Below are 47,574 nucleotides of genomic sequence, written 5' to 3' on the forward strand. Positions count from 1 at the left end.
GATCCGAAGCATCCCCGTAGCCGAGTCGATCCTGTATGGATTCGGCACCCAGCTTGTCTACGTAGGGTTCCTGGGCCTGATCGTCCAGCTGGCCATCCTGGGGCGGATCAGCACGACGACCCTGACACTCGTCCTGGCAACCCTGGTCCTGTTCATCGGCTACGAAGTGCTGGACGGGGCCGGCCGCCAGGCCCTCATGCCGTTCGCGGTCCTGTGCATGTGGCTGGCCCTGGCGCCCTTGGGATGGCGACTACTGAAACCGGCGACCCCGGCCAACGCGATCACGCCTTTGCCAGGCCTTGTCGGTCAGCTCACCTCGTCGCACCACGAACGATCATCTAACCGCATCCACCGTGATCATTTGTCAGACATCACCTAGCCTCATCCCACCCCTCCGCCCGGCGCGCTGCGACGGGGGCAGGCCCAAGCAGGTGAACAACGACGAGGAACGAGATCTCGATGGAGACCGGGAACGACCCGATGACCGTTGACGAGCGAATCGACAGGTGCCTGCGAGAGGGATCGACCACGCTGGACCTGTCCGGGCTGGACCTGGACACGGTGCCGGAATCACTCGGCGATCTCACCCATCTGACCAACCTCTACCTGGACAGTAACCGGCTGACCGCTCTGCCCGAGTCGGTGGGCAACCTGTCCGCCCTCACCGAACTCCACCTGTATGGCAACCGGCTGACCGTTCTGCCCGAGGGACTGGGCAACCTCACCGGCCTCACCGAACTCCACCTGGCCGATAACCGGCTGACCGTTCTGCCTGAGTGCCTGGGCAACCTCACCGGCCTCACCAACCTCTACCTGGACAGTAACCGGCTGACCGTTCTGCCCGAGTCGCTGGGAAACCTCGCCGCCCTGACCAGCCTCTCCCTGAACGCCAACCAGTTGACCGCTCTGCCCGAGTCGCTGGGCAACCTGTCCGCCCTGACCAGCCTCTCCCTGGACGACAACCGGTTGACCGCTCTGCCCGAGTCGATGAGAAACCTCACCGCCCTCACCGACCTCCGCCTGGGCAGTAGCCGGCTGAACACCAAACAGCTGCCTGTTCTGCCTGAGTGGCTGCGCGACCTCCCCGCCCTCAGCGAGTACACCTGGTTCCTGCTGAACGAGGCCTATTGGTCTATTGGTGACGGGTGCCCATGATCGGCCTCGGCCGCCGCGCCCGCGCGAGGGGTAGCGGTAAGTCGCTGCGCCGCAGGTCGCGGAAGGCTACGCAGGGGTGTCTCCACGGACCCTGCCCTCACCTCGGTGGGCCTGACCGTTTCGCATTCGACCAGCTCACCACCGCAACGAGAAACAAGATCATTCTCAGCGCCAACGGCTGTCCGCGCGTTCCTCACCCCCGCAGCGGTGGGAGTGCAACGGCGGTGCCGACCAGAAGTGGCGGCGAGGCTGACCGTCCCCCGCGGGAGAAGTGATCGTGGCGCACTCCTCGTACGCGTCCGGCGTAGGAGGAGTGCGGTCGCCCGGCTTGCGCTCCGTCACGGGCCCGGCTCGGTCGTCAACCGAGGTCACCGTGACGGGGCGTCGGCACTGTCGCCGGGTGAGAGCCGGCACGCCGCCGGAGGCCCAGGACCACGGCCAGCCCGAAGGCCACGAGGAGGGCTGCGACCGCGAAGGTCCAGTGCGTTCCGCGAGCCACCTCCGCCGACGTGGCGGTGCTGACGTCGCTCGCGCCTGCGGCGAAGGCGAAGACCGCTCCCATGACCGACGCGCCGGTCATGAGGCCGAGGTTGCGGGAGAGGTTCAGCGTGCCCGACAGCAGGCCGCGCCGGTGCGGGGAGACGTCCTTCATCACCGCGGTGTTGTTCGCCGCCTGGAACAGGGCGTAACCGGCGGTGACGACGACCAGGGGCAGGACGTACCCTATGACTCCAGCAGCCGTGGGCATCAAGGAGAGCGCCACGGCGCCGCCGATGATGCCGGCGAGCCCGACCACCACCATGGTCCCGGCTCCGAAACGATCGGTGGCGCGGCCCGCCGGGACGCCGGTGAGGGCGGACACGGCGGGGCCTGCCGACATCACCAGGCCGACGAAGGCCGGGTCGAGGCCGAGCGCCCAGGCCAGATGGAAGGGCCCTACGACGAGAGTGGTCATCATGACGGTCGAGACCAGGGCGCTCGTCGTCAGTCCGGCGGCGAGGCCGGGGTCGCGGAACATCGACAGGGTGAGCAGCGGGGATGAGACCCGGCGCTCGGTGACGACGAACAGGGCGAGGCCCGCCCCCGAGGCGAGGAGCAACCCGATGGTGAGCGAGCCGAAGGAGTTCCCCTCGATCGTCATGGCCAGTGCGTAGGCCCCCAGCGTGATCGCCAGCAACGCGGTGCCCACGCTGTCGAACCGCCCGGGTACGGAGATCACTGCCGGCGCGGAGCCGGGCAGCATCCTGAGGGTGAGCGTGAGCGCGAGGAGGCCGAGCGGCACGACGGCGAGGAAGATGGCGCGCCAGCCGAAGGCCGTGATCAGGACGCCACCGAGGCCGGGTCCCAGCGCCGTGCCGACTGCCGACATCGTTCCGAGCAGCCCCATGACCCTGCCGGTGCGGTTCCTGGGCACCGTCTCGCCGACGATGGCCATGGTCAGCGCCATCATGCACGCGGCACCGGCTCCTTGAAGCGCCCGGGCGACGACCAGGATCGGAAGGTTCGGGGCAAGACCGCCCAGCAGCGTCGCGAGCGTGAACACGGCGATGCCACCCAGCAGAACGCGACGCCGGCCGACGAGGTCGCCGAGTCGTCCGGCTCCGACGATCAGGGTCGTGACGACCAGGAGATAGGCGATCACGACCCACTGGACCTCGTTGAAGGCGGCGTCGAAGGCCACAGCGATGGTCGGCAGGGCGACGTTGGCGATGCTGATGCCGAGCGAGGGCAGAAGCATGGACAGCGACAGCGCGGCGAGCGCCCAGGCCAGGGGCGGACGGCGCGCAGGCGGTGCCTGCTCGGGCTCGGCTGCTGCTCTCACGATGACGGCCTCTTCCTGGAGTCGACGGGGCGATGGGATCGCAATGAACCTAAATCCCGCTTCGACCTGGCGGAAGACGCAAAGATGGAAAGCCACTTGTGCATGAAACGCCATGTCCCGGCTGATCCGTGAGATCCTTCGCACATGGTCCGCCCCGATCTGAACCTGCTGGTCACCCTCGACGTCCTGCTTGAGGAAGGCAGCGTGACGCGCGCGGGTGAACGGCTTGCGCTCAGCCCGTCCGCGATGAGCCGCGCGCTCGCGCGGCTGCGGCGGGCCACGGGCGACCCGCTGCTGGTGCGAGCCGGTCGAGGGCTGGTGCCCACGCCCCGCGCCTTGGAACTGCGCGACCGTGTGCGCGCCCTGGTCCAAGAGGCCGAAGCCGTCCTCCGGCCGGCCGAGAGGCTCGACCTGGCGACGCTGGAGCGGACCTTCGCCCTGCGCAGCAGCGATGGGTTCGTGGAGAGGTTCGGACCCGCGCTGGTGGCGGAGGTCGGCCGCGTGGCGCCTGGCGTGCGGCTGCGGTTCCTGCAGAAGACCAAGAAGGACACCGCTCCCCTGCGCGAGGGCATGGTCGACCTCGAAACGGGCGTCATCGAGCACGCTCTGCCTCCCGACGTGCTGAGCGAGCCCCTGTTCACCGACCGCTTCATCGGGGTGGTGCGAAGCGAGCACCCACTGAGCACCGGAAAAGTGACGGCGGCCAGGTACGCCTCCTCGCGGCACGTGCACGTCTCGCGGCGCGGCCTGACGGAGGGGCTGGTGGATGAGGCCCTTCGCGCGACAGGCCACGAGCGGGAGGTCGTCACGGTCGTAGACGGCTTCAGCGCCGCGCTGGCGCTGGCGGAGGCCTCAGACCTGGTCGCCACCGTTCCGGAGCGTCACACCGCTAACCTACGGCGAGGGATGCGCTCCTTCGAGTTGCCCTTCCACGCTCCCGAGGTGACGGTGTCGTTGATGTGGCACGTCCGGCTCGACGCGGACCCGGCTCACCGATGGTTACGCGACCGCGTGATCGATGTGTCGTCGTCGTAGTCGCCCTGCCCCCTTCAGGAGAGGTCGGCACGGCAAGGAGACATCCCCTGAGTTGGGTCCGTCAATTGAACGGCTCTGGCTCACTTTCGTCGGTACTACCGCCCTGAGCGGGTGGTGGCCGCGCGTTCTCGCCGAAGCGATCAATCAGCGCGCAAAAGGAAACCGACCCCGAGCGGCAGCCGACGGCCTGGGGAGCACCTGAAACTCTGGGTCCCCTGGTCTGAGGGCCGCTGTGTTGGATGCCCGGTTCCAGTTCCTCGCCATCCTCGGTGACATGTCCGGGGCCATCGGTCGACCGGTGGGCGAGCGTCAATGTCCCGATAAGTCGGTTCGTCGTGTTGTCCGCGATGAAGCCATGCGCGGCCGGCCCTCGCTTCAGCTCCGCCCGCAGCCGCTCCAGACGCCGCGCATCCAACCGGCACTTCTCTCCGCTCGGTCCCTTGGACGCCAGCGCCTCGACGCCATCGACCTGCCGGCTGCGATACCAGCGGGTGGCCGACATTCTCGTCACCCGGAATCGGTGCGCCACCTCCGACATCGACACTTCCTGGGCGAACAACTCAGCGGCCTCGAATCGCAACCGCTCGCGTTTGGCCCGTTCCTCGGCGGCCAAACCACCCCATTCGGGATATCTCATGCCTTCGGCATAGCAAATACCCCAGCAACCACCCACAGTCGCACTTCGCCGTAACATCCGCCCTTCATCCTCAGAAGCCATCCTCGTCCTGAAACTCATCGACGAGGATCGCTACTCAGGATGAAAATGGCTCACTCCCAACTCGCGGCCGAAAACACCATCCGACTTCCCTATGGAACAACCAGACCAACAGCTTCTCCCAGACCCCTCACGCCACAGAAACCAGCCCCGCATAACATTGCCGGCCGCGGATTGTAAATGTGATTTACGTCATATTGCTCAAGATTATTTCAGTACATATCTTTTAATCATCCGACACGAAGACCCGGGTGTGCGTTAGTTAGGTGACAGGGATAGATTCCCGGCATCAATTTTCATTCGAGGCGGCACGCAGATGCGCGCCCTCACGCCCACCATCCGATTCAGTGCCGTTCTGGCCGACTGTCTGCACCAGCGGTTCAGGGCACTAAATCCACTCTTTGCACGCCGACCAGGCAGCCTGACATCGGCGCCATAACGTGCTGTCACACGTGTCGATCCACAGTCGATACGTTCCACAAAACGGCCGAATTTCAGATGGTCAACAGAGCACATGTCACTTGTTTTCCTACCTCTGGAGCACAAACAAGGAAGGCACAATGAGAAAGAGAAGTCTGGCTGCACTCAGCGGCCTGGTCATGGTGTTAGGACTGCTTACCGCAACGCCTGAGCGGATCGCGAACGCGAGCCCCCGGCCCACACCTTCCAATGCGAGCCCTCAGCCCGCACCGTCTACGGCGCCGCCAGGCAAAAGTCTCTCCCCGGCACCACAAATCAGCCGGGACCCTCGCATCAAACCGAGCGAGAACACCTGCAAGAATTTGGACAAGAAGATAGCGAAGACCAAACCCCCCGCAGGTACCATTCTTACTTGCTCCAGGCCGGGCTGGGATGCGTCCGTGAAGGTCCCACCGCTCTCCGCTTATCAGGCACCCTCGGCACGGGCGCTGAATAACGACGAGACCCAATGCGGAACAGCAGGCTGGTACGAGACGCGCACGTATTCCTGCACCAAAACACAGGAAACCACCGACGTGGTGGAGATCTGGTATCCGCAGGGCCCCTTTCCAGTCAAACGGAAAATCGGCCAAGTAAACACAATGCACGAGATCAAAATCACTGTGGACAACAACGCGGCACCCGGCCAGTACGTGTACACACATTCTATGTGGCTGAACCCGGAAGATCCGGGGACCCAAACTGTGATGACGATCATTCATGGACTTGTACCCGTGTGGCCAGGCCTAACGGTCACGGGTGACGCGGAATGCGCATCAAGTGACGGCTGTTCCATCATCAGCGGAGACTTTCCCTCTCAGGAGCTGCTTCCCGGTGGCCCCCCCGCCACAGCCGGCTGGACCTTCGAATTCACCCCCGACCCCGACCCGAACGCCGACAGGCAAGTCATGTACGAGTACCCGATCAGCAATTTCTCACTCCACAGCGCCAGCCCGCTCGACTGGAATGGTGATCCGAAGGAACTGACCACGAGAACCATCCGCTGCGACAACGCCTTACCAGGTAACTCAAGAATTCCTGGCTGCGTCTTCGACTCCTATCGGCCCGTCGCGCAATTCACTTTCGACACCAATGATGAAAATGGGTTTCCGGAACTCGCCCAGCACATCCTGGACGCCCAGCAAGGAAACGGCACGCCGGGAGCAGTGAACGGCGGACCCCTTCCCGGCGCGCCGGGAGTACCCAACAAAGACGACGGCATCCCCCTCACCCGTGGCAATACAGCGCTGGGCGAGGCCAATCGGGCGGCCGCCTGCACCAGGACCTGGAAGCGAAACAATGCTCAAGCGGGAAAGAGTTGCGACGAGTATCCAATGGCGTCGACCAGAGAAGGCGGGAGATTACAGGAGGGATTCAGCCGCCGAATGATCGACGAGCAACAGAACTCGCAAGGCGGGAACTGGCTTTACAACGACTTCTACCGGCCCAACCGGGTAATCGACGGCGACAAGTTCTACGTCGAGGTCGTCCCCTGTTCGGCTGAAGAGACATGCGAGTCACCAGATCCGAACGAACCACCCGCCACAGTTCCCCCCGCCGCCGCGTTGTTGGGTCTGGATCTGTCTGCGGGAAACCGCCGAGCTCCAATCTCGGGCCTATATGATTGGTCAAGGGCTGGATATCGGGAGGGCGCCGCCAACCTGCCCGCCGCCGGAGACTTCAACGCTTCGGCCACATGCGAAATCACGGCAGCCGAACTCGCCGGTACCTACGGAGTGATTCCGGACGACGGGAACGATGACACCGAAGGCCTCCAGAGCGCGATCGACACGATTCGGAATGACTGCTCTCCCACCGCAAGCTACACGAGCCTAAGCCGCATCCGAATGCCTGCGGGCGAGCTGAAGATCACCCGCCAGCTATACGTAGATGCCGACTATCTGGTGATCTCCGGCGTGAGCAACGATCCGGAGACAGGAACCCGCCTCACGTACTCCCCCGATGAGAACACCCGCTATGACACGATCGCCGACGACGGTTCACGCTGGGACCAAGACGCCATGACCGCCGGCGACGCCAAGGGTGGCTGGATCTGGCCTGGCCGCGGTCTGTTCCGTGTCCAGTCACGTGGCATCCACGCGTCTTACCTCGTTCAGCACCTCGCTGCTCCCGAGAACCGCAAGGACCTGTTTGTGGGCACGATAAACGTGCACTGGAAATCAGGGGCAAAGCTCCGTGACAAGCCGGGTGACACTGGATTCGCAGCACGCCAAGGCGACAACAAGGTGTATCTCGCCAACAACACCAACAGTACAATTATGAACACCATCCAGGTCGGCGGCTACATCAACGTCCGTGCGGCGAACACCATGAACTTCTACCGCACCATGAAGGCGGTCCCGACCGAATGGGAACTGCAGAACCTACACATGCGACAGCAGATCTTCAAGATCACTGGAGTCGGCAGGTCGGGTAGCGACAAGTGGGTGACGATCGACAAGCCGCTGGAATACGACGTGCCGGTCACGTCAATCTCGGACGGCTCGGAGATGATCACCGGCTACGACGCCGCATATGATTCGAAGGCATCACCTCTGGTCGACCCGGTCCTGGGCGTCGGCTTCGAAGATTTTTACTTCACTCAGGACGCGAACATGGATCAGGACGATGCCGTGAACAACTACGGCAACATGGACCCGGCTTCCGCAATGCACGGCATCGTCTTCAAGTGGGCTGTCAACGGGTTCGTACGAGGTGTCCACGGAGAAATGGTCGGCTCTCATCCGATCGTTACCGAGGAAGCCAAGAATCTCACCGTCACCGGCAATCACCTGGAAGGTTCCTGGAACAAAGGTAAAGGCGGCAACGGCTACTTCCGCGGTTCCCGCGTCTGGGACTCCCTATACGCCGGAAACACCACTCGGGACTTACGCCACTTCACCTTCCAATGGTCCGCATCCGGCAACGTGGTCATCGGCAACAGCTTCGACTCCGACCTCAATCTACACGGCGGCTGGGAACGCAATAACCTGTTCGAACTGAACCATGTCTCCACGCCCTATGCCCATCGCCCCGGCAACTGCAAGGACAACTGCGGAGACGAGGGAAACAGTGGACCAGACAACTCCAACTGGTTCCCGATCTGGTGGGCCGCCGGGCTCAAGGCCGTAAAGTGGTCAGGCTCCTCCGGACCTAACAACGTCTTCTTCAACAACACGCTCAAGAAGCAACTCGGCAACATTTACGCCCCATACAGCGACTACTACAATGATCCCAATCGCATCCTCCGCTTCGGGGTTTCCGGGGGATCCTTCCACCATCTAGATGTCGGTGGCACCCCTATCTCCGACTGGGCGCACAACGAACAGCACGACTACTCCGGCACCCATGGACTGGACAGCACCCAGACCGACGGCGCCGAGTCGCTCTTCCTCAGCACTATTCCTTAACCACCCCGATCAGGGCCTGGCCCCTGAAACCGATCGCACAAAACATGGTCGCCCACCGATCCGGTGGGCGACCATGCTGCTATAAGCTGCATCCAGGGGCGATACCTACAGCCACAGGAGAGACATGACAGCGAGTCGCAGCGCTGCTCCCCAAATATTCGAGGGAACCATCAGGGCTTGCAAAAATCAATACCTCATCCAACATTCAGTAAACATCAAACACTCAATGGTGAGCGGCGGAAACGGATTGGTGGATGTCTATACGGGGTCTCTCGCCGTTCTGACCGGGCTGGACGACGGGGACATCCATCTGCGTCTGGAGCTTCACGAGTCGGAGCCGCCACTCGATCTTGAGGCCTGGGATGAGATCGTCGACGTCAGTTTCCACGCAGAGAAACCACTCTTTTTGGAACAGCTTTTCGGTGGCGGGGCAGAAGACTTTCCCCCACTGAATTTCAAAGGGCAGAGCGACTACAGAATCAGAGTATGCGCTCGAGGGCGAGATGAGGCTAATCGCACATTTGAATCGGTTGAGTTCCATGCAATTCAGGTTTGGTCAGATACCTTCGGGCCGCCTACCAGTCACCAGTTCCGGGACGCGTTCGGCGAGCGTTGGCGCCAGAGGGCACAGGCACGGACCCGGCCGCCTGGACCCACCGCGTCTGACAGATGACAGGACCGTTCGAGTTTCTCCGGGCCCTCAGTGAGCCCTTTCCATCCTGAGTGGCCATCCTCGTCGATGAGTTGCAGGACGAGGATGGCTTGCACGATCGCGGTGGCGCGTCATGGGCAGCAGCGCGCCACCCCTGCTTACGTGGCCGGACCGGAGTGCTCCAGGGCCAGCTCGTCGGCCAGGTCGGACGCGACTTCGATGGCGATCTCGATCGCCCGGGCCGCCAAGGGAGAGTGGGTACGGCCGGTCCGCCAGTGCAGGCAGACCTCGCGCGGAGGAATGGCCGGTCGCAGCTCGTGGACGCGGAGCCGGTCGTCGGACTCGGCGTCGGCGGCGTGGATGGCGAGCCACGGCAGCACTGCCGATCCCATCCCGGCTCGCACCATCGACAGCAGCGTCTCGTTGCCTGCCGTACGGAAGACGATCTTCGGGTTCGCGCCGGCGCGGGTGAACGCCTCCTCCACCCTGGGCTGGTCGCAGGTCGACGGCCAGGCCACCAGCGGTGCGCCGTCGAGCTGGTCCAGCGGGACGGAATGCTCGGAGAAGGTGCCGCGCCTGGCCACCAGCAGGTACGGATCGTCGAGCAGCTTGACATGCTCGACGTCGCCGTTGAGGGGGCCGTCGTAGAACAGCAGGTCGAGATCGCCGATCTGAGGCGCCTCCGGCTCTTCCTCGGACAGCCGGATGTCACAGCCGGGGTGCTCGTCGCGCAGCCGACGTACGACGACCGGCAGGATCACCGTGGATACGCTCTGGAGGGTGCCGATGTCGATCCGGCCGTCACCGGCCTGGAACCGGTCCACGGCCTCGGCCAGGGCTGCCGCCTTCGCCAGCAGCTCGCGTCCGTGCTCGAGGACGACGGCGCCGAGAGGTGTGATCCGTACCGCTCTGGGGCCGCCCGGCCGATCGAACACCAGGCCGCCGACAGACCTCTCCAACGCGGCGATCTGCTGGCTCACGGTCGACTGGGTGTAGCCGAGGCGGGCCGCCGCCCGGCCGAACGAGCCCTCCTCGGCGACAGCGGCCATCGCGGCCAGGTGCCTCAGTTCGAGATCGCTCACAGGTCCCACCGTACTCCCAGCCATCGCTCCTAGCGATCGCATTGATCGAGAATAATCGCTTTTCACGATGGCGCCCGGCTTCTAGCGTGGCCGGCATGACAGTAGCCACCGTTGCACCGGCAAGACCTCGAAGCCCTCTCCCGCTCGTCGGGGCCGCCCTGGCGATCTTCTATGTCATCTGGGCTCGACCTACCTCGCGATCCGGATCATGGTCGAGGAGATGCCGCCCCTCGTGAGCGCCGGTGTCCGCTTCCTGACGGCCGGCCTGCTGGTGGGCGAGGCGCCGGCGGTGCGTGGCGGTCTGGGTCGACTGGCCGTGACCCGTCGGCAGCTGCTGGGGTGCTCACGGTCGCCGTCGTCGTGCGCTCCGAGTTCCACCGATGAATCCGGGTTCCAACAATCAAGGGAGAGTCCAATGAGCACATTCGTGTTGATCCACGGCGGAGGAGACGTCGGATGGTCCTGGCACCTGGTGGAGGCCGAGCTACGAGCGCGTGGGCACGACGTGCTGGCTCCCGACCTTCCGGGTGACGACGAGTCGAAGACCCTGGCGGACTACGCCGACGCCGTGGTCGAGGCCGTCGGTGACAGGCAGGACCTGGTCGTCGTGGGTCACTCGTTCGGCGCGTTCACCGCCCCGTTGGTCGCCGATCGGCTGCCCGTCGATGTGCTGGTCCTTTTGGCCGGCATGATCCCGTCGCCGGGTGAGTCGCCGGACGAGTGGTGGGCCGGCACCGGCTGCCAGAGCGCGGTGGAGGAGCAGGCCGAGCGCGATGGCGGTTTGACCGGCAACGCGGATCCATTCGTGAGCTTCTACCACGATGTACCCCGGGAGCTGGCCGAGGAGGCGATGGGTAAGGAGCGCGACCATCCGTCCAGGGCCGCGTCGGCCGCTCCGTGGCCGTTGGACACGTGGCCGAACGTGCCGACGAGGTTCGTGCTCTGCGGCGAGGACCGCTTCTTCCCGCCCGACTTCTTTCGCCGGCTGGTGCCCGAGCGCCTGGGTATCGTCCCCGACGAGATCGCGGGCGGCCACTGCGTCGCGCTCAGCCGCCCCAAAGAGGTGGCGGACATATTGGCGGGCTACGCCTCTGCCACGAGGATCGAGCGGTGAACCGTTCCCCGGCGGCCGGCCCGCCGGACGTCGAGGCATGGCGGCGGCCCGCGCGGGCCGCCGCCAGGCGCCGGCTCCGGCACGCCGAGATCGTCGTCACCACCATCACCGATCTCCGCCGGCAAAAGACGAGCCCGTATGACATCGCCGTCGCCCTCTCGCCCGGCGCCGATCCGGCGCTCTCCGCCAAGGCGGGCGCCACCTGGTGGCCGGCGGACCTCCCGCCGGAAACGGTGTCGCTGGACCGGATGCGAGGCGTACTCCGCGAAGGGCCCGACAGAGCCTTGAGAGATCGGCATCCACACGACCGGCCAACATGTCGAATCGGTATCGAGAGGATCCGGTGACGGTGATGTCCGACCAGCGGGGTGACCAGATGCGGCCGAACTCCGAGCCGGCCGCGGGTGAGCACGGGACCAGGCAGACCGACCTGTTCGACTACGACGCGGAGCTGCGTGCGCACAACGAACTCTTCCGTGCCGCTGCCCGCGTCGGCTCCCGCGACCGTGTGCTCGACATCGGCTGTGGTGCGGGGCAGTCCACGCGCGAGGCCGCCCGCGCCGCCGCCACCGGAAGCGTGGTAGGCGTCGACCTCTCCGCGCCAATGCTCGAACGGGCCCGCCGGCTCAGTGACGACCAAAAACTGCCCAACATTACCTACCAGCAGGCGGACGCTCAGGTTCACCGCTTCCCATCGGCGCATTTCGACCTTTGTATCAGCAGGTTCGGAGCGATGTTCTTCGCTGACCCGGTCGCCGCGTTCACCAATATCGGGCGCGCCCTGCGCCCCGGAGCGCGCCTCGTGCTGCTGGTCTGGCAAGATCGCGACCGCAATGAATGGGCCTCCGCGATCCGCCGGAGCCTCACCGCCGCAACGGCCACACCCGCCCCTCCCACCGGCGGTCCGGGCCCGTTCTCACTCGCCGACCCGACCATCACGCAAGGCGTCCTGACGGCGGCGGGCTTCACCCAGGTCAGTTTCACCGACGTGCGCGAGCCCGTCTACTACGGCCCGGACGCCGCCACCGCCTTCGACAACGTGCTCCGCCTGCGGGAATACGACGGCCGAGCGAGCACGCACGCGGCTACGCGCCACCCTCGCCGCCCACAACACCGACAGCGGCGTGTACTTCGACTCGCGTGCCTGGATCATCACAGCCCGCCGTCACTGACCACCGCCCCCAATCCGACCCAACCTGCCCCAACCGGAGAGCCCAAGCTCCGAGGCGGGCACCTTACCGACGACAAAGAGGACCTTTCCTACATGGAGGATCCCGAGCAGACCATCAGGATCGGCAGGACCTCCTACGTGCGGGGGTTCATCGTGGGGACCCTCATGCCGAAGGGCAAGGTCTGGTGGAAGCAGTCACCCGGATGGACCTCCGGCCGCTCGGCCATGCTGGGTGAACTCATCAACGCCGCCGATCCGGGCACCCTCAAGATGATGCTCGCCAGGTCCAAGCGCAGCGGCAGCACCTACGCCGGAGAGATCACCCTCAAGGAGCTCGTCAAGCTCTCGCCCTGGGCGCGCACCACCGTATGGTGGGGCGTCAACGACGAGGCGGTCGTGCGCTGGAAGCTGGTCGTGAGCGCCTCGGGCCTGCCCTACCGGATGACCACCTACAGCTCCTTCGGCAACAAGAAGCGCGCCGAGATCCGCTACACGGGCTGGGGGCGCACAGTCTCCATCAAAGCCCCTGCGGCCGCCAAGGTGACCACGAAGCTGAAGGGAGCCGACGGCCCCTTCCTGCCCAAGGCTCCGCACCGCTAAAGGAAGTCGGCCAGAGCATGGCTGGGCTGCCGGAACATCAGGGCGTCCGGTCTTGTCGCCACAATCCGCGCCCGTCCTTTTCGACGGCCGGCGGCCACGCGAACCGTCAGCCGCGCAGCGCCGACCAGGATCCGTGGCCGGCCAGGCGCGGCAGGGCTGACAGGCCGGCCTCCTCGAAGGCCGTCCGCACCTCCGCGCGTCCTTCGGAGAAGTGCGTCCATCCGTCGTGGTGGGCCGGGATCACGACCGTGACGCCCAGCACCGCGGCGGCGGCCGCGGCCCGGTGGCCGTCCATCGACACCGGACGTCGCCGGAACCTGCCCGGTACGCGGGCCGCCCCGGCGTTCAGCACCCCCGCGTCGACGGGTCCCTTCCATGACGATCTTCCTCAGGAGGGCTGAGCAGGGCGGCTGTATCGCCCGGCGACCGCCGGGCGATACAGCCGTGACCAGACCCCGAAGGCTCTCCTCTCGGGGTCCGGGTCACCAGCCGGTGGCTGTGCACAATGCGCACCCCTGCGGCTCGTAGTAACGTCGGAATCGGTTTCCTTGAGCGGCGAGGTCGCTTTCGGTCCTGATATGTCTGCGTGAAGTCGGAGGTGATCACGGTGCATCCGGTCTTGTGACAGCCCCAACCCGGGGCGTCACGGAGCCGAAAGGTGACCGTATGAGCAAGACCGACAAGACCCGGCCCTGGTGGGTGCGGATGGCCGACGCGCCGATGGCGACCTGCCTGCCCGTGCATGATCATCGGTTCGGGCCCTGCACGCTGCCGGACGAGATCACCGCTGACAGCGCGTCTCTGAGTCATCGCACGGGCAGCTGCCACTGGAGCGCCACCGCCTACGCCTACCACCTGTTCGGGTACGGCCATGGGGGCCGAGAGTGGTCCCGCTTCCGCCGCGAAGAGCGCCGCCGCGACCGTCACCAGGTGCGCCGTGAGCTGCGTGCCTATCACGGTCACGAGTGATACGGGTGAACGGGCTCTGTCACCGATCTTGTGACGTGGGACGTCGGTGCCCGTGTCACGACCTGATGGATCGGCGTGATCATGCGGTTTCGGTTGAGCGGCCGCCACGGCACCGGCACCTGACCGGACGGTCAGCGGCCGTACGCCTCCAGCAGCCGCAGCCACACCTCGGTGACCGTGGGGAACGCCGGAACCGCGTGCCACAGCCGGTCCAGCGGAACCTCGCCGACGACCGCGATCGTCGCGGCGTGCAGCAGTTCCGCGACGTCCGGGCCGACGAGCGTCAAACCGACGATCACTTTCCGGTCCTCGTCGACGACCATGCGGGCGTGCCCCCGGTAGCCGTCGGCGTGCAGGGCGGATCCGGCGACGGCGCCCAGGTCGTAGTCGACGACGCGGATCCGTACCCCGGCGGCCTCGGCCGCGGCCGCGGTCAGCCCCACCGACGCGATCTCCGGTTCGGTGAAGACCACCTGGGGCACCGCGCGCTCGTCGGCCGTGGCCACGTGCCGGCCCCAGCGGCCGTCCTCGACCGCTTCGCCCTTCGCCCGCGCCACGATGACGTCGCCGACCGCGCGGGCCTGGTATTTGCCCTGGTGGGTCAGCAGCACTCGCCGGTTGACGTCACCGGCGGCGTACAGCCACCCGTCACCGATCGGTGCCCCGTCCTCCCCGACCACGCGCAGCGTGTCGTCCACCGTGAGCCAGGCTCCCGGCGTCAGGCCGACGGCGCCGAGACCGATGTCCTGGGTGTTCGGTGTCCGGCCGATCGCCACCAGAACCTCGTCGGCCTCGACCTGCTCACCGTCGGTCATCGTGATGTGCACCGTTCCGGCCTCGTCGCGGCGCACCGATGCGGTCTCCGCGCCGAGGCGTACCGACACACCGGCCTCCCGCAACGACTCGGTGATCCGCTCGCCGGCGAACGGCTCGGCCAGCGGCAGCACACCGTCACGAGCCAGCATCGTCACCGAGGATCCCAGGGCGGCGAAGGCGGTCGCCATCTCCGACGCCACCACGCCACCACCGATGACCGCGAACCGGCCGGGGACCGCGCTCGCGGCGGCCGCCTCCCGGCTGGTCCACGGCGTGGCCTCGCGCAAACCGGGAACGTCCGGCAGCAGCGCGCCGCTTCCGGTCGCGATGACCACCGCGTGCCGGGCCGTCAACGTGACCGGGACGCCGTCGTCGCCGGTCACCTCGACCACGTTCGCGGACACGATCCGGCCCTGACCACGGTGCAGAGCGATCCCGGCCGAATCGAGCCAATCGACCTGACCGTCATCCTTCCAGTGTGAGGCGAAGGCATCCCGACGGCCCAGCACCGCAGCCGCGTCGAGACCACCGGTCACCGCCTCGCGCGCTCCCGGCAACTGACGCGCCGCCCGCAACGCCGCCGCGCTGCGCAGCAATGCCTTGGTCGGCATGCAGGCCCAGTAGGAGCACTCCCCACCGACGAGCTCGCGCTCGACGACGGCGGCGCTCAGCCCGCCCCGCACCACCCGGTCGGCGACGTTCTCCCCGACCGGGCCGGCCCCGAGGACGACGACGTCGTAAGTGTTGCCGTCCATGTCAGTTTCCCTTCGCGGCGCGGCCGAGACGGAAGGCCGAGATGAGGAAGAAGATGCCGCCGGGGATGGCGTAGCCGGCCGCGTTGATCAGCGTCGGGTTGTCCGCGGAGGCACCAAGGATGAACGACGCGCCGGCGAGTGCGGAGATGCCGCCGCTGATGATCATCGGCCACTGGCCGCCCATATTGCGGCGGGTGACACCCACGATCAGCTGGACCAGCCCGGCCACGATCGCCCAAGCGCCCCACACGCGCAGCACCGCCGGGATGCCGGACGCGCAGGCGATGGCCACACCGATGGCGGTGATCAGACTGACCACGATGTTCACGTACAGCAGGGCAGGTGATCCGGTGGTGCGCGACGCGCGGGCGTCGACGATGGCGGCGGCCACGTCGAACAACGGGTAGAGCACGAGCAGGGTGACCGCGACCGGACCCAGTTTCGAGGCGGTCGTGAACATCACGAGGGCCCAGACGATGGCGAACGCGAACCGGACGAAGTACAGCCGCCGCAGTGCGGACGCGGCCCCGGAAACATTGGGCGAAACAGCGATAGTGCTCATGATGATCCTTTCAATGGATGAGTGACGAGGAGAGCGGTTCAGCGCGTTCCGCGGTCGGCCTTCTCGATCAGGTGGGAGACCGGGTCGGCGTGGCCGGCCATGGCAGCGGGCGAGGAGTTCACCTTCGGTGTGGGCCTTGGCCCGCTTCGTCAGGGAGCGCTCGTCGCCCGGCGCGATGGCCTGGTCCTGCCTGCTGACGGGGTACGGGGTCGGGGAACAACGGGACAGTCATCGGCGGTACAGGCTGTTCGATCAGGTCAGGGCGATGCACGACTGGAACAGCTCCCCCACAAGACAGAACGTTCTATCGCGACACAGCATGGCAACCTACGGCGTGAGCTGTCAAGACCGAACGTTCTACCCACTAGGATGGTGGCATGCGCAGCCAACCCGAAGGCCGGCCATCCGAAGCGCGATCCCGGCTGCTCGACACGGCCACCCGGCTCTTCTACTCGGAGGGCATCCACGCCGTCGGCATCGATCGCATCGTCGCGGAAGCGCAGGTGACGCGAGCCACCCTCTACCGGCACTTCCCCGGCAAGGAAGACCTTGTCCTCGCCTACCTGAACGAGGTCGACCGGGCCATGCGGAGCCAGGCGGACGAGGCCCTGACCGCCGGGCTCCCGGCCGCCGACGCCGTCCGAGCCCTCAGCAGGTCCATCGCCCAGGGCATCCAGTCCCCCGGCTTCCGGGGATGCGCCTTCCTCAACGCCGCCGCCGAGTATCCCGCCCCCGAGTCCCCGGTGCGCAAGGCCTTGCTCGCCCACCGCCAATGGTTCCTGGAAACCGTCACGGAGCTGCTGGCCAAGATCCGGGAGACAGGCGCCGAGCCCGCCGCCCGCCACTTCGTGATGATGCGCGACGGCGCCATGGCCGCCGGCTGCCTGTTCGACCCGGCGCTGATCTGCGAGACCTTCCTGCGCGGAGTCGAGGGGCTCCTGCGGGTTCATTCCGCCACCGACGACATCGGACCGGCGGGGCCCGAAGAGGCCGTCAACGCACCTACACGTTGACCGGCCCTGTCGCTGACCTTGTGGCGTGGGACGTCGGTATCGAAGGCTGAGCCACAGGTCGCGGAAGGCTGCGCGGGACGTCGGAGCGGTGTTGCCTCGGACCCCGCCCTCACCTCGGCGGGCCTGACCGTTTCGCATTCGACCAGCTCACCGCCACAACGAGAAACAAGATCTTTCTCACCGCCAACGGCTGTCCGCCCGTTCCCCGGCCCCGGTTCCGTCGTGGGCGGAGCCGGCACCCATCCTCCTCGAAGGCCAAGGAGCCGGCTCAACGCTCCCACGGCGGCCGGGTGCCGGCGCATCTTCGCGGCAAGAGATCGGGCAGAACCGCCGAGCGGCTCAAGGTCTCCGGCGTCAACGGCAACACGCCGACTCGGGGGTCGCGCTGAGATCAAATACCCAGCAGGGCGGCGGTCCGGTCGTAGACGACACGAGCGAGGGTGGTGTCCGTGGCCGATCGTGAAGGTGTCGCTGGGGCGGAGTCGGTGAAAAAGCCGCCGCTCGGCTCCGGTGCCGGGTCGGCGGTGGCCAGCCACACCCCGGTCCGCACGCCCTCCTGCGGCGTGATGGAGAACGGCCGAAACAGCGGAGCCGTCAGCCGCATCAGCCCGCCGGCGTCGGCGTTCATCCGGGTGCCCTTCACCATGCCGGGGTTGGCGCTGTAGACCCGCATACCTGCGGGCAGGCGGCGGGCGAGCTCGGCGGATGCCAGGAGACCGAGCAGCTTGGCCGTCGCGTACACGTGGATCTGCGAGTAGAAACGGTCGCGCCACGACGTGCCGGAGACATCCGGATCAGTCGCGTTCAGTCGGCCGCGTTTCTCCACGAAGCTGGACATGTTGATGATTCGGGCGTCGTCGGCGAGCGCGCCCGCCGTCAGGAGCGCGTGCGTCAGCAGGAACGGCGCGTGGTGGTTGACGGCGTAGGTGCGCTCGATGCCGTCGATCGTCTCCTGGTAGCGGGGGAACGCGGCTCCGGCGTTGTTGATCAGGACGGAGATCGGGCCCTCGGATGTGGCCAGCGTGCTCGCCAGGTCGCGGACCTGCGCCCATTGCGACAGGTCGGCTGTGTAGGAGCGGGCGGTCAGGTCTTTGGCCGCGGCGGCGGTGCGGGCCGCGTTCCTGCCGACGAGGACCACGTCCATGCCGGCGCGGGCGAGGTGACGTGCGGTCACCAGGCCCAGGCCGCCCGCGCCTCCGGTGATGATGGCCGTCTTCATGACGCGGTCTCGGCGGCTCGCGCCCCGGCCGCCTCACCGAGCAGCGCGTGCAGGCGTAGCTGACTGTCGCGATCGAGCCTGGCGAACGGCGACCGCTGGGCGGTGTACTGCACGACGCGGTCACGTAGCTCGCACCCCCGGGGCGTGAGCTGAAGGATCTTCGCGCGGCGGTCCCCGGGATACGGCGCCCGCCGGACCAGGCCATGCCTCTCCAGCCGGTCGATCAGGGAGGTGGCGGTCGAGGCGTCGCAGTTGAGCCGGTCGGCGAGACGGCGCGCGGTCATCGGCTCCGCTTCGTCGCTGAGCTGCCACAACGCATAGGCCTGGGTGTCGGTGAGTTCCAGCTCGCGAAGCAGGACCTTCAGCTCGGCCTGCACCTGGTCGCGCAGGGCGAACAGATAGGCGATGAGGTCGCGGGTCAGGTGCGTGTCATCCATGGCGGCCAATATACATGGAAACTCCAATCATTTGACATTCCATGCATCCGCCGCGTATTCGAGGACAGAGCAGGTACGGGATTGAGGAACAGCGGAACAGTCATCGGCGGTAAACCGCCGCGACGGCCTCGGACTCCCGAAGCTGCGGAGAGCCGCAATACGGGACTTTCGTCCCAGCTCAGGAGGTCACGTTCGGCGGCCACCGAAGTCCTCCGGCTGTCGGGAGGCGAGGTTCCCGGTCCCGGAGCCTCGCGGGGGAATCGCTCATCTATGGGGCCACGCCGACGCGGATGCTGGTGGCGCGGGCGGAGGCCACCAGAGCGAGGTCGAGGTCGGCCAGGGGGTGGACGGGGCCGAGGAATTCGGCGATCGGCCACCGGGATACGGCCCGGGCGGACCAGGAAGCGGCCTCGGCGAGGTGAGCGGGCGTGTAGTTGTGGACCCCGCGGACGGTGAGGAGGCCACGGACGATGTCCTGGGCGTCCCAGGCGAGGTCGACGCCGGGAGAGACGGTTCCGGCGAGGACGATGACGCCGCCGTACGCGGTCCGCCGCGGTGCGGCCCGGGCGGCCGCCGCGGCACCGGACAGTTCGACGTACAGGTCCGCCACCGGAGGTTCCGTGATCGCGTCGAGCACGGCCGTGGCTCCCATGGTCAGGGCGAGGGCGCGCCGGGACGGGTCCGGGTCGAGGACCGTGACGGCCATGCCCGCCTCGGTCAGCATGGCCGTCGTCAGCAGGCCGAGGAGCCCGGCGCCACACACGGTGGCCGAGCGCCCGGACAGATCGCCGCCGGCCGCCACGACCGCGACGGACGTGGCCGTGGCGCAGCCGATCGCCGCCGCCACGCCCGCCGGGAGGTCCTCCGGTACGGCGGCGAGCGGCGTGCCGGCCCGGACGTGCAGGTGGCTCGCGTACCCGCCGTACAGCGCGGCCCCGGCGGCGTGTCCGTACTTGAACAGGCGCTCGCACTTCTGCGGCAGGCCGCGAAGGCAAGGCGGGCAGTCGCCGCAGGAGGAGTAGATCCCGACGGAGACGCGGTCGCCTGCCGTGATCGGCCGGCCGCCGACGTCTCGTGCAGCGGGCCCCGGGCCCAGGTGCACGACCCGGCCGACGGTCTCATGCCCGAGCACCATGGGTGCGGGGCCGGGCCGGCGGCCGGAAACGGTGTGCAGGTCGGAGCCGCAGACGGTGGCCAGTTCGACCTCGACGAGCACCTCGCCGGGGCCGAGCGCGACCTCGGCCACGGTGAACTCGCGGTGCGCCCGGCCGACCCCCTGCCACAGCATCGCGACAGCGGGTGGATCGAGCCGGATGCCGCTCATACCGCGAGCCTCCGGCGGATGGACGAGCTGAGCAGGTCCACCACGACGACCAGGACGAGCACCATGAGGATGTAGGTGAGCATCTGGTCGAAGCGGAAGAGCTGGATCGACTGGTTGATGAGGAAGCCGATACCGCCCGCGCCGACGAGGCCGAGGACGAGCGAGGCCCGGACGTTCACGTCCAGCCGGTACAGCACCAGCCCGGCGAGCTGAGGGAGGCAGGCGGGCAGTACGGCGTGCAGCATGACCTGCGACTTCCGGGCGCCCGCGATTCGCAGGGCCTGCGCGGGTCCGTCGTCGATCTCCTCCATCGCCTCCGACCACAGCTTGCCCATGACGCCGGTGTTGTGGCAGACGAGGGCGAGAACGCCGGCGAACGGCCCGAGACCGACCGCGGTGACGAAGATCAGCGCGAACACCACGTCGGGTACGGCCCGCAGGAACGACATGGTCGACCGGGCCGCCTGGTAGACGACGGCGTTGCCGCCGGTCGTCCGGGAGCCGAGGGCCGACAGCACGATCGTGAACGGGATGGACAGGGTGGTGCCGAGCAGCCCGATCCACAGCGTGACCAGGCAGGCTTCCAGGCCCTCGCGGATGATCGGCGACCAGGTGAGGTCCGGCGGCAGTGCCTCGGACACGAACCGGGCCATGCCGTGCCAGCCCTCGACGAGCATTCCGAGGTCCATGCCGGTGCCGATCCAGGCCGCGACGTGCAGGGCCACGACGACCACCGCGATGAGCAGGGCCGCGAGCACGATCCGCGGGCGGCGTTTCCTCCTGGGCACGGCGAGGCGTTGGGGTGTACTGCCGGATGCGATGACGCTCATGCGCTCTGCCTCTCCCGGTCGGCGGTGCCGGCGGGTTCGTCCGCCACGTACAGGGCCGAGATCTGCTCCTGTGGGATCTCACCGGCCGGACCGGAGAAGACGATCCGGCCGTCGCGCAGCCCGACGATCCGGTCGGCGTGGCGGCGGGCCAGTTCCGGTTGGTGCAGCACCGCCGCCACGGCGATGGACTCGCTGCGGGCCAGGTTGGTCATGATCCGCATCACCTTGTCCGCGGCGGACGGGTCGAGCGCCGAGACCGGTTCGTCGGCGAGCAGTACCGCGGCCCGCTGGCACAGCGCGCGGGCCAGCGCGACCCGCTGCTGCTGGCCGCCGGACAGCGCCGCGACCCGCTCGTGCGCCCGGTCGGCGAGCCCGACGCGGTCGAGGCACGCCATCGCCTCCTCGCGCAGGTCACGCGGGAAGGCGAGCGGTGACCAGGAGTGGCGAAGCGGCAGCCGGCCCAGCGCTCCAGCGCACACATTGTCCAGCGCGGACCTGCGCCGGACGAGGTGGATCTGCTGGAACACCATGGCGACGGGGCCGACACGGACCTCACCGCTGTCCGGGCGGACCAGGCCGACCACGCACTTCAGCGCGGTCGACTTGCCCGAACCGTTGGCGCCGAGCAGGGCCACCACCTCGCCCGGCGCCACGTCCAGGTCGAACCCGGACAGGACGGTCCGGCCGCCGAACGACTTGGCCAGGCCACGCACGGTCAGAACGGGCTGCTGATCGTTGATCGTCATCACCGGGTCCTACAGCTTGTCGTCGGTCAGGCCGAGGGAGTCGGCCAGGTCGAACAGCGGCTGGTAGGTGGCCTGGGTGACCGCGACCAGCGGGCCGGGCTCGACGTCGAGATAGGCCCCGACCTGGGCGACGTCCTGTGGGGTGAGCGAGGTCAGGGCGGAGATGATGGCCTTCTTGGTCGCGGGGTCCAGACCCTTGGCGACCGTGATCGGGTCGTTGGCGATCGGGTCGGAGGCCCAGATCTGCCGGTACTTCGCGGGGTCGAACTTGCCCTCCTTGGTGGCGCTGGCCAGCTGCTGAGTGTTGATCTCGGCCGCGTCGACCTTGCCGTACGTCAGCGCGAGCAGCGCCTGCGGGTGGCCGCCGGCGTAGTTGAGCTTGACGTCGGTGTCCTTCATCCCGGCTTTGCGGATGGCGTACCGAGGGAGCGCGTCGCCGGAGGTCGAGCCGGCCTCCGACAGCGCGATCTTCTTGCCCTTGAGCCCGGCGACGTCGGTGATGGGGCTGTCCTTGGGCACCCAGATGCCGGCCTTGTAGCTGGAGACCGACTTGTCGGGGTTGCCGAACGTCGCGACCGCCTCGGCGCCCGAGCGGCGGGACGCGAAGACGTATCCGAGCGGGCCGAACTGGCCGATCTCGAGCTTGCCGTTCTGCATGGCGAGGACCTCGGCGGCGTAGCCCTGCACGATCTGTACCTCGACCGGGCAGTTCAGCTTGGCCTCGAGCGCCTTGCCGAGCACCTTGTAGGTCGGCGTGAGCTTGGCGGCGTCCTCGAACGGCTCCACGCCGAAGCGGATCTTGCCGTTCGGGCAGGTGGTGGACGTGCCGGCCACCGCCTTGCCGGGTTCGGCGTGGCCACCGCAGGCGGTGAGCGCGAGGGCGGTCAGCGGGACGAGGGCGGCGGCGGCCAGGGTGCGATGGGTGTTGCGCATGAGGGGTTCCTTTTCGAGGTGAAGGAGGAGGTCAGGTGAAGGAGAAGGTCAGGTGAGGGAGTCGAGGACGGCGGCGGCCAGTCCGTGGGCCGTCGTCATCCCGATGCCGGAGGTGACGGAGACGACGCGGACGCCGTCGGCCACCTCCCGGTCGAGGAAGTCGGTGCCGGCCGAGGCGTACACGCCCCGCCAGCGCTTGCGCACGCGCAGTTCGGGGACGCCGAGCAGCCGGGCCCCTTCGCGCAGGACGAGCTCGGCGAGCCTCTCGTCGTCGAACGGTTCGTGGGTCGGCGCGTAGTGATGGGTGTCGCCGAGGACGAGGTCGCCGTCGGGGCGCTGGGTGAACATCAGGTTGACGACGGCGTCGGTGAGTTCGGGCGCCTCCCGCCTGATCCGGTCGCGGACAGGCTCGGCCGCCGGCAGAGAGGAGAACCCGGCGTAGCGCAGCAGGGAGAGCCCGGTCAGCACGCCCGGTCTCACCCGCACGCCACCGGGCGCGGCGACCTGCAGCATCTGCAGGCTGCACCGGGTCAGCCCGGCGTCGTCGGCGACCTCCGGCAGGAGCCGGTCGACGTCGTGCCCGACCGCGATGACGGTCCGGGCGGCGCGGACGTCGCCGCGGGCGGTGCGGACCAGGCCGGGCTCGACCGACAGCACATTGGTCCGCCACAGGATCGGCACGCCCTGCGCGGCCAGCCAGGCGGCCAGGGCCGGGATCGCCGCCCTCGGATCGACCCGCAGGTCGAGGGGCAGATGGGCGCCGCCCACGACCCCGGGGTCGTGCGCGGGCAGATGCGCGGCCACGCCTGAGCGGTCCAGCAGCACCGCCTGCTCCGCCCCGCGAGCGGCGGCGAACTCCGCCAGGACGGCCATCTCGTCCGGCCGGCGGGCGACCACCACGGTCCCGCACTCCAGCGCGGTGAATCCGGCCTCCTCGGCGAGCCACAGCCAGCGTTCCCGGGCCGCGAGGGCGTAGGTGAGCGCGAGCCCGTCCTGTGCGGTCGTGCAGATGTGCCCGAAGTTGCGCACCGAGGCACCCACCGCGAACGCGTCACGTTCGACGACGACGACCGACAGGCCGCGCAGGACCGCTTCGACGGCGTGCGCGAGGCCGACGACGCCCGCGCCGACCACGAGGAGGTCGACCGGGGAAACAGGGAGCACTGTCGGCTCTGAGAGGCGGGTCACGGCGAGAAGGTTCTCCCCGGAGAGCGCTGCCCGTCAATCAGACAGAGGAGCTTGTATAGACAAATTAATACGCTGTTCACCTGCTAATTTGTGGAAATCCCGGCCGGTTGACACTCCCCGTATCAGTACTTGTATGGTCAGCTCATGTCGTCGGAATCCATGCATGCCAAGATCGCCGGCGCCCTGCGCGGCCGGATCGTCGCGGGCACCCTGTCCGTCGGCGGGCCGCTGCCGTCCGAGGCCCAGCTCGTCGAGGAGTTCAACACCTCCCGGGGCACGGTCCGGCAGGCGCTGGCGGCGCTGCGCAACGAGGGCCTCATCGAGGGCCGCCAGGGCCAGTCGCCGGTGGTCCGGCGCGCGCCGATGGGCCAGCCGTTCGAGACCTTCCTGTCGTTCACCGCGTGGGCCGAGCAGCTGGGCCACCATCCCGGCCAGCGCACCCTCGAGATCGCCCGCCGTGGTGCCTCCGAGGCGGCGGCCGCCGCGCTCGGCCTGGACCCGGGTGACCACGTCGTGGACGTGCTGCGCCTGCGCCTGCTCGACGGCCGGCCCGTCATGCTGGAACGCAGCTCGTTCGTCCTCGACCTCGGCATGCTGCTGTTCCAGTTCGACCTCGACGCCGGATCCATCTACGCCGGCCTGACCGCCCGGGGCGCGGATCTCGCGGCGGCCACCCACACGATCGACGCCATCTCGGCGCCCGCCGCCGACGCCGTCCTCCTGGAGATCGAGGCGGGCGGCCCGCTGCTGCGCGAGCGCCGCACCGCCACGACCAGCGAGGGCCGTCCCGTGGAGTACGCCGACGACCGGTACCGCCCCGACCGCGCGACCTTCACCATCGCCAACGCCCGGACGCAGCGACTCGCCGTCGTCCGTGACATGTTCGACCCCGGAGGAAACCCATGGCCGTGACCGCAGCGCCCCCCGTGCCCGACAGAGCCGAACGGGAGCGGCCGCCCATCTTCGAACTCGCCGCGCTCGACATGGCCGGCACCACCGTGCAGGAAGGCGGCGCCGTCTACCGGGCGGTGGCCGAGGCCGTCGAAGCGCGCCTGGGACGGCCCGTCCCCGACGACGTGCTGCACCGCTGGACCGGCACGAGCAAGGACGAGGCCATCGCGGGCCTGCTCACCGACCTCGACGGCTCGGCCCCCGCCGAGGTGGTGGCCGAGGTCTACGCCGGTTTCGTCGAACGCCTGACCGCCGCCTACGCCGCGACGCCGCCGACGGCGATCCCCGGCGCCGCCGAGGCCATCGGCAGGCTGCGCGCGGCGGGCGTCAAGGTCGTCCTGCAGACCGGCTACTCCCGCGACATCGCCGAATCCATCCTCGACGCCCTGGGCTGGACCGTCGGGGAGACCGTCGACGGCCTCGTCGCCAACGACGACGTCCCGCTCAGCCGCCCCGCGCCCTACCTCGTCTTCCGCGCCATGGAACTGGCACGTGTCACCGACGTCGGCCGGGTCCTCGTCGCCGGCGACACCCCGAACGACCTCGCCGCCGGCCGTAACGCGGGAGCGGGCTTCGTCGTCGGCGTCCTCACCGGCGCGGCCACCGCGGCCGATCTGGGCGGCCACCGCCACACCCACCTGCTGCCGTCCGTGGCCGACCTCCCCTCGCTGCTGTAGGAACCCCGGCCGACGCGGAAGAGGAGCGGCGTGAGCCGCTCCTCTTCCTTTTGCCGGCTTGGTGCGGATCGCTTCGCGTCCTGCCCTGCCCGCGGTACACGAAGACGATGCCGGGCGCCGCGACACCTCCGAGGTCAAGCCGGCCAAGAGCTGAAACGACCGGCCCATCGCCGACGCCGAACGGGGCCGCCGCGCTCGCCGGGATCAGCGCGCCGCCGCGAGCCGGAGTTTGATCGACAACGGAACGGCCAGTGGCGTTAGCGAGCCGGATCGGCCGGAGTTGCCGCCATCCACCGTTCCGATGTCGATGACTCCCCGGTTCTGGCCTGGAGATCTTCGAGTTGGAGGCGCTGCGGGGTTCCCGGAGATCGGGCGGGGAGGAGCTGTTCCGGTTTTTCACGCTGACCCGGCGGATATGGCGTTCGTGGAGCCCGGTCGGTGCGTGGACAGGCCCCGGCCGGTCGCCGGGCCGATGGGCCGGAGCACGGCGTGGTCAGCGGGAGTCCGGCCTGGGGATATGGATGCCGGCGGCGCGGAGCCTGGTTTCGAAAAGCGCGGCCAGCCGCGCCGTGGCCGGCGTCTGCTCTTCGCCGTGGTGGGCGATCAGCGTGTACCGGGTCGCGGCCTCGGTGCGGGCTTGCAGGCCAGTGACGGTCTTCAGCAATGCGGGGCTGGTGAGGTAATGGTCGGCCACGGCGGTGGCGAGCTCGGCGATGCGGGGGTCGTCCGGTTCCCAGGCCGCGGCTTCGGCTGCGCGCCTGGTCAAGGCGAGGAGCCGGGTGTCTCGCAGGGCGTGCTCGAAATGGGTGAGGTAGTCGTCGAAGCCTTCTGGGGCCAGGGCCTTGGCCAGCACCCAGCCCTCCCTCGTGGCCGCCACCTCGTCCGCGGGGAATCCGAGGCCGGACATCCGCTCCAGCAGCGCCACAGCGCGGTCGCCCAGCAGAGCCCGGTCACCATCGGCGAGCCGGTGCAGCGTGTCACGCCGCGCGATCAACTCCTCGATCCGTTCGGTGAGCTGCCGCTCGACGTCGGCGAGCGCGGCGGCGAACAGCGTGGCATCGGCGTCGATCAGGGATCCGATCTCGGCCAGCGGCACCCCGGCGGCGGCCAGCGTCCGGACCTGCACCAGCCGCAACAGATCGGCCGATCCGTACCGCCGGTAGCCGGAGCTGTCGCGTTCCGGCTCCTTCACCAGGCCGAGCTTGTGGTAGTGCCGCACCGTCTTCACCGTGACGCCGACGAATGTCGCCGCCTGCCCGATCGTGACTCCGTTCATCTACGAAATCCTGCCTTGTGCTCGAGCTCGGCGACTAGGCAGGCCATGGCCGAGCGTATGGACGGGCCAGGCCGAGCTCGTTGAGCTCGGCCTGGCCCCGGTTCGCGTTCTCCCTGACGCACGGCCGGAAGGGGTCGCCCCTCGAGGCGTGCGGGTCACAGGTGTTCAGTCCGCCGGCTGAGCCGGATCGGCCTGCCCACCGCCGAACACCTCGTTGAGGAGCCTTTGCTGGGCGTTCCGGAATGCTGCTGCGATGGACAAGCCGGCGTCGTCCACGCAGTTCAGCGCGGCGGTCAGGGTCTTGCTGCCGTCGGGTGTGCCGTACATCAGCGCCGCGTGGCCCACGGCGGCTCCATTGTGGGAGATGACGGTGCCGCCGCCGTCCGTGGTCAGCACGAACACTCCCAGGCCGTAGTCCATGTTGGGGATGCCCGTCGGGTGCGGGGTGCACATCTCGGCCAGCAGCGGGGCCGGCAGGAGCTTGCCGCCCAGCAGCGCGGAGATGAACGTGTGGAGGTCCTGGGTGGTCGAGATCATGTCACCGCCGCTGGAGATCCAGGAGGGGTTCTGGCGGGTGATGTCGACCGTCTTCTGCTCCCCGCCGTCCTCGTAGCGGTAGTAGGCGTGGGCGTGCGGGCCGGGGATCTCCGGGCTGTCGGGCACCATGGTGCCCGACAGCCCGAGCGGCCCCAGGATCAGCCGTTGCATCTCCTCGGCGATCGAGCGGCCGGTGACCTTCTCGATCAGCAACCTGGCCAGCACGTAGTTGGTGTTGGAATAGCTCCAGCCCGTCCCCGGCTCGAACCGCGGCGGCTTGGACAACGCCAGCTCCACCAGCTCCTGCGGCCGGTAGGTCTTGAACCGGTTGTCCATCCACTCTTTGCCCGTGGTGCCGTAGGGGATGGGGATCCCCGGCGCGATCGTCCCGTCGTCGTAGACCTCGCCGCTGAAGTTGAACACCCCGCTGGTGTGCTGCAACAGCATCCGCACGGTGATCCGCTCGTCCAGCCCGAACTCGGGCAGGTAGTCCGCCGCCGGGGTGTCCAGCCCGATCCTGCCCTCGGCCACCAGCTGCAGCACCACGGTCGCGGTGAAGGTCTTGGTGTTGCTGCCGATCCGGACGTGTCCGTTGATCGGCGGCTTGGCGGTCCCGCCCAGCTCGGCCTCCCCGGCGCTGCCGGCCCACTCGCCCCGCTCATCGTTCACGCGCAGCGTCACCCCGACCAAACCGGAATCGACGATCTCCTCGATAGCCTTCTGCAGCTCCAGGCGGTCCTTCCCTGCAGCAGCCGCCGGCACAGCCCCGCTGTCCGCGGTGGCCATCCCGGCGGCGTCGAGGGCGGCGGTCCGCAGGGTGCTCTTGTCCTGGTCGGAAAGGGTGATGGACATGGTGGTGTACTCCTTCGAATCTGTTATGTCCGGTCGGCGTCGTGCCGCTGCGAGGAGCTTGCACCCTGACCCGAGGTCAACCTCAACCGTGATCTAGCTCACAGCCACTTTCAGTGGTGTTCCGCGAGGCGATCGGCCACCGGAGCACCCGATCTTGAGAGTGTTCCGGGCGCTGTCCTGGTGACGGAGGGCCATGCGGGACGATCACCGGCCGTGGATGGCCACATGGCAAGCCTCCGCACGGACGACATCTCGCCCGGCGCCCCGCCAGCGGTCACCCTCACGCCGCTGCGCCCCGGCGGCGGATCCTGGTGAGCGCCGGCCTGGCGCTCACCGGCGGCTCGCTCGCGGCCGAACCTGCGGTTCTCACCGGGGCAGCGGAAACAGGGCGTCGGGTCGACAGAGGCGACTGAGGATCGTCGATGAGATCATGGCGCGTCAGACCCGATCGATCCAGACCGTGAACCGGTTCCCTGCGCGGGCGAGCGCGTCCAGTCCCCTGTCGATGGAACCGAGCCGGACCATGCCGGGCGGGGGAACAGACTGGCCGAGGTCGTCGTAGACGATGGCGATGTCTCCGCTCGGCGGCCAGTAGTAGATGCCGGCCACGTCGGGATCGATGACCCGGGTGGCGCCGGGGACATCGATCCGGTGCGGCAACCGCCCGGACTTCGCCTGTCCCATCGGGTCGTGCAGGGTCAGGCGCAGGGGCAACATCGCGGCGAACCCTCGCGCCGCCGGCGTGGCCGCAAGCGTAGCCGTCGCCAGCCCGCCGCCGGCGCGCAGCACGATCCGCGCCGTACCTGCGAAGTCGCCGGATGCGCTGGCGACAGCGGCAGAGGCCGGGTTGGTGGGGGTCATCACGCCGGGGCCGTCTGACCTGCTCACCGAGCAGCCGGCCAACAGGACGGCCAGCGAGGCGGAGGTCAACGCCGTACCCGTTCGAAGGTGGGGGTGCGGTCGCAAGGCGATGTTCATGCCCCAAGAAGATCCCCGCCCCCGCGGCTGGGGGAAGTCACCGGCGATGGGTGTACTGGCAGGGCATCCCTCAGCGCACGGTCGCCGTCGTACGGTGTCGGGGTGGACAACCGCGCCGAAGTCCGCGAGTTCCTGATCTCGCGGCGAGCCAAGATCACCCCTGAGCGGGCCGGGGTGCCTCACGCGGGGCGTCGTCGTGTCCCGGGGCTGCGCCGTAGCGAGGTCGCAGCGCTGGCCGGGGTGAGCGTGGAGTACTACGCCAAGCTGGAGCGCGGCTCGGTCGGGGGCGCGTCGGCCGGCGTCCTGGACGCGATCGCCCGCGCCCTGCAGCTCGACGACGCCGAGCGCCGTCACCTGTTCCACCTCGCCCAGGCCGCCGACGGCACCGCGGCCGCGATGCGTCCGCGCCGAGGCGGCTCCCAGCGGCAGGCGGTACGGCCAAGCCTGCAATGGGCCCTTGACTCCATCACCACGCGGCCCGCGATCGTCGGGAACAACAGGTCTGACCTGCTGGCGGCCAACCACCTGGGCCGTGCGCTGTACGCCGACGTCTACACCGACCCGACCGGCGCGCCCAATCTGGCCCGGTTCGCCTTCCTTGACGCCGCCGCTCGCCGGTTCTACCCCGACTGGGACCTGTACGCCGACATCACCGTCGCCAACCTGCGCACCGCCGCGGGCCAGGATCCTCACGACAAGGCCCTGCACGACCTGGTCGGTGAGCTGTCCACCCGCAGCGATGACTTCAGGCGCCGCTGGGGTTCCCACAATGTCCGCACCCACGCGGGCGGCCTCAAGCACTTCCACCACCACGTGGTCGGCGACCTGGCCCTGGCCTACGAGAGCATGGATCTGCGAGGCGACCCCGGGCTCAGTATGACGATCTTCACCGCCGAACCGGGGTCGTCCACCGCCCACGCCCTGGCCCTGCTCGCCTCATGGGCGGCCACCCAGGAAAGTACTCCCGCCGAGCTGACGTGAGCGCGCAGGGGGGCGCGGCGCGCCCCCCTTGGCCAGGATCCCCGCCCAGGTCACGGGCGGTTTCGGCGGTGGTGGTCATGTCGGTGAGAAGCAGAGCCGAATGCCGTCAAGGACGCCGCAGGGCTCAGCCTCGTGAGGGAGTTTTGAGAGTTTCGAGCGGCACCTACGCGCGGGCGCGCGTGGCGGTGAGGGATTGCGGATCGAAGGTCGGCCGGGGATCCAAGGTCACCTCCGGCTCAGGCCTCGCGGTGGACGTGGGAGTCGCTGTGGGCTGACTGGTACGCGTCGGACCACCCGTAGGTGTCGCTGTGGGCTGCGGGCCGCAAGTGGGACCACCCGGCATCGGAGTCGGCAACGGAGCACACGAAGACGAAGACGAAGGCGTCGGCGTCACCGTGAGCTGCGGACCACAAGTAGGACCACCCGGCATCGGAGTCGGCAACGGAGCACACGAAGACGAAGACGAAGGCGTCGGCGTCACCGTGAGCTGCGGACCACAAGTAGGACCACCCGGCATCGGAGTCGGCAACGGAGCACACGAAGACGAAGACGAAGGCGTCGGCGTCACCGTGAGCTGCGGACCACAAGTAGGACCACCCGGCACCGGAGTCGGCAACGGAGCACACGAAGACGAAGACGAAGGCGTCGGCGTCACCGTGGGCTGCGGACCACAAGTAGGACCACCCGGCACCGGAGTCGGCAACGGAGCACACGAAGACGAAGACGAAGGCGTCGGCGTCACCGTGGGCTGCGGACCACAAGTAGGACCACCCGGCACCGGAGTCGGCAACGGAGCACACGAAGACGAAGACGAAGGCGTCGGCGTCACCGTGGGCTGGCCAGCCGAGGGGGAGGTGATGCCGTCCTGGCTGACGAGGTTGAAGTCGGTGTTCTTCGCGATCGGGGCTGCCTGCACGAGGCCTGCTGACCCGAGCGGGCCGACTAGGAGGATCAGGGCGGCGGTCAGGGCGAGTACCGCCGCCGATCGGGTGATCTTTCGGGCTTGCATGTCCACAGGATGAGTGCACACCCTTGGAGATCACTTGTAAGTCCTTTGCAATGGAGGCGAGGGCATTGCCCGCTACCCCCTGCGCCCGCCGTCGCGCCCGGCGGGCGGGCGATGCCCTCGCGAAGTAGGGCATCAGGCAGTGACTCCCCCTCACCGGGTCTGGCCCGCGGTGAGGGGGCGGCCAGCAGCTCCCCGAACCGAACTTCGGCGCGCTTCCGCTCAAAGGTTCGACTACGCGGGCCGGCAGCTGATCCTGCGCCGCCGCACCCCCGAAACGGCCAGGAAGGCACGCGCCGCCGCCGCACGGGCGGGCGCCGAGCCCCTGCCGCTGTGGCTGGCCCGTGAGCAATACCTGCAAAGCACGGGCAGCATTGCTGGCGTCGCCGGCTCCCGCACAGGGATGGTGGGAGTGAACTTCGGCGGAAGGGGCGAGATGGCCACGGTCGTGTTCGGGGACACGGCCGAGCAGTTGGGGATCCGGGCCGCGCTCTTCCGCCGAGATCCGTGCCCGCCTCGCCGGCGACCTCAACGCGGCCCTTCGTTGGCCGGGGATGTTCGGCGGGGAGATCGCGCTACGGCTGCTGCTGGATCATCTGACCTACGCCGAACGCCAGGAGGATGCCTGGGCCGACGAGCAGCGAGCCATGCGCGCTCGCGGGGCGTTCAACGCGCTCGGAGTACGGGGAGCGCTCAAAGCCCTGCTGCCTGGTGAGGAGGAGGGCGCCGTGGCGTCGGTCTACGCCGAATTCGTCCACGCGCGCGGGTGGCTGCACGCCGACCGAGTGCTCAGTGTCGCCGAGTACGAGGCCATGCACCGCCGGCTGGGTGTCCGGGATGGCAGGGACCTGACGCTCAGCGAGGTGCTGGAGATCTTCGGCCCGCCCTCGGTGCCCTTCGGCGCCACCAATTCCCGCCTTGTTCTCGTCGCACAGACGTGATCACGAGCGGCCGCTCTCGTCGCGCGGGATCGCATCGGTCAGCGGCGGATCATCCCAGCTCATCCAGCAAATGGCGGCTGCCGTACCAGGTGCGGGACCTCGTCGTGCGGACCTGCCTCTTGCCCTCGATCACGTGATGAACACCGAAACGACCAACCCGCACCTGCCGCCAGAGCACCGACGTCCCGGTTCAGGAGCCCACCCGGTCATGTCCGGCCGGTTTTTCCCGATGACGACGACGCTTCGGGGCGCCCCGGGGGCCGGATCCGCAAAAGCCCAGGTCACGCCGGGCCTTCCAGTCCCTCCAGAAGAGCAGCGCCCAATTCGGTCGCCGGCACGGCAGGCCGTCGGCAGATCCCCGGTCGCCCCGCACTCGCTGCGGGCGGTGCCGCGGCGTCGCCCCCTTCTGCTGTGACGAGTCCGACTTTCGTCGATTTGCGGCAAAAAGGTATGGGCAAGTTGAAGATCTTGCTTTAGATTACGGCTGCAGAGCAGCGTTACCCCCCTCCTGTCACAGCGAATGAGACCCGGCATCCGCCATTCGATCGGCCATATCGGCAGTGCCGTAACCCCCCCACGCCGCGCTGAACGCGGCACCCTCACCGAGATGGGACCAGCCATGCGGAAATTAGCCCTGTTATCCGTCTTACTGCTCACCGCGCTCTCATGGCTCGTCGTACCCGCTCAAGCGCGCGCGGCGGTGCCGCCGCAGGAGCCGGGCATCACCCTGCGCACCTACGACGTCCAAGTCGAACTGTCCAAGCTCTGCACGCTCAAGCCCGGTCAGACACCCAACGTGGACAAGCTGATGTCCACGATCGACTGGACCTCCGACGCCGACTTCGGCCTGACCGACATGTTCGTCACCGAGGCCATCGGCAACATCTCCATCGCCGCCGCAGGCACGTACGAGTTCCGGCTCACCAGCGACGACGGCTCCCGGCTGCGCGTCGACGACACCGTCGTGATCACCAACGACGGGCGGCACGGGCCGATCGCCGTGGACGGCACGATCACCCTGACCACCGGCTACCACGCGTTGCGCGTCGACCACTTCGAGCACCTGTACGGCCAGCAGCTCAAGCTGGAGTGGAAACCCCCCGGATCCTCGGAGTTCACCCTCGTACCGAACTCGGTGCTGAGCACGGACGCGGACGTGGTGCGGGTCACCGCCCCCGGGCGCAAGGACTGCGAGAGCGGCGCCGACTCCCCGGGCGACGGACTGCCGCTGGAGTCGGTACACCCTGACTTCACGCTCACCGACCTGCGGCCGAACGGTTTCCAGCCGCAGGTGACCGCGATGGACTGGCTGCCCGACGGCCGGTTGGCGATCGCCACGTGGGGTGGCTCGGAGACCAAGCTCGGCGAGGTCTACCTGCTCGACAACGTCACAGGCAAGACCTCACCCGCGCAGGTGACCACCAAGAAGATCGCCGACGGGCTTCAGGAGCCCATGGGCATCAAGTACGTGGACGGCAAGCTCTACGTGTCGGAGAAGTCCCGGCTGGTGGAGCTGAACGACACCAACGGCGACGAGGTCGCCGACAACCTCAGGACCGTGGCGAGCTGGCCGTTCGGCGGCAATTTCCACGAGTTCGCGTTCGGGCTGCTCTACCGTGGCGGCCACTTCTACATCAACCTCTCCGTCGCCATCAACTACGGCGGCGCCACCACCGACCCGCAGCCGGCGCGGGACAGGGGCACGACCATCAAGGTCAACAAGGCCACCGGCGCGGTCGAGTACATCGCCGGCGGTCTGCGCACGCCCAACGGGCTCGGCTGGGGTCCGGAGGACGGCCTGTTCGTCATGGACAACCAGGGCGGCTGGCTGCCCGCCTCGAAACTGGTGCACATCAAGAAGGATCGGTTCTTCAACCACTACACCAACCCTGACGGCCCGTTCGATGACAACCCGGTGAGCGCGCCCGTGCTCTGGCTGCCGCACAACGAGATCGCCAATTCCCCCAGCACGCCGCTGGTCATGAAGCGGGGCAGGTTCGCGGGGCAGATGTTGTTCGGCGACGTCACCTACGGCGGGATCCAGCGCGGCTACCTGGAGAAGGTCAACGGCGAGTACCAAGGCGCGGTCTTCCGCCTCACTCAGGGCCTCGAGGCGGGGATCAACCGGATCAGCCTGGGGCCCGACGGCGCCATCTACGCCGGAGGCCTCGGCGCCGGCGGAAACTGGGGCCAGCCGGGCAAGCTCACCTACGGACTGCAGAAGCTGACCCTCGGCGACGACAAGGCTTTCGACATCCTGAAGATGCGCGCGATCGAGGGCGGCTTCGAGCTGGAGTACACCCAGCCGCTGTCGGCCGAGACCGCCACGTCGCTGGCGGCCAAGTATCAGGCCACCCAGTGGCGGTACACCGCAGCCTCCACCTACGGTGGCCCCAAGGTGGACGAGGAGCCGCTGACCGTCACCTCCGCGAAGCTGACCTCCGGCGGGAAGAAGGTCACGCTCAAGATCGCGAATCTCAAGCCGGGACGCGTGGTGCACCTGCGGTCGCCGCGCCCGTTCAGCTCGGCATCGGGGCAGCCGCTGTGGAGCACCGAGGCCTGGTACACGCTTAACTCGATGGTCAACGGCCCGACGACGGACACCACGTACGAGGCGGAGAGCGCCTCGCACAGCGGCGGCGCGAAGCTGAACACCGACCATCTGAGCTACTCGGGAAGCGGCTTCGTCGACGGCAGCTGGACCGAGGGAGCGGCCACGCAGTTCGCCGTACGCGCGGCCGAGGCCGGCACGTACCAGGTGGGCCTGCGCTACTCCAACGGCCCGCACCCCGCACCCGGCACCAAATCCCTGAGCGTGTACGTCAACGGGACCAAGATCAGGCAGGTGCCGCTGCCCACTACGGAAACGTGGGACCTGTGGGCCACCCGGGTCGAACCGCTCACGTTGAAGGCAGGCGCCAACACCATCGCCTACAAGTACGACAGCGGCGACACGGGCAACGTCAACCTGGACTCCATCACCGTGGCCGCGCGACCGGTACTCGAGGCGGAGAACGCCTCGCTGCGCGGTGGTGCGAAGGTGAACACGGACCATCAGGGCTACACCGGCAAGGGCTTCGTCGACGGCTACGCGGCCGCGGGCGCGAGCACGTCGTTCACCGTGCGGACGGACTCACCCGGCATGCACAACGTCGGGCTCCGCTACGCGGCCGACGCCGGCACGTCGGTGAGCGTGTACGTCAACGGCGACAAGGTCAGGCAGGTGCGGCTGGCCGGCACCGGCGGCTGGGACGCCTGGGCCGTCCAGACGGAGGCGCTCAACCTGAAGCGGGGTTCGAACAGGATCGACTACAGGTACGACTCCGGCGATACGGGACAGGTCAACCTCGACCACATCACCGTGTCGAAGGCGCAGCGGATCACGCTGTTCGACGGGTCCAGTCTGGCGGCGTGGGAGAAGCGGGCCGGCGGGTCGGCGACCTGGCCGATCGCGAACGGCTTCATGGAGTCCTATGGCGGCGACATCCGTACCCGGCAGACGTTCGGCGACTTCAAGCTCCACGCCGAGTGGTACGAGCCGGACTACCCGCCGGACGTGACCGGGCAGCAGCGCGGCAACAGCGGCATCTTCCTCCAGGAACGCTACGAGATTCAGGTCCTCGAGTCGTACGGTGACACCACACCGGCCGCCAACGAGGCGGGCTCGATCTACTCCAAGCGCGCGCCCGACCGCAACATGGCCACCGCCTCGGGAACGTGGCAGACCTACGAGATCACCTTCCGCGCGGCCCGCTACACCAGCGCGGGAGTGAAGGTCGACAACGCGCGAGTCACGGTCGTCTGGAACGGCGTGGTGGTGCACGACGACGTGGCCATCGACGGCGGCACAGGCGACAACATCCCGGAGAGCGCGGCGTCGGGCGGGATCCGCCTCCAGGATCACGGCGACCCTGGCGAGAATCCCCGTTTCCGCAACGTGTGGATCGAACCCGTCTCCTGATCTCATCCGCCCGGCAGGCCGTCCCGCCCTCTGCGCGCGGCCGGCCTGCCGGGCCTTGATCGCGCCGATCTGCCCTCGTCCTGGACGATCGGCAGATCGGGCGGCTGATACGCTTGCCGGCGGCGCGCTCCACCGCGTCGCCGACGGTGTGGCCCGCCGCCCTGCCCTCCCCCGACGATGCCGCTGTCGACCAAGCCATGGACCAGGCCCTGAACGCCGGGTTCCGCATCTGAGAACAGGCCGCCATGCCCACGCCGGCCCGCGCGCCGCTCCTGGCTGCCGCGCCCCCAACACAGCCACCGGCGGGTCATGTGTCTCTGATTTCGTCGGCGAGTCATCCGTGCACGCGTCGGGCGCGCAGGCCGGATGACGACGCTCACGCCGGCACGGCCGGTTCACATCGCGGCGGGGGCGGTTCACGTCGCGGCAAGGGCGGCGAGAAGGCACAGCCGCCTATCGCCTACCGACCCCTCGCATAGGCACGCATCTGTTCGGCCATCCGCTCGAGTTCGGCCGCCGCCGCAGGCGAGGCGCCGTCGAGCCCGCTGTGTGCGGCCGTCGAGCTTCGCAAGAAGCGCCGCAGCACGGCCACGAGCAGCCCTTCCGGCAGAGTCTGCAACGCAACGAACCCGCGAGGGACCGGCGGCGTCGGCATGGCGGCCAGGTTCTGCCGCATGAGGCGGATCATGCCGCGGACCGCGTCCGGATCGTCGGCCAGTGCCACCGGGCCGCCCGCCGCGTTCACCGCCTGCCCGAGTGGCACCTCGAACGCGGCGTGCGTCTTGAGCCAGGCATCCATCTGCGGCTCGGCCTTGGCGCTGATCCCGGCGGTGCGGAACGCCCGCACGGTCCGTTCCAGCCGCGGGGTGGTACGGCCGCCGGGTTCGCCGATCGGCATCGGGAACAGGCGGGTCATGAGGTTGGTCGCGCGGTAGCGGACCACGTCGCCGTCCATCGTGCCGGCGGCCGTGGGAAAGCCGAGCAGCACCCGCTCGTGGCCGATCACCGCGCCCAGCGGCTCCGCGCCGGCCGCCCAGTTGAGCAGAAACAGCACATCACCTTCGAGACCAGCGAGTGACTCCAGCACCGCGTCCACCTGATGGGTGCGGACGAGGACGGCGATCAGGTCGTACCCGCCGACCGGATGCTCGACCACCGGCACCGGTACCCGCCTGACGGCCGGGCTGTCTCCCTCGGCGAGCCGCACGCCGTGCCGACGCAGAGCGGCCAGGCGCTCGCCCCGTGCGAGGAGCGAGACGTCGTGCCCGGCCTCATGCAGGCGGGCGGAGAGAAGGCTGCCGAGAACCCCGGCGCCGTACACGAGCAGTTTCATGGCAACCCTTCTTCGCACGTTCGTTTCAATCATACGTTCGTTTGATTCAAACGTATGTACAGTACGCACACATGGCGCCACCCGACACCCGCACCCAGATCCTCGACGCGGCCGAACACCTCTTCGCCGAGCGCGGTTTCCACGGCACCTCGGTCCGCGCGATCACCGACCTCGCCGGAGCGAACCTGGCCGCCGTCGCGTACCACTTCGGCTCGAAGGCGGAGCTCCTGGCCGCGGTCATCCGCCGCGTGATCGAGCCCATCAACGCCGCGCAGTGCGCCGGGCTCGACCGGCTGCTCGCCCGGACCCCGGACCCATCGATCACCGAACTGGTGGAGGCATTCGCGGGACCGCTGTTCGACGAGATGCCGGCCGGCGACGAGGGCGGCGCCCGGACGTCCCGGCTGATCGTGACGATCATCGGCGACCCGGCCGAGGAGATGCGCAACTGGACCGGCTCGGCCGAGGACACGGTCCGCGATCGCTACCTGGCGGCCTTCGGGCGCGCACTGCCCGGCCTTCCCCCGGAGGAGCTGTGGTTCCGGCTGCGGGGAATCCTCGCCGTGGTAGCCATGGACCGCGTCGAGGTCTACAACCGGCGCCTCCCGGCCAGCCTGTCCCCAGTGGCGGGCGAGGCGACCCGGCGCTGGGCGATCACGTTCCTGGCGGCAGCGATGAGTGCGCCACCGACCGAGACCTGACGACCCGGGATGGTCGCGGCCGCGACGGAGTGTCCCGGGTGGGCGACGCACGGTGGAATCAGCCGAGCCCCGTGATGGCACCCGGGCCGTGCCGACGAGATCCGAGAGTGGAACGCCGAGCGGCCCGGCCAGGGCGCCGGCGGCGGCCGCCCACGATCCTCACCTGCGAGCCGCGACGACGACTCCGGTCTCTACCTGGCCGGCCGGGCGCCCCGACCACGGCGACGCCTCCGCGGACGTGGTCGGGGCTGAGGCCGCGGTGACCGCCTGACGCAAGGACCTGATGATCGGCAAGGCCGCGCCCGCCTCGATCGACCAGGCGTTAGCCGCCGTCACCCTGCTGCACACCCCGGGCTGGGCCGCGCATCGCGGTGAAGCGGGCCCGGGTGCCCAAGCCCGGCGAGCCGGACGCGCTCACCAGGGCCGAGTAGGGCCGGGTTGAGCGTGCCACCGCCCGCCATGGCGTCCGTGACCGGGCGATCGTCGCCGTGCTGCTGTACGCCGGAGCCCAGGTCGAGGAGTGTGAGCGTCTGGACGCACAGGACGTCGCTCCGACCGCCCGGACCGGTCATATCCGGCTGCTCGGCAAGGGCGACGAGGTACGGACGGCCCCGCTGCCGCCGGTCGTCCGCGAGCATGGCCCGCTCCCGGCGCGAGCAAGCCCGCGCACACACCGAAGCACAGCAGCGCCAGGCCGCCGCCCGCTCCGCCAACCGCACACGCCCCTACCGCTCCCCCACCACCCAGGGCCCCCGCCCGGGGTTGAGCATGTGATCGCAAGGGGCGGACGTGGTGGAGCCTTCTACGCGGGCGCCGGTCAGGGGCGTGGTCGTCGCGGCCCGCAGTCTGGTCATGAGCTGGAGGGCTCGATGGCGGGTCGCTTCGCCGTGGAGGTCGAGTCGCCGGCGCTCCTGGAGTTCGACGCCGACCGATTCCCCGGACATGTCGAGGCGGTTCGGCAGCGCTTCGACCTCCGGCTGCATGACGATTCCGGCCCCACGCGGGCGCATGTGGCCGGGTGAGCGCTCGTAGACGGCGATGTCCGCGCCGACGGCCCGCAGCTCATGGGCGGCCGCGACGCCCCCGACGGAGCCTCCGACGGTCAGCGCTCTGAAGGCGTCCCGTTCGCGCATCCCTTCTCCCCGACTCGCATCTCCAAAGTGACCAGCGCGGATCGCTCACCCTCGAAGGGGGCTGATTCCCGTGATGGTCAGGCCGAGCAGCCGACTCGCCTCGGCCGCCGGGTCCGGGTCGTTCTCCGTGGCCAGGGCGATGCCGGTGACCAGGGCGAGCACGTCCGTGACGGTCACTCCCGGGGTCAGCGTGCCGGCCTCCGCCGCACGGCGGACCAGGAGGTCGCCCGCCTCGGTGAGCTGCGCCGACGCGCAGTGCTCGTGTGCCACGTCGGGGTCGCTCGCCCGGTCCCTGGTCAGGGCGACGGCCAGCCCCCGGATGGTCGCGGCGGAGGCGGTGACCGCGTTCAGCCACTCCAGCAGGGCGGCGCGGGTGTCGGGCCGGGCGGTCAGGTCGCGGGCGTGGGCGCACAAGGTCTCGACGCGCTCGCGGAAGACCGCCTCCAAGAGGGCGTGGCGGGTCGGGAAGTGCCGGCGCACGGTGCCCGAGCCGACTCCCGCGAGGCGGGCGATCTGTTCCAGGGACGCGTCGGCGCCGTGGGCGGCGATCTCCTCCTCGGCCACGGCGAGCAGGCGCGTGTAGTTGCGGCGGGCGTCCGCGCGCTGGGACGGCATGGGCTTCACCTCGATGTTGCTAAACGGCGGGGGCCTCCGTATTGTAGCGACCACAGAAACGGCGGGGTCCGCCGTTTAATGTCGTCGTAGGAGTGCCATGTCTGCTGATTCCGCTCCCGTCCTGGTCACCGGCGCCACCGGGCAACAGGGGGGCGCCACCGCGCGGGCCCTGATCGCGGCGGGTGTTCCCGTGCGGGCGCTGGTCCGCGACCCGGCGACCGACCGGGCCAGGGCCGTCGAGGCGCTCGGGGCCGAGCTGGTGACCGGCGACCTCGACGACCGTGACTCGCTGCTCAAAGCCGCGGACGGTGCCCGTGCCGTCTTCTCGGTGCAGATGCCCGTGATGAAGGAAGGTGTGCTCGACTTCGACGGTGAGCTAGGCCAGGCCGTCAACCTGATCGAGGCGGCGAAGGCCGCCGGGGTGCCGCAGTTCGTGCACACGTCGGTCTCCGGCGCGGGTCAGCACACGCGGGCCCCCGGCTGGGCCGATGGCCGCTGGGCGGCGCTGGAGCCGTACTACAACACCAAGAGCGGGATCCAGGATCAGGTGCGCGAGGCCGGCTTCCCGCACTGGACGATTCTCAAGCCGGGCTGGTTCATGGAGAACTTCCTGCCCGCCGCAGCCTACCTGTTCCCCCGAGGCGTCGAGGGCGGGCTGGTGACGGTGCTGCGGCCCCAGACGCGGCTCTCCCTCGTCGCGGTCCAGGACATCGGCCGGGCCGCCGCCGCCGCGATCGCCGAACCCGAGCGGTTCGACGGGGTCGAGCTGGAACTGGCCAGCGACTACCTGCCGATGACAGAGATCGCCGAGGTGCTCTCCGCCGCGCTGGGCACCCTGCTGGCCGCGCCCGACCTGACCGAGGAGGAGGCGCTCGCCGCCGGCATGCCGGTGTGGGCGGGGGTCCCGCACGAACGCATGAACGTGGCCGGGCAGCCGGCCCGGCCGGAGTTCGCGCGAGCGCTCGGCATCCCGCTCACGACCTTCCGGGAATGGGCGCACGAACGCCTGTAGGCGCGTGGGGCGCTGTCGCCCATCGCTCGTAGGCGTCCGGGGGCTGAGCCGTCAGCTCCGCGAGGAGGTCGTCGAGGCCGGAAGGGGCGAGGGCCTGCCGGCCTCGGTCGACGGGCTGTGGTTCGTCGTCCCCGTCAGCATCATCAGCGCGGCGCCGTCGCCGAAGTACTTCGGGTTCGAACGCGGCGTCACCTGGCTCAACGCCGTCAACGACCAGGTCGCCGGCATCGGGCAGATGGTCGTCCCCGGCACGCCGCGCGACTCCCCGCACATCCTGGACGCGCTGCTGAACCTCGACGGCGGCGTGAAGCCGGAGACGGTGGCCACCGACAACGCCGCGTACTCCGACATGGTGTTCGGCCTGTTCAAGATCCTCGGCTACAACTTCTCCCCGCGCTTCCGCGACCTGGACGACCGGCGGTTCTGGCGGGCGACCATGCTCGGCGTGGAGAGCGGCACGTACGGGGTGCCGGAGGACCTGGCCCGCAACCGGGGCAACCTGAACAAGGTGATCACGCACTGGCCTGACATGCTGCGCGTGGCCGGCTCCCCGGTCACCGACCAGGTCCGCGCCTACGACCTGCTGCGGATGTTCGGCCGCGAGGGACGATGGGGAGAACCGGCCATCGGCGATCGGACGGAGCGTTGATCGGCTTGCGGCCTGACGCCGGAGACGGTCCGCTCCCGGGGTGATCTTGCAGCTCGTTACCGGTTCACCCGGGCCGGGGCGTACTCGCCGCAGGATGTTCAGGGGCGGTCGTCCGCGGGGGCTTCCTGGTGATGCCGGACCGGTGTGGGGTGAGCGCGCAGGTGGGCGCGCTCTCCTTGGTGACCGAAGAGGGTCAGAACTTCGACGGGGTGTTCGTCGGCGTTGCCGAACCAGTGCGGGGTGCGGGTGTCGAATTCGGCGGCCTCGCCCGGTCCCATGGTCAGGTCGTTGTCGCCCAGGACCAGGCGCAGGCGCCCGTCGAGCACGTAGAGCCATTCGTAGCCCTCGTGGCTGGATCGTTCGGGCTGGGGCGGCCGCGTCCGGGGGGAGATGATCAATTTGTAGGCCTGCAGGTTTCCGGCGCGCCTGGTCAGCGGCAGGAGCGTCATGCCGTTGCGGGTGACCGCCTTGAGGTGCAGCCGCGGGTCTCCTGTGTGGGGTGCGCCGATCAGCTCATCGATGGCCACACGCAGATCCCGCGCGAGCGGCAGCAGCAGCTCGAGGGTGGGGCGGCGCTGTCCTGATTCCAGGCGCGAAAGCGTGCTGATGGAGATGCCGGTCGTCTCAGAGAGCTGGGTCAGCGTGATGTTGCGGTGGGTGCGCAGGGCCCTCAATCGGGGACCGACGGCCGCCATTGTCGCTGCTGTGCCCTCGTCCATGCCTCCAGTTTGCCACCACAGCAAGGATGTTTGCCGCATCGCCGTGCTGCCCTGACCCTGGTCGCAGGCACCCCGCCGGAGGGGGCCCTTCCCGCAGGACAGGAGAGCACCGGATGGCCAGAGGCAGCACGCCCACCGCACCCGTGGACGGGCCCGGCAAGCAGGTAGGAGGGCAGGTGGCCCGCCCGATGGTGGCCGTGCCACGCGGCTCAACGATGGTAGCGGTCATGATCTTGGTGCTTACGCAGCTGATGCTGGTCGTCGACACCTCGATCGTGAACGTGGCGCTGCCTGACATCGGCCGCGATCTGGGCTTTTCCAGTGCGGGTCTGTCGTGGGTCGTGACCGCGTACGCGCTGTCCTTCGGCGGGCTGATCCTGCTGAGCGGGAAGGTCGGCTCGCTGATCGGCCCGCGGCGGGCTCTCCTGGTCGGGGTGTCGGTCTTCGTCGTCGCCTCGGTCGCGGGAGGACTGGCCTCGACGGCGGCGGTCCTGGTGACCGCGCGCGCCGTACAGGGCGTGGGAGCGGCCCTGGCCGCGCCGAGCGTGATGGTGCTGTTGATGGGCGTCACCACGCCCGGCCCGCAGCGGAGCCGCGCCTTGTCGATGTTCGTTCTGGCGATCGGCAGCGGCGCGGCGGTGGGCCTGCTGGCCGGCGGCGTGCTGACCCAGACTCTGAGCTGGGAGTGGGTGATGTTCGTCAACGCGCCCATCGGCATCCTGGTCCTGGCCGGCGCGCTGCGCCACCTGCCCGAGCTGCCGCGCCAAGGCACCTCGCTGGACATCGCCGGTGCCGCGTCCTCGACCCTGGTGATGGTGGCCCTGGTGTTCGCCTTCACGTCCGCAGCCGAGCGTGGCTGGTCCGGTCCCGTTGTCATCGGTGCTTTCGCCGTGGCCGCCCTGTCCGGGATCACCCTCGTTCTGGTCGAGCGCCGGCACCCGCACCCGGTGATGCCGCCGGCGTTCTTCGCCTCGATGCGCAGCGCGGGACCGCTGCTGTCCATGCTGGTCATTCCGGCGGGCCAGGTCGGCTTCCTGTTCTTCACCACCCTGCTGACCCGGCAGGTGCTCGGCTTCACGCCCGTCCAGACCGGCCTGGCCCTGGTCCCCTTCACCCTCGGGCTGATCACCGCCAACCAGCTCACCCCCCGGCTTCTGCCGCGGCTGGGAGAGCGGGTCATCGGCATCGCGGGTCTGACCGGGCTCGTGCTGGGCATCGCCTGGATGTCGCTCGTGGCCGCCGAGGCCGGCCCGGACACCTCGATCGTTCCTGTGCTGCTGCCCTCGGTCCTGCTCGGCCTGGGCGCCGGCGCCACCTTCGCACCGGTCACCGCGGTCATCATGCACCAGGCGCCCGCCGAACACATCGGTGCAGCCGCCAGCCTCAACCAGGGCCTGCAGCAGCTCGGCGGCGGCATGGGCCTGGCCATCCTGGCCAGCGTGCTCACCGGCACCGGCGGCCTGGAGAACGGCCTGTCCACGACCTTCCTCGTCGCGGCTGCGTTCCCCCTGACCGCCTTGATCCTCTTCGGAACCTGGGCGCGCCGCATCCCTGCCCCCGATGCTCCCCACGCATGATCACGAGCAACACCCGAAGGAGCATGTGATGACCTCTTCTGCACCGCCGACGACCTGACCGCCGACCTACGACCGTCCTGCCCCGGTCGCCGCGGGCGCGCACCACCACCACATCCGACGGCGAGCCCGTCACCATCCATGACACCGTCCTGCACGCCCAGCGCACCCACCGAACATCATCGAGAGCACGAAAGAAGGACCACCGTGAACAAGGACCTCGCCAACCAGACGGCACTGGTCACCGGAGCCACCGCCGGAATCGGTCGCGCCAGTGCCCTGGCTCTGGCCGAACGCGGCGCCCACGTCGTCGTCCACGGCCGCGACCGCGAGCGGGCCGCCGACACCCTCCAGCGCATCGAAGCGCTGGGCGGCTCCGCCCGCTTCGAACCCGCCGACCTATCCAACCCCGCCGAGGTGACGGCCCTGGCCGAACGCGCCGGAGATATCGACATCCTCGTCAACAACGCGGGCATCTTCCACTTCGCCCGCACCGCCGACACCGACCGGGCGACCTTCGACGCACACATCAACATCAACCTGCGCGCCCCCTACCTTCTCATCCAAGCCCTGGCACCCGCCATGGTCCGGCGCGGGCACGGCGCGATCATCAACATCAGCAGCGGCGCCGCCACCACACCGGGCCTGGGCACAGGCATCTACGGCGCCACCAAGGCCGCCCTGGAATCCCTCACCCGTGTCTGGGCCGCGGAATTCGGCCCGGCAGGCGTCCGCGTCAACGCCGTCGCGGCCGGCCCCACCCGCACCGAAGGCACCGCCGCCTTCGGCGACGCCTTCGAAGCCGCCGGAAAGGCCGTCGCACTGCAACGCCTCGCGGACGCCGAGGAAATCGCCGGAGCCGTCACCTTCCTCGCCTCTCAGGCCGCCAGCTACGTCAACGGCACCACCCTCAGCGCCATGGGCGGAATGCCCGCCCTCGGCTGATACCGGCGCCCCCCTTCCTCTCACAAACGGCCCTTTACCGCTGCCCAGTGCACGATCATGATCAATCTCAGCGCCACCGACCGTACCGATGTTCCCCAAGGCCGGGGAAGGACCTGACGAGGTTCTCAGGGCGGCGTAGCGTCGAGGTATGGCCGACGAGGAGAACGTACCGATCTGTGACATCTGCTTGGGTGCGGGCGGGGATTGGATCGACCGCAACGGCAGCAGCACCAAGCAGAGCATCTGGGTTGCCTGTGCCTCGTGCGCCGGGACGGGGCGGCGATGACCGACCCGATCACCTGCCCTGAATGCGACGGAGAAGGAGGCCAGCGGCTGGGCCGCCTGCGTATCGCTTGCCGGTTCTGCCACGGCCGGGGCTGGGTCGGCGCCGAGCACGAGCCCGCCGAACCTGCTCCGCCGCCCGTCGGACCGCCGCCGGTCTGGAAGCACCGCATCTGGTCCGACTCTGCAGCCCCCGCCGTCCTGGGATGCCGCTACTGCCTGGGCTCCAAGACGGTGGTCCACCTGGACGAGAGCACCCGCACGCTGGCGATGACGCCTTGTCGGTGCCGGATGCCCGGAGGCTTCTCAGAAAGTACGTAAGAGTTCTAGGGTACTGCGGCATTTAATGAAAAGTAGATCAATGAAATTGTCGGCATCACATTGATGTAATCTCCAATGCATCATCAACTATTCGAGGTAACAGCAAGGCGATTTCTCCCGAATGTACAATGTCGCGAATAACGTCTACCATAACGGTTACTCCTTTATCTCTAATGACAATTAAATCCGGTGTTGAAAAATAGTTACCCCCAAGAGATTCTCCAGATATTGCGTGACGATCCATGACTCGAGATACTTCTTCCCTGGTCATCATTAAGGCGCTATACCGGTTCCCGTTAGGGAGAGTGACGATGGAATCTCCCTTCTCGATCGAATCGGGATCGACTCCATCCCCTAGTAGAATGTGCAAGGAAAATGATTCCTCTTGTCGTGAGTAATATGCACTACTGTCCATAGAGTTTCTCCAACCTTGCGATTACTTTCGATTCGTTACGCTTGTCTGCCTTGCCTACAATTACGATTGTATCGCCAACTTTTCGGAAAAACATTCGTGCACCATTGCGGTGGCGCGCGTACATTACATCAGTACCCTTAAGTGCCTCTGATCCGATGCCAGGGTTCATATTTCCTCGCAAAAGTTGATCAAATAGCTGATCCATACCCTTCTGGCTGCTCCTACCTGCTTCTTCGGCAGCTTTAATGAGGTATGGATCATCGCCAATTTTTGACACCATCTTGGAGCAGGGCGATGCATTATGAACGAGTAAGTTAGCGGTTCCAGCCGCTACATGGTAGGTGTGACTTCTCTCTACCGTTAAATTATGAACTCGCTGCTTATCCTGGGTATATCTGTAAGTGGAGACGAGCTTCAGTTTTTTGCCTTCAGCGGAAAGCAGGATCGCACCCGCTGCGAGATTACCGGCGTCAACCCAACGTTTTTGATCGACCGCCCATATGGGGTGCTCTGTTGTCGCGGTGACCTGCCCGAGCTTGTCACCATTGTTACCGTCTACATCAACCTGCAGTCGAACTAAATGCTTAACTCCGAGACTAGTAATCAACGCCGTAACAAGTTGTTTTTCGCTCTTTCTTGCATTGGGATCTGCCGCTATTATAGAGTCGCCAATTTTAACTTTTTCTATTGACTTTAGAGAACCGTCGGCCATAAGAACCTTGGTGCCAGGAAGGAAGCTTGAACAAGCTCTGGCCGCCTTGGCAAAAACAGTTCCTGCGACCCCCAGCTTCTTTCCGAGTGCTTTAATTCCCTTAGATGCGGGACCACCAGCGATATCGGAGACCATGAGTATGCAGGACACGAAGTCGCCGTCCCTACAGGCCATAGCATCTCCTGCAAGGAGATCGATAGTTTGGAAAAGCAGTGACTTCTTAGCTTTATCCTTAATTAAAGCCCACCAGTCCGCGGTGGTCATCCCTGCCATCTGTATCAGATTAGTGCATGCATGAAGCTTATCTGCTGCACCTTTCCCTGCCGGTATTTGTGAGCACTCTTCCCTCGCCCCTTGTAGTGCGGCGGCTTTCACTGCTGCGTCGCGCCACTCTTGGCATGCCTTTTTTGAATACAGTCGGGCGCAGGCTGCCCACCCGCCGTTACCGCCGCTGCTTGCCTGAGGCGGTGCGCCAGGTGACGCTGGCGAATTTGTTGGAGGATTGAGCCGTATCCACTGAACAACTATGTCGTCGTTGGTGACTTCTGTGTTGTACATCTGCATGACGTTGTACAGCACCAGGAATTCTTTACGTGCGTCCTCGCTCGCTTTCCAGAATTCTTCTTCCATGTCCTTTGGCATGGGCCTGCCGGTGGGCATGATGCCCCACTTTTTGGCTTCTTCGTCTGTGATCTGTGGTCGCAGCGCGTAGTCTCCGTAGCGCTCCTCCCACCACATCTCCTCGCCCTCGTTGAACTGGGGGTAAAGGCCGCCCGGCTGATCGGGCCATGAGTAGTACGGCTGACCGGGAATGACTTCTGGCGCGTTGAATGTCCAGTCGGAGGAGGGGCGGGAGCCTGCGTTTTGGAGCGCTTCGTATGAGCTGTGGCCGGTGGGGTCGGTGTGGGTGAGAGGGCTAGCGTTGGCGTAGGTGTAGCGGTTGGCCTGCACCGATGGGTCGGGGTTGAGGGTGGCGGTGTCGCGGGAGGTGAAGGT

At 68.1% G+C, this 47,574-nt stretch carries 42 protein-coding genes and 1 pseudogene (1 of these 43 cut by a window edge); 19 read left to right on the forward strand and 24 right to left on the reverse strand.

Going from position 1 to position 47,574, the window contains the following annotated elements:
* Positions 1-379: the 3' portion of a hypothetical protein gene (locus tag ACSDR0_RS27375; protein ID WP_435291749.1), read on the forward strand. The gene continues 335 nt to the left of window position 1, outside the view; only the last 379 of its 714 coding nucleotides appear in the window; its start codon lies beyond the left edge, outside the window; its stop codon occupies positions 377-379.
* Positions 380-459: 80 nt separating this feature from the next.
* Positions 460-1,155, forward strand: coding sequence for a leucine-rich repeat domain-containing protein (locus ACSDR0_RS27380; protein ID WP_435291750.1), 696 nt, complete (start codon positions 460-462; stop codon positions 1,153-1,155).
* 358 nt (positions 1,156-1,513) lie between these two features.
* On the opposite strand, the gene ACSDR0_RS27385 is transcribed toward ACSDR0_RS27380, so the two are convergent.
* Positions 1,514-2,977 carry an MFS transporter gene (locus tag ACSDR0_RS27385; protein ID WP_435291751.1) on the reverse strand — a complete coding sequence of 488 codons (1,464 nt, stop codon included), beginning with the start codon at positions 2,975-2,977 and terminating at the stop codon, positions 1,514-1,516.
* Between the two features lie 144 nt (positions 2,978-3,121).
* Here ACSDR0_RS27385 and ACSDR0_RS27390 point away from each other — a divergent pair, with 144 nt between their 5' ends.
* Positions 3,122-4,012, forward strand: a complete 891-nt coding sequence (locus tag ACSDR0_RS27390; protein ID WP_435291752.1) for a LysR family transcriptional regulator — start codon at positions 3,122-3,124, stop codon at positions 4,010-4,012.
* A 61-nt stretch (positions 4,013-4,073) separates the two neighbouring features.
* Here the strand turns inward: ACSDR0_RS27390 and ACSDR0_RS27395 are convergent, their stop codons facing one another.
* Positions 4,074-4,649 carry a helix-turn-helix domain-containing protein gene (locus ACSDR0_RS27395; RefSeq protein WP_435291753.1) on the reverse strand — a complete coding sequence of 192 codons (576 nt, stop codon included), beginning with the start codon at positions 4,647-4,649 and terminating at the stop codon, positions 4,074-4,076.
* A 938-nt stretch (positions 4,650-5,587) separates the two neighbouring features.
* Between ACSDR0_RS27395 and ACSDR0_RS27400 the strand changes: the two genes are divergently transcribed.
* Positions 5,588-8,596, forward strand: a complete 3,009-nt coding sequence (locus ACSDR0_RS27400; RefSeq protein WP_435291754.1) for a NucA/NucB deoxyribonuclease domain-containing protein — start codon at positions 5,588-5,590, stop codon at positions 8,594-8,596.
* Between the two features lie 223 nt (positions 8,597-8,819).
* On the opposite strand, the gene ACSDR0_RS27405 is transcribed toward ACSDR0_RS27400, so the two are convergent.
* Together ACSDR0_RS27405 and ACSDR0_RS27410 are read right to left on the reverse strand one after the other, a co-directional pair.
* Positions 8,820-9,137, reverse strand: a complete 318-nt coding sequence (locus tag ACSDR0_RS27405; RefSeq protein WP_435291755.1) for a hypothetical protein — start codon at positions 9,135-9,137, stop codon at positions 8,820-8,822.
* A 269-nt stretch (positions 9,138-9,406) separates the two neighbouring features.
* Complete coding sequence (locus ACSDR0_RS27410) at positions 9,407-10,330, reverse strand: LysR family transcriptional regulator (RefSeq protein ID WP_435291756.1); 924 nt, start codon at positions 10,328-10,330, stop codon at positions 9,407-9,409.
* A gap of 415 nt (positions 10,331-10,745) precedes the next feature.
* Here ACSDR0_RS27410 and ACSDR0_RS27415 point away from each other — a divergent pair, with 415 nt between their 5' ends.
* Together ACSDR0_RS27415 and ACSDR0_RS27420 are read left to right on the forward strand one after the other, a co-directional pair.
* Entirely contained in the window at positions 10,746-11,444 is a 699-nt protein-coding gene (locus tag ACSDR0_RS27415; RefSeq protein WP_435291757.1) for an alpha/beta hydrolase, read from the forward strand.
* Between the two features lie 352 nt (positions 11,445-11,796).
* Positions 11,797-13,215 carry a class I SAM-dependent methyltransferase gene (locus ACSDR0_RS27420; protein ID WP_435291758.1) on the forward strand — a complete coding sequence of 473 codons (1,419 nt, stop codon included), beginning with the start codon at positions 11,797-11,799 and terminating at the stop codon, positions 13,213-13,215.
* 106 nt (positions 13,216-13,321) lie between these two features.
* Here ACSDR0_RS27420 and ACSDR0_RS27425 read toward each other — a convergent pair whose 3' ends face one another.
* Positions 13,322-13,567: a hypothetical protein gene (locus tag ACSDR0_RS27425; RefSeq protein ID WP_435291759.1), complete on the reverse strand. Its 246-nt coding sequence runs from the start codon at positions 13,565-13,567 to the stop codon at positions 13,322-13,324.
* A 314-nt stretch (positions 13,568-13,881) separates the two neighbouring features.
* Between ACSDR0_RS27425 and ACSDR0_RS27430 the strand changes: the two genes are divergently transcribed.
* Positions 13,882-14,184, forward strand: a complete 303-nt coding sequence (locus ACSDR0_RS27430; protein ID WP_435291760.1) for a hypothetical protein — start codon at positions 13,882-13,884, stop codon at positions 14,182-14,184.
* Positions 14,185-14,315: 131 nt separating this feature from the next.
* On the opposite strand, the gene ACSDR0_RS27435 is transcribed toward ACSDR0_RS27430, so the two are convergent.
* Both ACSDR0_RS27435 and ACSDR0_RS27440 read right to left on the reverse strand, forming a co-directional pair.
* On the reverse strand, positions 14,316-15,755 hold the full coding sequence (locus ACSDR0_RS27435) for a dihydrolipoyl dehydrogenase family protein (RefSeq protein WP_435291761.1): 1,440 nt from the start codon (positions 15,753-15,755) through the stop codon (positions 14,316-14,318).
* Between the two features lies 1 nt (position 15,756).
* Entirely contained in the window at positions 15,757-16,317 is a 561-nt protein-coding gene (locus ACSDR0_RS27440; protein WP_435291762.1) for a hypothetical protein, read from the reverse strand.
* 377 nt (positions 16,318-16,694) lie between these two features.
* Here ACSDR0_RS27440 and ACSDR0_RS27445 point away from each other — a divergent pair, with 377 nt between their 5' ends.
* The gene (locus ACSDR0_RS27445; RefSeq protein WP_435291763.1) at positions 16,695-17,330 is read left to right on the forward strand and encodes a TetR/AcrR family transcriptional regulator; all 636 of its coding nucleotides are present in this window, start codon (positions 16,695-16,697) and stop codon (positions 17,328-17,330) included.
* A gap of 391 nt (positions 17,331-17,721) precedes the next feature.
* Here ACSDR0_RS27445 and ACSDR0_RS27450 read toward each other — a convergent pair whose 3' ends face one another.
* From ACSDR0_RS27450 to ACSDR0_RS27480, 7 genes are all read right to left on the reverse strand, one after another.
* Positions 17,722-18,549: an SDR family NAD(P)-dependent oxidoreductase gene (locus ACSDR0_RS27450; protein ID WP_435291764.1), complete on the reverse strand. Its 828-nt coding sequence runs from the start codon at positions 18,547-18,549 to the stop codon at positions 17,722-17,724.
* On the reverse strand, positions 18,546-18,986 hold the full coding sequence (locus ACSDR0_RS27455; RefSeq protein WP_435291765.1) for a MarR family winged helix-turn-helix transcriptional regulator: 441 nt from the start codon (positions 18,984-18,986) through the stop codon (positions 18,546-18,548). Before ACSDR0_RS27455 ends, ACSDR0_RS27450 begins: the two co-directional genes overlap by 4 nt.
* 268 nt (positions 18,987-19,254) lie before the next feature.
* The gene (locus ACSDR0_RS27460) at positions 19,255-20,310 is read right to left on the reverse strand and encodes an alcohol dehydrogenase catalytic domain-containing protein (protein ID WP_435291766.1); all 1,056 of its coding nucleotides are present in this window, start codon (positions 20,308-20,310) and stop codon (positions 19,255-19,257) included.
* Positions 20,307-21,140, reverse strand: coding sequence for a phosphonate ABC transporter, permease protein PhnE (gene phnE, locus ACSDR0_RS27465; RefSeq protein WP_435291767.1), 834 nt, complete (start codon positions 21,138-21,140; stop codon positions 20,307-20,309). Before phnE ends, ACSDR0_RS27460 begins: the two co-directional genes overlap by 4 nt.
* Positions 21,137-21,886 (reverse strand): phosphonate ABC transporter ATP-binding protein, encoded by a 750-nt coding sequence (locus ACSDR0_RS27470; protein ID WP_435291768.1) that lies wholly within the window; start codon positions 21,884-21,886, stop codon positions 21,137-21,139. The genes phnE and ACSDR0_RS27470 overlap by 4 nt, the downstream gene beginning before the upstream one ends.
* 9 nt (positions 21,887-21,895) lie before the next feature.
* Positions 21,896-22,819, reverse strand: a complete 924-nt coding sequence (locus ACSDR0_RS27475) for a phosphate/phosphite/phosphonate ABC transporter substrate-binding protein (RefSeq protein ID WP_435291769.1) — start codon at positions 22,817-22,819, stop codon at positions 21,896-21,898.
* Between the two features lie 48 nt (positions 22,820-22,867).
* Positions 22,868-24,007 (reverse strand): TIGR03364 family FAD-dependent oxidoreductase, encoded by a 1,140-nt coding sequence (locus ACSDR0_RS27480; RefSeq protein WP_435291770.1) that lies wholly within the window; start codon positions 24,005-24,007, stop codon positions 22,868-22,870.
* A gap of 144 nt (positions 24,008-24,151) precedes the next feature.
* Between ACSDR0_RS27480 and ACSDR0_RS27485 the strand changes: the two genes are divergently transcribed.
* Both ACSDR0_RS27485 and ACSDR0_RS27490 read left to right on the forward strand, forming a co-directional pair.
* A complete protein-coding gene (locus ACSDR0_RS27485) occupies positions 24,152-24,919 on the forward strand; it encodes a GntR family transcriptional regulator (protein ID WP_435291771.1) in 768 nt (255 codons plus the stop codon).
* Positions 24,910-25,635, forward strand: coding sequence for a phosphonatase-like hydrolase (locus ACSDR0_RS27490; protein ID WP_435291772.1), 726 nt, complete (start codon positions 24,910-24,912; stop codon positions 25,633-25,635). Before ACSDR0_RS27485 ends, ACSDR0_RS27490 begins: the two co-directional genes overlap by 10 nt.
* A 493-nt stretch (positions 25,636-26,128) precedes the next feature.
* Here the strand turns inward: ACSDR0_RS27490 and ACSDR0_RS27495 are convergent, their stop codons facing one another.
* The 3 genes from ACSDR0_RS27495 to ACSDR0_RS27505 all read right to left on the reverse strand — a co-directional run bounded on the left by ACSDR0_RS27495 (position 26,129) and on the right by ACSDR0_RS27505 (position 29,278).
* A complete protein-coding gene (locus ACSDR0_RS27495; RefSeq protein ID WP_435291773.1) occupies positions 26,129-26,911 on the reverse strand; it encodes a MerR family transcriptional regulator in 783 nt (260 codons plus the stop codon).
* 165 nt (positions 26,912-27,076) lie between these two features.
* Positions 27,077-28,300: a serine hydrolase domain-containing protein gene (locus ACSDR0_RS27500; protein ID WP_435291774.1), complete on the reverse strand. Its 1,224-nt coding sequence runs from the start codon at positions 28,298-28,300 to the stop codon at positions 27,077-27,079.
* Positions 28,301-28,738: 438 nt separating this feature from the next.
* Positions 28,739-29,278, reverse strand: coding sequence for a cyclophilin-like fold protein (locus ACSDR0_RS27505; protein ID WP_435291775.1), 540 nt, complete (start codon positions 29,276-29,278; stop codon positions 28,739-28,741).
* Positions 29,279-29,380: 102 nt separating this feature from the next.
* Here ACSDR0_RS27505 and ACSDR0_RS27510 point away from each other — a divergent pair, with 102 nt between their 5' ends.
* On the forward strand, positions 29,381-30,259 hold the full coding sequence (locus ACSDR0_RS27510; protein WP_435291776.1) for a helix-turn-helix transcriptional regulator: 879 nt from the start codon (positions 29,381-29,383) through the stop codon (positions 30,257-30,259).
* Between the two features lie 236 nt (positions 30,260-30,495).
* Here the strand turns inward: ACSDR0_RS27510 and ACSDR0_RS27515 are convergent, their stop codons facing one another.
* Complete coding sequence (locus ACSDR0_RS27515) at positions 30,496-31,020, reverse strand: hypothetical protein (RefSeq protein WP_435291777.1); 525 nt, start codon at positions 31,018-31,020, stop codon at positions 30,496-30,498.
* A 799-nt stretch (positions 31,021-31,819) separates the two neighbouring features.
* On the opposite strand from ACSDR0_RS27515, the gene ACSDR0_RS27520 reads away from it, so the two are divergent.
* Positions 31,820-32,206, forward strand: coding sequence for a hypothetical protein (locus ACSDR0_RS27520; protein WP_435291778.1), 387 nt, complete (start codon positions 31,820-31,822; stop codon positions 32,204-32,206).
* 619 nt (positions 32,207-32,825) lie between these two features.
* Positions 32,826-36,167 (forward strand): family 16 glycoside hydrolase, encoded by a 3,342-nt coding sequence (locus ACSDR0_RS27525; RefSeq protein WP_435291779.1) that lies wholly within the window; start codon positions 32,826-32,828, stop codon positions 36,165-36,167.
* Between the two features lie 460 nt (positions 36,168-36,627).
* Here the strand turns inward: ACSDR0_RS27525 and ACSDR0_RS27530 are convergent, their stop codons facing one another.
* Positions 36,628-37,500 (reverse strand): ketopantoate reductase family protein, encoded by an 873-nt coding sequence (locus tag ACSDR0_RS27530; RefSeq protein ID WP_435291780.1) that lies wholly within the window; start codon positions 37,498-37,500, stop codon positions 36,628-36,630.
* 71 nt (positions 37,501-37,571) lie between these two features.
* Here ACSDR0_RS27530 and ACSDR0_RS27535 point away from each other — a divergent pair, with 71 nt between their 5' ends.
* Complete coding sequence (locus ACSDR0_RS27535; RefSeq protein WP_435291781.1) at positions 37,572-38,201, forward strand: TetR/AcrR family transcriptional regulator; 630 nt, start codon at positions 37,572-37,574, stop codon at positions 38,199-38,201.
* A 725-nt stretch (positions 38,202-38,926) separates the two neighbouring features.
* Here ACSDR0_RS27535 and ACSDR0_RS27540 read toward each other — a convergent pair.
* Both ACSDR0_RS27540 and ACSDR0_RS27545 read right to left on the reverse strand, forming a co-directional pair.
* The gene (locus ACSDR0_RS27540; RefSeq protein WP_435291782.1) at positions 38,927-39,334 is read right to left on the reverse strand and encodes a hypothetical protein; all 408 of its coding nucleotides are present in this window, start codon (positions 39,332-39,334) and stop codon (positions 38,927-38,929) included.
* 45 nt (positions 39,335-39,379) lie between these two features.
* On the reverse strand, positions 39,380-39,949 hold the full coding sequence (locus ACSDR0_RS27545) for a TetR/AcrR family transcriptional regulator (RefSeq protein ID WP_435291783.1): 570 nt from the start codon (positions 39,947-39,949) through the stop codon (positions 39,380-39,382).
* 97 nt (positions 39,950-40,046) lie between these two features.
* Here ACSDR0_RS27545 and ACSDR0_RS27550 point away from each other — a divergent pair, with 97 nt between their 5' ends.
* Together ACSDR0_RS27550 and ACSDR0_RS27555 are read left to right on the forward strand one after the other, a co-directional pair.
* Positions 40,047-40,961, forward strand: a complete 915-nt coding sequence (locus ACSDR0_RS27550) for an NmrA family NAD(P)-binding protein (RefSeq protein ID WP_435291784.1) — start codon at positions 40,047-40,049, stop codon at positions 40,959-40,961.
* Positions 40,962-41,046: 85 nt separating this feature from the next.
* Positions 41,047-41,565, forward strand: a pseudogene (locus tag ACSDR0_RS27555) (Tn3 family transposase); the annotation flags it as partial.
* A gap of 143 nt (positions 41,566-41,708) precedes the next feature.
* On the opposite strand, the gene ACSDR0_RS27560 reads toward ACSDR0_RS27555, so the two are convergent.
* A complete protein-coding gene (locus ACSDR0_RS27560) occupies positions 41,709-42,329 on the reverse strand; it encodes a helix-turn-helix domain-containing protein (RefSeq protein ID WP_435291785.1) in 621 nt (206 codons plus the stop codon).
* Positions 42,330-42,556: 227 nt separating this feature from the next.
* Between ACSDR0_RS27560 and ACSDR0_RS27565 the strand changes: the two genes are divergently transcribed.
* The 3 genes from ACSDR0_RS27565 to ACSDR0_RS27575 all read left to right on the forward strand — a co-directional run bounded on the left by ACSDR0_RS27565 (position 42,557) and on the right by ACSDR0_RS27575 (position 45,451).
* Entirely contained in the window at positions 42,557-43,906 is a 1,350-nt protein-coding gene (locus ACSDR0_RS27565) for an MFS transporter (protein WP_435291786.1), read from the forward strand.
* Between the two features lie 204 nt (positions 43,907-44,110).
* The gene (locus ACSDR0_RS27570) at positions 44,111-44,848 is read left to right on the forward strand and encodes an SDR family NAD(P)-dependent oxidoreductase (RefSeq protein WP_435291787.1); all 738 of its coding nucleotides are present in this window, start codon (positions 44,111-44,113) and stop codon (positions 44,846-44,848) included.
* Positions 44,849-45,130: 282 nt separating this feature from the next.
* Complete coding sequence (locus ACSDR0_RS27575) at positions 45,131-45,451, forward strand: hypothetical protein (protein ID WP_435291788.1); 321 nt, start codon at positions 45,131-45,133, stop codon at positions 45,449-45,451.
* Between the two features lie 55 nt (positions 45,452-45,506).
* Here ACSDR0_RS27575 and ACSDR0_RS27580 read toward each other — a convergent pair whose 3' ends face one another.
* The gene (locus ACSDR0_RS27580) at positions 45,507-45,725 is read right to left on the reverse strand and encodes a hypothetical protein (protein ID WP_435291789.1); all 219 of its coding nucleotides are present in this window, start codon (positions 45,723-45,725) and stop codon (positions 45,507-45,509) included.
* Between the two features lie 130 nt (positions 45,726-45,855).
* On the reverse strand, positions 45,856-47,574 hold a 1,719-nt coding region (locus ACSDR0_RS27585; protein ID WP_435291790.1), incomplete at its 5' end, for a polymorphic toxin-type HINT domain-containing protein.

Source organism: Streptosporangium sp. G11, from assembly GCF_051192615.1.
Lineage (GTDB): Bacteria > Actinomycetota > Actinomycetes > Streptosporangiales > Streptosporangiaceae > Streptosporangium.

What these genes read in the sequence shown, in the direction of transcription:
- ACSDR0_RS27380 (WP_435291750.1), top strand. Translation starts at nt 460, where the DNA reads ATGGAGACCGGGAACGACCCGATGACCGTTGACGAGCGAATCGACAGG.
- ACSDR0_RS27390 (WP_435291752.1), top strand. Translation starts at nt 3,122, where the DNA reads ATGGTCCGCCCCGATCTGAACCTGCTGGTCACCCTCGACGTCCTGCTT.
- ACSDR0_RS27395 (WP_435291753.1), bottom strand. Translation starts at nt 4,649, where the DNA reads ATGAGATATCCCGAATGGGGTGGTTTGGCCGCCGAGGAACGGGCCAAA.
- ACSDR0_RS27405 (WP_435291755.1), bottom strand. Translation starts at nt 9,137, where the DNA reads ATGGAACTCAACCGATTCAAATGTGCGATTAGCCTCATCTCGCCCTCG.
- ACSDR0_RS27415 (WP_435291757.1), top strand. Translation starts at nt 10,746, where the DNA reads ATGAGCACATTCGTGTTGATCCACGGCGGAGGAGACGTCGGATGGTCC.
- ACSDR0_RS27420 (WP_435291758.1), top strand. Translation starts at nt 11,797, where the DNA reads ATGTCCGACCAGCGGGGTGACCAGATGCGGCCGAACTCCGAGCCGGCC.
- ACSDR0_RS27430 (WP_435291760.1), top strand. Translation starts at nt 13,882, where the DNA reads ATGAGCAAGACCGACAAGACCCGGCCCTGGTGGGTGCGGATGGCCGAC.
- ACSDR0_RS27435 (WP_435291761.1), bottom strand. Translation starts at nt 15,755, where the DNA reads ATGGACGGCAACACTTACGACGTCGTCGTCCTCGGGGCCGGCCCGGTC.
- ACSDR0_RS27440 (WP_435291762.1), bottom strand. Translation starts at nt 16,317, where the DNA reads ATGAGCACTATCGCTGTTTCGCCCAATGTTTCCGGGGCCGCGTCCGCA.
- ACSDR0_RS27445 (WP_435291763.1), top strand. Translation starts at nt 16,695, where the DNA reads ATGCGCAGCCAACCCGAAGGCCGGCCATCCGAAGCGCGATCCCGGCTG.
- ACSDR0_RS27450 (WP_435291764.1), bottom strand. Translation starts at nt 18,549, where the DNA reads ATGAAGACGGCCATCATCACCGGAGGCGCGGGCGGCCTGGGCCTGGTG.
- ACSDR0_RS27455 (WP_435291765.1), bottom strand. Translation starts at nt 18,986, where the DNA reads ATGGATGACACGCACCTGACCCGCGACCTCATCGCCTATCTGTTCGCC.
- ACSDR0_RS27460 (WP_435291766.1), bottom strand. Translation starts at nt 20,310, where the DNA reads ATGAGCGGCATCCGGCTCGATCCACCCGCTGTCGCGATGCTGTGGCAG.
- phnE (WP_435291767.1), bottom strand. Translation starts at nt 21,140, where the DNA reads ATGAGCGTCATCGCATCCGGCAGTACACCCCAACGCCTCGCCGTGCCC.
- ACSDR0_RS27470 (WP_435291768.1), bottom strand. Translation starts at nt 21,886, where the DNA reads ATGACGATCAACGATCAGCAGCCCGTTCTGACCGTGCGTGGCCTGGCC.
- ACSDR0_RS27475 (WP_435291769.1), bottom strand. Translation starts at nt 22,819, where the DNA reads ATGCGCAACACCCATCGCACCCTGGCCGCCGCCGCCCTCGTCCCGCTG.
- ACSDR0_RS27485 (WP_435291771.1), top strand. Translation starts at nt 24,152, where the DNA reads ATGTCGTCGGAATCCATGCATGCCAAGATCGCCGGCGCCCTGCGCGGC.
- ACSDR0_RS27490 (WP_435291772.1), top strand. Translation starts at nt 24,910, where the DNA reads ATGGCCGTGACCGCAGCGCCCCCCGTGCCCGACAGAGCCGAACGGGAG.
- ACSDR0_RS27495 (WP_435291773.1), bottom strand. Translation starts at nt 26,911, where the DNA reads ATGAACGGAGTCACGATCGGGCAGGCGGCGACATTCGTCGGCGTCACG.
- ACSDR0_RS27500 (WP_435291774.1), bottom strand. Translation starts at nt 28,300, where the DNA reads ATGTCCATCACCCTTTCCGACCAGGACAAGAGCACCCTGCGGACCGCC.
- ACSDR0_RS27505 (WP_435291775.1), bottom strand. Translation starts at nt 29,278, where the DNA reads ATGAACATCGCCTTGCGACCGCACCCCCACCTTCGAACGGGTACGGCG.
- ACSDR0_RS27520 (WP_435291778.1), top strand. Translation starts at nt 31,820, where the DNA reads ATGTTCGGCGGGGAGATCGCGCTACGGCTGCTGCTGGATCATCTGACC.
- ACSDR0_RS27525 (WP_435291779.1), top strand. Translation starts at nt 32,826, where the DNA reads ATGCGGAAATTAGCCCTGTTATCCGTCTTACTGCTCACCGCGCTCTCA.
- ACSDR0_RS27530 (WP_435291780.1), bottom strand. Translation starts at nt 37,500, where the DNA reads ATGAAACTGCTCGTGTACGGCGCCGGGGTTCTCGGCAGCCTTCTCTCC.
- ACSDR0_RS27535 (WP_435291781.1), top strand. Translation starts at nt 37,572, where the DNA reads ATGGCGCCACCCGACACCCGCACCCAGATCCTCGACGCGGCCGAACAC.
- ACSDR0_RS27540 (WP_435291782.1), bottom strand. Translation starts at nt 39,334, where the DNA reads ATGCGCGAACGGGACGCCTTCAGAGCGCTGACCGTCGGAGGCTCCGTC.
- ACSDR0_RS27545 (WP_435291783.1), bottom strand. Translation starts at nt 39,949, where the DNA reads ATGCCGTCCCAGCGCGCGGACGCCCGCCGCAACTACACGCGCCTGCTC.
- ACSDR0_RS27550 (WP_435291784.1), top strand. Translation starts at nt 40,047, where the DNA reads ATGTCTGCTGATTCCGCTCCCGTCCTGGTCACCGGCGCCACCGGGCAA.
- ACSDR0_RS27560 (WP_435291785.1), bottom strand. Translation starts at nt 42,329, where the DNA reads ATGGACGAGGGCACAGCAGCGACAATGGCGGCCGTCGGTCCCCGATTG.
- ACSDR0_RS27565 (WP_435291786.1), top strand. Translation starts at nt 42,557, where the DNA reads ATGATCTTGGTGCTTACGCAGCTGATGCTGGTCGTCGACACCTCGATC.
- ACSDR0_RS27575 (WP_435291788.1), top strand. Translation starts at nt 45,131, where the DNA reads ATGACCGACCCGATCACCTGCCCTGAATGCGACGGAGAAGGAGGCCAG.
- ACSDR0_RS27580 (WP_435291789.1), bottom strand. Translation starts at nt 45,725, where the DNA reads ATGATGACCAGGGAAGAAGTATCTCGAGTCATGGATCGTCACGCAATA.